The following is a 56,731-nucleotide window of genomic DNA, read 5'->3' as shown; positions in this document are numbered from 1 at the left end:
GGGCATCATCTTTGCCTTCCGCTGGACCGGCGCCGCCTTGGCCGCCGCGATCATGGGCTTTCCCCTGCTGGTGCGCGCCATCCGCCTGTCGCTGGACGCGGTAGATCCCAAGCTGGAAGAGGCCGCCGCCACCCTGGGCGCCTCGGCCCCGGCGCGGTTCGTCACCGTCACCCTGCCGCTGATCCTGCCCGGCGTGCTGGCGGGCGCCGTGCTGTCCTTCGCCAAGGCGATGGGAGAGTTCGGCGCCACCATCACCTTTGTGTCGAACATTCCCGGGGCGACCCAGACCCTGCCCTCGGCGATCTATGCCTTCCTCCAGGTGCCCGGGCAGGAAGGCGCGGCGCTGCGCCTGGTGGCCCTGTCGGTGGCCCTGGCCCTGGGGGCGCTGCTGCTATCGGAACTGCTGGCGCGCCGGGTGGCGCGACGGGTGGCGGGACGATGAGCCTGTCGGTCGCCCTGCGCCACGACTTCGGCGGTTTCTCCCTCGATCTGGCCTTCGAGGCGCCGCCGGGCCTGACGGTGCTGTTCGGCCGCAGCGGGTCGGGCAAGACCAGCGTGATCAAGGCGGTGGCGGGGCTGCTGCGGCCCGACGCGGGCCGCATCGCCACGCCCGACCGGGTGCTTTTCGACAGCGCTAAGGGCCGCGTGCTGCCCGTCCACCGCCGCCGCATCGGCTATATCTTCCAGGAACCGCGCCTTTTCCCGCACCTCACCGTGCGCCGCAACCTGACCTATGGCCGCCGCTTCGCGCCTGGGCGCGGCGATGTGGCCGAAGTCGACCGCGTGGTCGAGATGCTGGGCCTCGGGCCGCTCTTGGCGCGCCGTCCCGGCGCCCTTTCGGGGGGCGAGCAATCGCGGGTCGCCATTGGCCGTGCCCTGCTCTGCGCCCCCGAGATCCTGCTGGCGGATGAGCCGCTGGCAGCTCTCGACGAGGCCCGCAAGGAAGAGATCCTGCCCTATTTCGAGCGCCTGCGGGACGAGACCGATATCCCCATCCTCTACGTCAGCCATGCGGTGGCCGAGGTGGCGCGGCTGGCCAGTTGGGTGGTGGCGCTGGAACAGGGGCGCATCACCCGCGCGGGCCCGGCGGTCGAGGTTTTCGCCGACCCCGCCTTCGCCGCCACCGGGGGCCGCGACGCGGGCGCGCTGATCGAGGCGCGCATCCTGACACACCATGCCGACGGTCTGACAGAGGTGCAGGCGGGGGACGCGCGGTTTTACCTGCCGCAGACGCCGGGGCAGCCGGGGCAGGGGCTGCGCCTGCGCATCGCCGCCCAGGATGTGATGCTGGCGCGCGAGGCGCCCCGGGGCCTTTCGGCGCTGAACATCCTGCCCGGCATCGTCACCGAGATCGGCCAGGGCACAGGCCCCGGCGTGCTGATCCGCCTGACCACCCCGGCGGGCCCGATCCTGGCCGCCATCACCCGCCGATCGCTGGCCGCCATGGGGCTGACCACGGGCACCCCCTGCCATGCGATCATCAAATCCGTGGCCATCGCGCCGCGCCAGGGGCCGGGCGCGGGCTAGTCTCATCCGACAGCCAGAAATGCTCCCGCCGGAGGCCCCCGCCCGCCAAAGGCAAACGGCCCGCAGGATCTCTCCTACGGGCCGCCGAATACACCAGGAAAACCGCTTAGGCGTTCCAGGCCTTATCTTCGCCGTTCACCTCGACCCGGGTCGGCAGGCCGATCTTGTCTAGGATGGTGAAGAAGGGCTTGGGGTCCATTTCCTCGACGTTCTTCATCGTCTTGGCGTCCCACTCGCCCGAGGCCACCAGCATGGCCGCGGCCACGGGCGGCACACCGGCGGTGTAGGAAATGCCCTGGCTGCCCACTTCCTCGTAGGCTTCCTTGTGGTCGGCGACGTTGTAGACGAAAACCTCGACCTCCTGGCCGTCCTTCGTGCCCTTCACCAGATCCCCGATGCAGGTCTTGCCGGTGTAATCGGGCGCCAGCGACGACGGATCGGGCAGGCAGGCCTTCACCACCTTCAGCGGCACCACTTCCTGGCCCTCGGCGGTGGTCACGGGCTGTTCCGACAAGAGGCCGATGTTCTTCAGCACGGTGAAGACGTTGATGTAATGCTCGCCAAAGCCCATCCAGAAGCGCACGTCGGCCTGGGGGTAGTTGGTGGCCAGCGAATGCACCTCGTCATGGCCCGACTGATAGGCCCGCTGGGTGCCGACCACGGGCAGATCCCAATCGCGGCCAGAGGCGAACATGGTCGTCTCTTTCCACTGCTGGTCTTCCCAGTAGTAGACCACCCCGGTGAATTCGCGGAAGTTGATTTCGGGGTCGAAGTTGGTCGCGAAATAGCGCCCGTGGCTGCCCGCGTTGATGTCGACGATGTCGATGGATTTGACCTCATCCATGTATTCGTCGATGGCAAAGCGCGCGAAGGCGTTGACCACGCCCGGGTCGAAACCCGCGCCCAGGATGGCGGTCACGCCCTTCTCGGCGCAGAGGTCGCGCTTTTTCCACTCGTAGTTGGCATACCACGGCGGGGTTTCGCAGATCTTGTCGGGCTCTTCGTGGATCGCCGTGTCGATATAGGCGGCACCCGTCTCGATACAGGCGTCCAGCACCGACATGTTCACAAAGGCGGTGCCCACGTTGATCACGATCTGCACGTCCAGATCGCGGATCAGGGCGGCGGTGGCGGCCACGTCCAGCGCATCCAGCGCGTGGGATTTGAAAACGCCGTCGACCTTCATCGCGCCCTTCTCCTCGACCGAGGCAAGAATGGCGTCGCATTTCGATTTCGTCCGGCTGGCGATGTGAAGATCACCAAGAACATCGTTGTTCTGGGCGCATTTATGCGCCACGACCTGGGCGACGCCGCCGGCGCCGATGATGAGGACATTGCGTTTCATCAGTTCGGGAAACCCCCTTTTGTTCAGGTTGGTCTCCGTCCCGGCCAGGGTTCACCCCAGGGCCGAGACGAAATCGTCATAGTCGAAGTCGCGCTCGAGGCGCTCGGTGCCGTCCATCTCGCGGATGGCAATCGCGGGCATTTTCACGCCGTTGAACCAGTTTTTCTTGACCATCGTGTAACCGGCCGCGTCCTGGATCGACAGGCGGTCACCGGGTTTGATGGGGTTGGCAAAGCGGAATTCGCCGAAAATGTCCCCAGCCAGGCAGGATTTGCCGCAGATCATCCACTCCTGGCCGCCGCTTTCCTCCATCTTGGCGCTTTCGCGGTAGATCAGCAGGTCCAGCATATGCGCCTCGATGGAACTGTCCACGATGGCCAGGTTCTTGCCGTTGAAAAGCGTGTCCAGAACGGTCACTTCCAGCGTGGTGGACTTGGTGATCGCGGCCTCGCCGGGTTCAAGATAAACCTGCACCTCGTTCTCACCGGCAAAGCGTTTCAGCCGTTCGGCCAGTTTCTCCAGCGGATAGCCTTCGCCGGTGAAATGGATGCCGCCGCCCAGCGAGATCCAGTTCATGCGCCGGATCAGGTGCCCGAAACGCTGTTCGATCATGCCCAGCATGGCGTCGAAACGCTCGAAATAGGCGTTCTCGCAGTTGTTGTGGAACATGAAGCCGCTGATCAGATCGGCCACCGGCTCGATATCCTCGGGCGCATGTTCGCCCAGGCGCGAGAAGGGGCGGGCGGGATCGGCCAGGTCGAACCCGCTGGTGGACACACCGGGGTTCACCCGCAACCCGCGCACATGGCCCGCCGATTGCCCCTCGAATCGTTGCAGCTGCTGCGCGGTGTTGAAGATCACCTTGTCGGAATTGGCCAGCACCTCGTCGATCTCGTGATCGGCCCAGGCGACGGAATAGGCGTGGGTTTCGCCCGGGAACTTCTCGCGCCCCAGCTTTACCTCGTAAAGCGAGGACGAGGTGGTGCCGTCCATATACTCGGACATGAAATCGAAGACGCCCCAGGTGGCAAAGCATTTCAGCGCCAAAAGCGCCTTGGCGCCGGAGGTTTCGCGCAAGCGTGCGATCTTTTCCATGTTGGGCAGAAGGCGGGCCTTGTCGATCAGGTAATAGGGGGTCTGGATCATGGCGTCTCTCCGGTCAGGCGGCGGGGCGGCGGGGCCCCGAGTCGGTCTGGGGCCCGGGGATCGGGCGCGCCGCCCTTTCGCCGCTTTGGCCCCGTGGTGCAAGGAAAAATGCAGTCCGCGCCCAAGGGGGCCAGAGGGGCGGAGCAGGGTTAACCATAGCGTAACCGTTTTCCAGTTAGCTCGATCCCAGGATCGACAAGGCCCGGCGGGGCTGTTGGGGGCCGGATGGGGCGTGTTCTTTTCTTCGTGCATGTGCCGAAATGCGCGGGCATGTCCTTGACCCGGGCGCTGGAACGGCATCTTGCACCCGATGAGGTATACCAGAGCACCTCGTTGATCGCCAACCTGCGCGCCGGGCGCCCCGATTTCATGGAAATTGCCGCGCCGGACAGGTTGCGGGCGCTGATCGGCCATTGGCTGCATCAGGGGATGCTGCCCTATCTCAGGGGCGATCTGCGCTTTGCCACCTCGTTGCGCGAACCGGGCGCGCGGATGCGCAGCCAGTACCGCTTTGACATGGCCCTGCGCGCCCCCGGCTGGCAACCCGCCAGCGCCGAGGACTTTCTGGCGCGCAATCGCAATGTGCTGTGCTCCTTCCTGCTGGCGCCCTTCCCGTCGCTCCGGGCCGAAACCGGGTCGCTGCTGGAGGGGGCCAAGCTGGTGCTCTCGGGCATGGACACGGTCTTTGACGTCAGCGAGGGGGGCGCGGCCCAGGCGGCCCAGGCCGCGCTCTTGGCCGAGCTGGGGGTGACGGCGCCGGATCTGCGGCAAGAGAACGTCTCGGCCGGGCAGGGGGCCGAGATCGGTGTGGCCGAGGAGGTGCTGCGCCAGGCGGCGGGGGACGATCTGGCGCTTTACGACTGGTTTCACGACGCGCGGGCGCGGCAGGGGGGCGGCGCCGATCCGCTGGCCAATCCGGTCTTCGACCCCCAGGCCCGCGCCCGGCTAGAGGCGCTGCGCCGCCGCCCCTTTCAGCCCGACACCCTGGCGCGCTATCTGGCGGCCAAGCTGGCGCGGGAATTGCAGGTCGAGGCGGCGGATGCCGACGCCGTGCAGGCGCGCCTGTACCGCCGTGCGACCTATGCCAGCGCCCTGCACCGCGCCTTCGTCGATCTGCGCCGAGGCTAGCGCGGCGCGCGCCCCTCAGGCGGGCAGGGCGGCGCGGACCATGTCCACATGCATTTGCGGCGCGTCGAGATAGGCGAAGACATAGCTGTTGCCGACCCCGTCCAGCTGCCGCGACAGACGCGCGGCGGTCTGGGCGAAGAGATCGGGCAGATCCCCGGGGCGGCCCGCGCCCTCCAGATCGGGGCCGAAGACCTTCAGCATGTAGACCCACAGCTCGGCCGCGCCCCTCAGCAGCGCCGGGCCCAGATCCTCGGCGAGGTCCGGGCGCAGGCCGCGATAGCTCCACTCCAGGGTGTTGAAGAAAGAGGCGGCGACGGGGCGGAAGTCGGACCAGCCCTCGGCCACGGCGCGGCGCAGGATCAGGCGGTACATCTCCAGCGAATAAAGGGCGCGTGCGTCGCCCTGGGCGATGTCCTGCCCCGGGTGCTGGCGGTAGAGATAGCGCAGGTCGTCGCGGGCGGGCACATGGCCCGCGTGATAGCCGCTGACGATCTGGAAAATCTGGTCGTCGAAGGCGCGGATATGTTCGGGAAACCAGATGTCGTGCCCGTCCAGGAAATCGCGCCGGTAGATCCGCCGCCAGATCGAGGGCTGGCCGGTGACGATCTCGGGCCAGGGGATGTCGCAGACCTGCGCGGGCCCGAAGGGGCGGCGGGGCAGATGGGCCAGGCCCTCGGCCTCGGGGCGGGGCAACCAGATCCGGCCGCGGTCGCTGTCGCGGAAGGGTTGGAAGCTGCCCTGCACCACGCCCTGGCCGGAATAGCGCGCCAGCTCCAGCAGGCCCGCGTAGAAGCCCGGATCGACCATGTCGTCGGCATCGACAAAGGCCAGATGGGCGGCGCCCGAGTGCATCCGCCCCCAGTTCCGCGCCGAGGCGCAGCCGCCATTGGGTTTGCACAGCAGGGTCATCCCCGGGGGATCCGCGCCAAAGGCCGCGCGGATCCGTGCCACACTGTCGTCGGTGGACCCGTCATCGACCACCCAGATATGCTGATCCGGGGCCGGGTCGCGGCGCAGGCTGTCCAGGCAATCGACGATGGTCTGGGCGGAATTGTACATGGCCACCACGATGTCGAGGCCGGGCGGATGCGCCCCCTGGCCCGGATCGCGCAGCTGCCAGGCGCTGCCCGCCAGGGGCAGATAGATCTGCGTCCCCCCGCCCGTGGCCAGGGCTGAGGGCGGCGGATCGCCCCAGCATTCGCCCAGCACGAAACGTGGCAGGGCGTCGCCGAAGGCGGTCAGAACCGCCTCTTCGACCCCCGGGGCGGTCAGTCTCAACAGGGTTGCGTCCGTCGCGGCCAGGCGTTCGGGGGGCAGGGCGGGAAAGGTTTCCGCCCGGTAGCCCTCTCGCCAGGGCGGGCGGTCGGCGGCCAGGAAGGCCGGGCGCTTGCGGTCGCGGCGCAGGGGGCCGGTGCCACCCTCTGCGCCCGGCAGGATCGCGGCCCGGCGCGCGCCCACCCGGTCGCCCAGCCCCAGCCGGGCGATATTGCGGCAGAGCGCCCCATAGGCGGCCTCGTCGGGCTCGAAACAGCTGACCCGCCAGCCCGGCCAGGCCAGGGCAAAGAGCAGGGCAAAGGCGCCGAACCCCGCGCCCACGTCCAGGGCATGGCCGCGCGCGGGCAGGGCCCATTGGGCCAGGGCGGCCTCGTGGATCTGCGCCAGGCGCCAGCGGCTGTCGGCCTCAAGAAAGCCATCGCCGCCGGTTTCAAGCGCGGCGCTTTGGCCAAAGGCGTGGAAAACGGGCGGGGTCTGGGGCATCGCGAACCTCTCGGATCGGGGGGGCGGACAGGCGCGGGTCGGCCAGCAGGGCCTGCAACCAGGCCTGGGCCGGGGCGAAGGGGGCAAGGGGCAGCGGCAGGTGGCGAGCCAGATCGGGCGGCAGGGCGCGCAGGCTGGGATCCAACAGGGCCAGCACCGCGACCAGCCCGTCGCGGAAGGGCGCGCGGTGGTGGTGCGAGATCATCGCCTCGCACCAGCTGGCCAGCCGCGCCGCCGACAGCATCAGCGCCCCGCGACAGGCCGGATCCTCGGCCTCGGGCAGGGGGGCGAAGCGCGCCAGCAGCAGCCGCAGCACCGCCAGGATGTCAAAGCGCCGCGCGTCGCGCGCCCCGGTGATCTGCCCGCCCCCCGGGCGGCGGTGATAGGTGAAGGTGGGATGGGCCACACAGGCCAGGCTGTCGGCGGCGGCCACGGCCAGGGTGTGAAAGTAGATGTCTTCGAAGAAATGCCCATTGGGAAAGCCCAGCCCGGCGCGCCGGATCAGGTCGCGGCGCAGGCATTTGTTGGCCGATTGCGGCTCGGCCAGCAGGGCCAGGGCCTGGGCCTGCCGGTAGCCCGGCGCGCCCTCGTGCCCCGTGCCCCCGGGCGCGGGCGCCAGATGCCCGTGCAGCGCCGCGATCTGCCCCTGGTCGTAGAAGCGGGACAGATGCCCGTTCTCCTCGCTGAGCAGCCCCGGCGCCAGGATCAGGTCGGGGGCGCTGGCGTCGATCTGCCGGGCCAGGGTCTCCAGCGCCCAGGGCGGGCGCGTGTCATCGGCATCCAGGAAACAGACATAGTCGCCCCGCGCCGCCGCCAGGGCGCGATTGCGCGCCGAGGACAGCCCGTCATTGGCCTGGCGCAGGATCCGCAGCCGGGGGTCATCCTCTGCCTCGGCCAGGGCGCGGGTGGCGGCATCGGCGCCATCCTGCACCAGGATCAGTTCGAAATCGGTGAAGCCCTGGCGCCACATCGACGCCAGGCTGTGCCGCAGCAGCGGGCCTTCGGCATAGCAGGTGGTGATGCAGGAAAAGGTGACCACGTCTGCCGCTCCTGTGTGCCGCTTTGATCTGGCGCTTCTGTCCGGGTGGCGGGCAGCAGGCGACTGCCGCCGGGCCGAGTGTCGGGGCAAGAGCCTTAATTTTCCGTTGCGATTCGCCTGGCCGGGGCCTGGCACCGGCGAACACCGGCCCAATTTGCACAGGCCGCTGCGACCAACCGCCCCGCCCTTGTTTCATTAACCGGTTTTTAAGCCGCGGCGGATTTTCTCCAAATTGCACCGAGGGGGTGCGGGCCCGGCCATCCTGTCCGGGCTCAGGCGCCCCCCGTTCATGACCGCTTCGCCGTGCGGCCCCCGTGCCCCTCCCGCTGCCGGGGGCGGGCGGGCCTGGCGGACAGGGGGACAGATGATCAGATTCGCCGGCCGTGCCTGCCGCCTGCCGATGGCACCCGATGTGACCGCCTTCGAGGCGCTGCTGTACCAGGGCCGCTCTGCCGTGACCCAGATCCCCGAGGATCGCTGGCGCCACGCGCCCTTCTATCACCCGGTGCCGGGCACCCCGGGGCGCTGCTACAGCTTTGCCGCCGGGGTGGTCGAGGGGATCCACGATTTCGACCCCGCCCCCTTCGGCATCTCGCCGCGCGAGGCCGCCTATATGGACCCGCAGCAGCGCCTGTTCCTGCAAGTGGTCTGGGAGGCGCTGGAGGATGCCTGCCTGAAACCCTCGGATCTGGCGGGCAAGGACATCGGCGTTTTCGCCGGGGCCTCGCTGATGGATTACGGCGCGGGGCTGGGCTACGACCCGCAGACCGCCGATGGCTACGCCATGAGCGGGGCCAGCCTGGCGGTGATCGCCAACCGGGTCAGCCATGTCTTCGACTGGCACGGCCCCTCGATGACCATCGACACGGCCTGTTCCTCGTCCCTTTTCGCGCTGAAGGCGGCGCTCCGCGCGCTGGAGAGCGGCGAGGTCGAGATCGCGGTGGTGGGCGCCACCAACGCGCTGTTGCTGCCCAGCCAGTTCGTGGGTTTCGCGGCGGCGCGGATGCTGTCGCCCACGGGCGCCTGCCGGGCCTTCGGCGCGGGCGCCGACGGCTATGTGCGGGGCGAGGGGGCAGTGGCCTTCGTGCTGGTGCGCGATAGCGCCGAGGCGCGCCTGTCGCCGCGCCATCGCGGGCGGCTGCTGCATGTAGAGACGAACATCAGCGGCCAGACGGTGAATATCGCGCTGCCCTCGGCCCGGGCGCAGCAGGCGCTGCTGGAACGGGCCTATGCCCGCGCCGGGGTCGCCCCCGACCGGCTGGCCTTTGTCGAGGCCCATGGCACCGGCACCGCCGCGGGCGATCCGGTCGAGGCCCGCGCCCTGGGCCAGGCCCTGGGCCAGCGCCGCGCCGCCCCCCTGCCCATCGGGTCGGTGAAGACCAACATCGGCCATTTGGAACCGGCGGCGGGCAGCGCGGGCCTGCTGAAGGCGTTGATCGCGCTGGAACGCGGCGAGGTGCCCGCCAGCCTGAACGCCCCCCAACCGAACCCCGACATCCCCTTCGAGGGGCTGAACCTGGCCCTGCTGCAAGAGGGGCGGCGGCTGGACCGGGGCGCGGATCTGGCGGGGGTCAGCTCTTTCGGTTTCGGCGGGGCCAATGCCCATGCAATCGTCGCGGCCCCAGAGCCGGACGCCGAGCCGGTGGCCGAGACCCCGACCCCCGAAGCCTCGGCGCCGGTCCATCTGGCCTCGGCCTTCTGCCGCGAGGCGCTGCGCGAGACGCTGCGCGACCAGGGTGCGCGGCTGTTCGACGGGGCGGGGCGGCAGAACACCCGCCTGGTGGCCGAGGCCCTGCATCACCGCGACCTCTATCCGCATCGCGTGGCCCTGCTGAGCCGCGAGGCCGAAACCGCCCGCGCCGCGCTGGAGGCCTTCGAGGCCGGCCAGCGGCACCCGGCGCTTGAGGCCGCGACCTCGCGGCTGACCGACGTGCCGCCGGTCTTCGTCTTTTCCGGCAACGGCGCGCAATATGTGGGCATGAGCCGGGCCGCCTATGCGGGCAGCACGGCCTATCGCGCCGCCTATGACCGGATCGACGCTGCCTGGCAGGCCGAGGCGGGCTGGTCGCTGGTGGCGCGGATCGAGGCCGGGGATCTGGCCGAGGATCTGCCCCGGGCGCCGGTGTCGCAGCCGCTGCTTTTCGCCGATCAGGCGGCCACGGCCCTGGCGCTGATGGCGCGCGGCCTGCAACCGGCGGCGGTGCTGGGCCATAGCGCGGGCGAGGTGGCGGCGGCCTTTGTCGCGGGGGCGCTGGATCTGCCCTCGGCGGTGCGGCTGATCGCGGCCCGGTCCCAGACGCAGCAGGCGCTGGCCGGGCAGGGCGGCATGGCGGCGCTGCAACTGGGCGTCGAGGCCGCGCGCGAGGTGCTGGCGGCCCATGGCGATGCCCGGATCGAGATCGCCGCCGAGAACAGCCCGCGTTCGGTCACCCTGGTCGGCCCCCGTCCGGCGCTGGACGCCTTCACCCGCCATGCCCGCCGCGCCCTGCGCCTGGCCTGCGTGCCGCTGCGGGTCGACTACCCCTTCCATGCCTCGGCACAAGAGGCGTTGCGCGAGGCGCTGTTCGACCGGCTGGGCGTGCTGCATCCTGCTTCCGGGACGGTGCCGGTCTTCTCCAGCGTCACCGGCGGACGGGTGGCGGGGGGCGATCTCGACAGTTTCCACTGGTGGCGCAACATGCGCCAGCCGGTGCTGTTCCGCCCCGCGGTGATGGCCCTGGCCGAGGCCGGGCACCGTCTGTTCCTGGAAATCGGCCCCGACCCGGTGCTGACCACCTATCTGCGCGACACCCTGGCCGAGCAGGGGGATGAGGTCGCGGTGACCCATTCCCTGGCGCGCAAGGATCCGGTCACGCCCGATCCCTTGGACCGGGTGCTGGCACGGGCCCTGGTGCAGGGCGCGCGGCTGGATCGCGCGGCCCTGGTGCCCGCACCCCGGGGCCCGTCGCGCCAGCTGCGCGCCTATCCCTGGCAGTTCCAGCGCCTGACCGCGTCGGATACGCCCGCGCTGCTGCGCGACAGCGGGCGCAGCGATTACCACCCGCTTCTGGGTCGCCAGGCCGGGGCCGATCCCAGCCGCTGGAGCAATGAGATGGACCCAGAGCTTCAGGCGCCCTTCGCCGATCACCGGGTCGCCGGGCGCTGCCTGCTGCCCGGCACCGCCCTGGCCGAGATGGCCCTGGCTGCGGCGCAGCGCGGGCTGGGCCGGACCGAGGTGGTGCTGGACGATTTCGACATGACCTCGGCCCTGGCCCTGCCGCCGCGCAGCCTGGTCGAGGTGCGCACCGAGCTGTCGCCCGCCGAACGCCGGCTGCGCATCGCCTCGCGCCCGCGCTGGTCCGAAGAGGCCTGGCGGGCTCATGCCTCGGGCCGCTATGCCGCCGCCGAGGGCTCTGCGCCCGCCGCGCCTGCCCCTGCCACGCCCGAGCTTGCCGCGCCCGACCCCGCCCGCCTGCCCGGCGACGGCCCGGCGCATCGCCTCTATGCCCAGGCGCAGGAAATCGGCCTGACCTATGGCCCCGGCTTCCGCCTGCTGTCCCATTACCGCCTCTGCCCCGGTGACGAGATCGAGGTGATCCTGCGCGACCGCCGCCCCGAGGGCTACGATCCGGCGGACTATGCCCTTGATCCGGTGGGGGCCGATGCGGTGCTGCACGGGCTCATCGGGGCGCTGCACGAGGGGCGCTTTGCCGATGAGGCGCTGGCCTTCGTGCCGACCCGTATCACCCGGCTGGAGTTGATGCGCAGCGGCGGTCGGGTGGCCAGCGGGCGCATCCGCCTGCTGCGACGGGGCGAGCGCAGCCTGCGCGCCGATCTGGATCTTTTCGATGCCAGTGGCGCCCCCCTGGCCCGCGCCGAAGGGATCGAGCTGCGGGCCCTGCGGGCGACCCAGCCGGTGGATCTGGCGCGCCATGCCTTCGGGCTGGAGGCCGTGGCGATCGCCCCCCCGGGAGGACCGGCGCGCCCCGTGCCCGACCTCGCCGCAGCGCTGGCCGGGCTGGGCACCGGCCTGTCCGACCGTCCCGAGGCGCCGGAAGAGGCGGCGCTGCTGCTCGACGCCCTGGCCCAGCGGATCGCCTTCGATGTCCTGGCGGCCTGTCCCGCGCCCCAGGGGGCGGAGGCGGGCGCACAGGGACAACTGCGTCAGGGCCTGGCCGACCTGCTGGCCCCCCTTGGCGGCGTCCCGGCCTCCGATGACGCGCCTTGCGACCTGCCCGAGGCGGCTACGCTGATTGCGGGCATCTCCGAGGAATATCCCGCCCTGATCGCCGAATGCAGTGCGCTGGCGCATCTGGCCGGGGCGCTGCCCGTCTGGCTGCGCGACGGCCCGCCCGACAGCGAAGAGGCGGGGTTTGGCCGCGCAACGTGGACGGCGCTGGATCGCGGCTCGGCCTTTGTGCGCGCCCGAGCGGAGGGGCTGGCGGCAGAGCTGGTGCCGGTGCTGGCGGCCCTGACGGACCCCGCCGCCGCGCCCCGCGTGGTGGTCGAGCTTTGCGAGGGCGCGCCGCGCCTGCTGCCGCATCTGCGCGCCGCAGCGGGGATGGGCGCGCCCAGTCTCTGGGCCCTGTCCGAGGACACACCCGCTCTGCTGCCGCCTGCGCTGGCCGGGGGCATCGGGCAGCTGTCCCTCGCCCATCTGGCCGAGATCGGGCCGGTCGATCTGGTGCTGGGCTGCGGCTCTGCCCTGACGCCGGTCACCGCCTCGACCCGGCTGGCGGTGCTGCGCCCGATGTTGCGCCCCGGCGCCCCGGTGATCCTGGCCGAGGCCCGCCCGCGCTCGCATCTGCACCTGTTGCGCCTTTTGGGCGAGGCCCTGCGCGCCACCCGGCCCGATCTGCCCGCCGCCCCCCGCCTGCAAGAGGCCGAGGGCCTGGCCGAAGCCGCCCGGGCCGCGGGGCTTGAGGGGGTCGCAGCGCAAAGCTGTGACGGCGCGGCGGGCAGCTGCCTGGTACTGGCCCGCGCCGAGGCTGTGCCCGAGGCCGCGCGGGACAGGGCCGAGGTCGACACCGCCCCGCCCGCGCCAACAGATCTTGCTGACACCCCGGAAGAGACCTTGCGCCAGGCGCTGCTCGGGGCCCTCGCCGCGCCGCCGGACAGCGACGCCCCCGAGGCGCCGCTGGTGGTGCTCAGCGGTGACGACCCGGCCCCTGACGATCCCGCATCGACCGATGACGGACGCCCCCCGCTGGTCCTTTATGCCCCCTGCAGTCCCCGGGCGGAGGCCCGGCAGGACGAAACTGCGGCCCTAGGCGCGCGTCTTCTGGCGCTGTCCGCCCGGCTGGCCCGGGAAGAGGGGCAGGGCGCCCGGGCGATCTGGCTGATCTGCCCTGGGGGCGCCGCAGCCCCTGATGGCCCGCTGCCCGATCCCGATCAGGCCGCCCTCTGGGCGGTGCTGCGCACGGCCAAGAACGAATATCCTGCCTTCGGGATCCATGCCGTCGACCCGTCCGCCTGCCCGCCCGAGCGCGCGGCGCGCGAGATCGCGGCGCGGATCACCGCGGGCACCCGGGAAAGTGAGCTGATCCTGGGCTCCGAGGGCTGGCAGGCGTTGCGGGTACGTCCCGGCGGCGATGGCGCCCCCGCGCCTGCCCCCGCCCTGCGGCTTTGGGCCGATCCGGCGGGCGGGCTCGACCGGCTGGACTGGCGCCGCGCCGATCTGCCCGAGCCCGGCCCGGGCCAGGTGCGGGTCGAGGTGGCGGCGACCGGGCTGAACTACCGCGACGTGATGTGGTCGATGGGCCTGCTGCCCGAAGAGGCGCTGGAAAACGGCTTTGCCGGGCCGACCCTGGGGCTGGAATGCGCGGGCCGCGTCGCGGCGCTTGGCCCCGGGGTGACGGATCTGGCCCCGGGCGACCGGGTGGCCAGCTTTGGCCCCGCCTGCCTGGCCAGCCACATGGTGACCGAGGCCCGCTGGCTGACCCGCCTGCCTGAGGGGCTGAGTGCGGAAGAGGCCGCGACCCTGCCGGTGGCCTTCTTCACCGCCTACTACGCGCTGGAACATCTGGGCCGGATGCGCGCCGGTGAAACGGTGCTGATCCACGGCGGCGCGGGGGGCGTCGGCCTGGCGGCGATCCAGATCGCGCAATGGCGCGGCGCGCGCATCATCGCCACCGCCGGCACCCCCGCCAAACGCGCCTATCTGCGCGCCCGGGGGGTCGAGCATGTCTTTTCCTCGCGCGATCTGGGGTTTGAGGCCGGGGTGCGCGCCCTGGGCGGCGCCGATCTGGTGCTGAACGCCCTGGCGGGCGAGGCGATGGAACGCAGCCTGGCCCTGCTGCGCCCCTTCGGCCGCTTCCTTGAGCTGGGCAAGGTCGATTTCTACGCCAATACCGGGGTCGGCCTGCGCCCGCTGAAGGAGAATATCGCCTATCACGGCATCGACATCGACCGGTTGCTGCGCCACGACCCGGCCCTGGCGCAGCGCCTCTTTGCCGAGGTCATGGCCCTGCTGGAGGAGGGCGCGCTGACGCCCCTGCCGCTGCGGGTCTTTGGCCCCGATGAGGTCGAAGAGGCCTTCCGCGTCATGCAGCGGTCCGAGCATCTGGGAAAGGTGGTGATCCGCCCGCCCGCAACCCCGGCCCCGGCGCGGCCCGCCGACCCGCTTCTGTTCCGGCCGGATCCCGAGGGGGTGGTGGTGATCGCCGGGGGCGGCGGTGGCCTGGGCCTGGCGCTGGCGGCGCGGATGGTGCGACCCGGCGCGCGCAAGGTGGCTGTGCTGGGCCGCAGCGACACCCCCTCCACCGCCCTGCGGCTTGAGATCGCCCGCGCCGCCGAGCAGGGGGCCGAAATCCGCGCCCTGCGCTGCGACATCACCGATGCCGGGGCGCTGGAGCGGGCGCTGGAGGGGCTGCGCGCCTGGGGGCCGCTCGATCTGGTGGTCAATTCCGCCATGGTTCTGGAGGATATGCGCCTGGCCGATCTGACCGATCCGGTGCTGGCGCGCGGTTTGGCGGCCAAGGTGACGGGCAGCGCCAACCTCGACCGGCTGGCCCGCGACGATCCGCTGCGGGGTTTCGTGGTCTTTACCTCGATGGCGACGCTGATCGGCAACCACGGCCAGGGGGCCTATGTGGCGGGCAACGCCTGGGCCGAGGCGCTGGTGCGGCGCCGCCGCGCGGCGGGGCTGCCGGGGCTGGCCGTGGGCTGGGGCGCGATCCACGATTGCGGCTATTTGACCCGCGACGCGGAGACCGCCCAGGTGCTGCGCCGCTTCGGCGGCGGGGTCAGCTTCGGTGTGGCCCAGGCGCTGCACGCGCTGGATGCGCTGCTGGCGCCGGGGCAAAGCGTGACCGAGGATCCGGTGATCTGGGTCTCGCCCATGTCCTGGGCGGCGCCTGCGGCCAGCCTGCGCCTGTTGACCGGACCCACCCATGCGGTGCTGCGCGCCCTGGGCCAGCAGGCGGGCGAGGCGCGCGAGGGTGAAGCGCTGCGCGACACGCTGGAGGGGATGAGCGCGGAGGGTGCCGAGCGGCGGCTGACCGGCTTCCTGCTGCGCGAGGTGGCGCGGATCCTGCGGGTGCCCGAAAGCGGTCTTTCGGCGCAGCGGCCGGTGGCAGACCTGGGGGTGGATTCGCTGATGGGGATCGAGCTGGGCCTGGCGGCGCAGCAGGCCCTGGGAGACGACATCCCGCTGATGGCCATTTCCGACAGCCAAAGCCTGACCGAGATCGCGGCAAAGATCGTCGCCCATATTCAGGGAGGCGCCGGGGGCGACGCGGGCCTGTCGGACCTGGCGGCGCAGCATCTGGGCGGTGCGGGCCGGGCCGAGGCCGCCCCCGCCGACACGCGCCGCGACCCCGAGGGCGGCGGCGCGATGGAGGCGGCGGAATGAGCCAGACCCGACCTCGGCGGGGCCTGGCCCCCGATGTGAAAACCGCCGCCCTGGCCGCCGCGCGCCGGGCAGGCCTGCCGGGTGGCGCCTCGGTACAGCCCCCCGGAGCGGCCTTGGGGCAGGCCCAGAAGCAGGTCTCGAAACAGGCCCCCAGTGTAGCCACCAGTGTAGCGCCCAATGTGGTCCCCGATCTGGCCTCTCGTCTGGCCTCCGAGCGGTTGCCACCACAGACGCCCGATCCGTCCGTGGCGCAGCGGCAAACCTTCTCTGCGCCCTCGTCGCGTGCGGCGGATGCGGGGGCCGGGCAGACCGCCCGCTCGCCCCTTGGGCGGGCGTCGGCAGAGGAGGAGGCACCTGTCGACGGATCGGCGCGCGGCAGGATCTCGGGGGCAGAGGGGGGCTTGGCTCCGGCGGATCTTGCCGCGGTCGGGCCCGTTCCCGCAGCCTCGGGCGACCTCTCCGACAGGGGCACGCGCCTGGGGGGCGGTCCGTCCTCCGGCCCGATCTCCGGCCCAACCTCTGGCTGCCCCGCCGCAAGCGATTCCCGCCCCCGGGGCGTGCACCGGCTGGAGGACTGGCAGCAGATGCAGGCGATCGACCGGGCAACCCGGGCCCTGGGTCTGGCCTCGCCCTATTTCCGCCTGCACGAGGGCCGGGCCGAGGCCCGCAGCCGGATCGCCGGGCAGGAGTGCCTGAACTTCGCCTCTTACGACTACCTCGGCCTGAACGCCGACCCGCGCCCCCGGGCCGCCGCAGGGGCGGCGCTAGAGCGCTACGGCCTCTCCGCCTCGGGAAGTCGGATGGTCTCGGGCAGCCGCCCGGCGCATGTCGCGCTGGAGGCGGCCCTGGCCCGGCACTACGGCTGCGAGGCGGCGCTGAGTTTCGTCAGCGGCCATGCCACCAACGTCAGCCTGATCGCCACCCTGATGGGCGAGGGCGATCTGATCCTGTCGGACGCCTATGTGCACAACTCGATCACCACCGGTGCGGCCCTGTCGGGGGCGGCGCGGCGCAGCTTTGCCCATAACGACCTGGCCGCCCTGGCGCGCATCCTGGAAAACGCCCGACCGCTGCATCGCCATGTGCTGATCGTGGTCGAGGGGCTCTATTCCATGGATGGCGACCTGCCCGACCTGCCGGGCCTGCTGGCCCTGCGCGACCGCTACGATGCCTGGCTGATGGTGGATGAGGCCCACGCCCTGGGCCCGGTGGGCGCCACCGGGCGCGGCATTTTCGAACATTTCGGCGTGGATCCGGGCGCGGTCGACATCTGGATGGGCACGCTTAGCAAGACCCTGGCGGCGACCGGGGGCTATGTGGCGGGCAGCGGCGATCTGATCCGGCTGCTGGCGCATCGGGCGCCGGGCCATGTCTTTTCGGTCGCCCTGCCGCCGGTGCTGGCGGCGGGGGCCGCCGCGGCGCTGGCGCTGATGGCCGAGGAACCCTGGCGGGTCAAAAAATTGCAGGCCAATGGCGCCCATTTCCTGGCCCGCGCCCGGGCGCTTGGTCTCGATCCCGGGGGCGGGCAGGGCTACGGCGTGCTGCCGGTGATGGTGGGCGACAGCGTGCTGGCCGCCCGCCTGTCCGAGCGGCTGCTGGCGCGCGGTGTGAACGTCGCCCCGGTGACCTTCCCCGGGGTGCCCATGGGGGCCGCGCGGCTGCGCTTCTTCCTGTCCGCCGATCACGAGCCCGCCCAGATCGACGAGGCGCTCGGCCTCTGCGCCGAGGAACTGGCAGCCTTACGCGACGACGGCCTGGGGCGGCTTTTCTCGGGCGCGGCCCCACGGCCCACAGCCAGCGGAGACAGTCCATGATGGATGCAAGCGGCGGCCTGCCCGCCCCGAAACGGATTCTGGTGGTGGGGGCGGGCCTGTCGGGCGCGGTGCTGGCGCGCGAACTGGCTGAGGCGGGCCACTTTGTCACCGTGCAGGACGAACGCCGCCATATCGCCGGCAATTGCCATACCGAGGTCGACCCGGCCACCGGCGTCCTGCTGCACGCCTACGGGCCGCATATCTTCCACACCGACGACGAGGCGGTCTGGGCCTATGTCACCCGCTTTGCCGAGATGGTGCCCTTTCGCCACCGGGTGAAGGCGGTGGCGGGCGGCCAAGTCTATTCCCTGCCGATCAACCTGCACACCATCAACCAGCTGTTCGGCCGCACCATGGACCCCGCTGAGGCGCGCCAGTTCCTGGCCCGCCAGGCCCAGGCGGGCGACGACCCGCCGGTCAGCTTCGAGGATCAGGCCCTGCGCCTTGTCGGGCCGCGCCTCTATCAGACCTTCCTGCGCGGCTATACCCGCAAGCAATGGGGGGTGGATCCAACCGATCTGCCCGCCTCGATCCTGAAACGCCTGCCGCTGCGGTTCGACTACGACGACCGCTATTTCGACCACCGCTATCAGGCCATGCCGCGCCATGGCTATACCCAGATGGTGGCGCGGATCCTGGAGGCGCCGCGGATTACCCTGCGCCTGAACGCGCCGTTCGAGGGGCGACCGGGCGGGGATGTCGATCACCTGATCTATAGCGGCCCGCTGGATCGCTACTTTGGCCACGACCTGGGCCCCCTGGGCTATCGCGGCCTGCGGTTCGAACGGTTCGAGGCCCAGGGCGACGCCCAGGGGACGGCGGTGGTGAATTATTGCGACGAAGACGTCCCCTTTACCCGCATCACCGAGCATCGCCATTTCGCCCCCTGGCAGCCCGCGCCCGAGCGCAGCGTCTGTTTCCGCGAATACAGCCTGGCGGCGGGGCCAGGTGACATCCCCTATTACCCGCTGCGGCTTCTGGGCGACCGTCAGCTCTTGTCGCGCTACCGCGCCCGGGCCGAGGCAGAGCCGGGGGTGACCTTTGTCGGCCGCCTGGGCACCTATGCCTATCTCGACATGGACAAGGCCATTGCCCGCGCCCTGGAAACCGCCCGGGCGCTGAATGCCGCCTGGTCGCGCGAGGCGGAGGCCCTGGCCTTCGTGCATGCCCCATGAATGTCTCTGGCGCCTTCCCCAATGAGCCGGTCTACCGGCTGCAAGAGCTGCTTTTGCCGCCCCCGGGGCGCCCGGCAGACCTCTATCTGCGCGCCAGCCCCGGGCCGGGGCAGCCGGGGGCGGGCAGCTATGCCTGTGCGCCTGGGACACGGCTGGATTTCGGCACCTGGTTCAACAGCTTCTACCTGGGCTTTTGGGCGGCGCATACGCGCAGCGGCGCGCTGACCCTGCGGCTTAGCTTTCACGGCGCGTTGCGCATCTCGGTTGAGCTGCGCCGGGGCGGGGCGCCGCCGCGCCTGCTGGCCCGGCAAGAGGTCGAGGGGGCGGGCGCGCCCTTCGTGCTGCCGCTGCCCCCGGCGGGCGAGGAAGGGAGGCTGGCGCTGGTGCTGGAATGCCTCGGGCCGGTGCGCCTGGTCGAAGTGGCGTTTTGCACCGGCACGGCCCCCGCCCCGGTGCGCCTGTCGATCGGCATCTGTACCTTCAACCGCGAGGACAAGCTGCGGGACACGCTGGACAATCTGGCGCGGATCCGGGCCAGCCTGCCCGAGCTGGTGGATATCGTTCTGGTCAACCAGGGCGCGGCGCTCAGCGCGCCCGAGACCCGCGCGGCGCTGGATCGGGCGGGCGCGCGGCTGATCCCCCAGCCCAACCTGGGCGGCGCGGGCGGTTTCACGCGTGGCCTGGCCGAGGCCCTGGCCAGCCCCGCCGATCCCACCCATCACCTGCTGATGGACGACGATATCGCCCTGGACCCGCGCATCATCCGCCGCCTGACCGAGGCGCTGGCCTATGCCCGGCCCGACCGCGCCCTGGGCGGTGCCATGCTGGAGACCGAACGGCCCCGGGTGCTGCACGAGGCGGGGGCGCGGCTCAGGCGGGGCTGGGGGGTGGCCTCTTTCGGCACCGGCCGCCCCTTGGGCCGCGAGGAAACGCTGAGCCTTTTCGACCGGGTCGCGCCGGCGGATTACAACGGCTGGTGGTTCTGCGCCGTGCCCCTGGCGGCGGTGCGCCGGATCGGCCTGCCCTTGCCGCTGTTCATTCGCGGTGACGATATCGAATACGGCTGCCGCCTGGGGGCGGCGGGGGTGGCCAGCGTCACCCTGCCGGGCTGCGCGGTCTGGCATGACGCCTTCGCGGGCAAGGCGCGGCCCTGGCTGACCTATTACGACTACCGCAACCTCCTGGTGAACGCCGCGCTGTACCCCCAGGTGGCCACGCCGCCGCGCCCGGTCGAGGTGCTGGGCGCGCTCTTTGCCCGGCTGCTCTGCCACCAATACGGCATGGCCGAGGCGGTGCGCCAGGCGGTGTCGGACTATCTCGACGGCCCCAGGGCGGTGGACCGCCAGCCGCTGCCCGCGCGTCACGCCATCCTCTCGGCCCGCTTCGGGCAAGAGGACGGCGCGCCGCTGACCCTGGGCGCCGAGGGGCCGCCGCCCCCGGGCGAACGGCGCGGGGCGCCGCCTGGGCTGTGGCGGGTCATCGCCTTGTTTTTGCTGCGCTTCGCCCAGATCTCGGCGGGTCTTGGGCGGCGCCAACCCCCCCGGGCCAGTTTCAGCCTGCATGACATCAACCCCGCCGCCGTTGGCCCCGGTGCCTATGTGCGCCGCGCCGATCCGGCGGGGCGGCGCTGCCTGATCCTGGCGCCGCGCCGGGCGGCGCTGTGGCGGGGCACGGTGGCGGCTCTGGCGCTGTGGCTGCGCTATCTGCTGGGCCATCGCCGCGCCACCCGGCGCTGGCGCGCGGGCGCGCCGGGGCTGGCCAGCGCGCCCGCCTGGTCGCGCCGGTTTGGCCTCGAAACAGCACCGGACGGAGGCGCGGGCGATGCAGGCTAGGGGCGGCGCGCCTTGCGTCCTCTTCCTTCAGGGGCCGCCCTCGGGCTTTGCCCGCGCCCTGGGGGCCGAGCTGCGCCGCCGGGGCTGTCGGGTGCTGCGGGTCAATCTGTGTGCCGGGGACCGGATCTTTTGGCCTGGACCAGAGGTGCGCAGCTATCGCGGCAGCCTGGCGGCCTGGCAAGGCTGGCTTGACCGGCTGATGGCGGCGGAAGGGGTGACCGACCTGCTCTATTTCGGCGACCAGCAGCCCTATCACCGCGCCGCCCGCCCGCTGGCCGAGGCGCGGGGGATCCGTATACTGGCCTATGAATACGGCTACCTGCGCCCGGACTGGATCGTCGCCGAACCGGGGGGGCAAAGCGCCTTTTCCCGGCTCTGCACCGACCCCGAGAGGCTGCGCGCCGCCGCCCAAGGGCTGGCCGACCCGGATCTGACGCAGCGCTATCCGCTGGATGCGCGCCGCGAGGCGCGGGGCGATGTGATCTATCACCTGGCCAATTACCTGCTGGCGCCGCTGTACCCCCGGTTTCGCCGCGACCGGGTGTTCAATCCGGTGCTGGAATACCTCTCTTACCTGCCGCGCCATGTCCGCGCCCGGCGCGGAGCAGGCGAGGCGCGCGATTTGGCAGCGCGTCTGGCGGCGGGGGGCGGGCCGGTCTTCCTGGCCCTGTTGCAGATGCAGAACGACTATCAGATCCGCGCCAATTCCCCCTATCGCGACCAGCGCCGCTATCTGGCTGAACTGACCGCCTCTTTCGCCGCCCATGCCCCGCCGGACGCCCATCTGGTGGTGAAACTGCACCCCCACGACAACGGGCTGACCCCCTGGCGGCGTTGTCTGGCGGGGCTGCGGCGGCAGCATGGGCTGGCGGGGCGGCTGCATCTGCTGGACGGCGGCCGGATCGAGGATTGGGCGCGGCGCGCGCGCGGCGTGATCACCATCAACAGCACCGCCGGGCTGACAGCGCTGCGCTGTGGCTGCCCGGTGCTGGCGCGGGGCGTGGCGATCTATGATCTGCCGGGGCTGACCCATCAGGCGGGGCTGGATCGGTTCTGGTGCGCGCCCGAGGGGCCCGATCCGGCGCGTCTGCGCGACTTTCTGCGGGTGCTGGCGCATCACCTGCATGTGCGCGGCGGCTTTTATGGCGGGCCGGGGCAGGCGGCGGCGATTGGCGCCCTGGCCGACCGGATTGTGGCCGCCGCGCCGCTGCCACCGGTCTTCGACCCGGCCCCGCCGCGCCTGGCCAGGGCCCGCGCCCTGGGGGTGCCGATGGATGCCTGATTTGCCCTTTCGCCGCATCGCCATTGCCGGGGGCAGCCAGGGCATCGGCGCCGCTCTGGCCCTGACCCTGGCCGCCCCGGGGCGCCAGCTGCACCTTTGCGCCCGCGCAGCGGGGCCACTGGCCGAAAGCGCGGCGGCCTGCCGCGCCCGGGGCGCCGAGGTGCGGGTGCAGCCCTGCGACCTGACCCGGCCCGGCGCCGGGGCCCGCTGGCTGGCAGAGGTCGCGGCAGCCACGGGCGCGCCGCCGGACCTGGTGATCGTGGCGGCGGGTATCTTTGGCGGCCGCCCCGAGGGCGCGACCGAGACGCCCGAGGCGGTCAGCCGGGCGGTGATCGCGGCGACCCTGACCGGCCCCCTGACACTGACCGAGGCCGCGGCGGCGCAGATGCGAAGGGCAGGGGCCGGGCAGATCGTCCTGCTGGGCTCGCTGGCCGCGCGCGACCCGCTGCCCGATGCCCGCGCCTATAGCGCCAGCAAGGCCGGGCTGGCCTGTTACGCCCGCGCCCTGCGGGCCGATCTGGCGGGCAGCGGGGTTGGCGTCCTGCTGGTGGAACCGGGCCATGTGGCAACCCGCCAGACCGCGCAGCATCAGGGGCCGTTGCCCCTGCTCCTGTCGCCCGAGGCGGCGGCGGCGCGGATCCTGGCGGCCCTGGCGCGGGGGCGCGATCACCTGGCCTTTCCCCGCCGCGCGGTCTGGGCCCTGGCGGTGCTGAACGCCCTGCCGCCCGGCTGGCGCGCCGCGCTGCTGCGCGATCAGCGCTTCAGCGTGCAAAACCTGCCGGAGCCGGGCGCGCCGCAGGCCGGACAGGGGCGCCGATGACCCGGTTGATCCTGCATATCGGCACCCACAAGACCGGCACCACCGCCATCCAGCACTGGCTGGCAACGCAGCGCCCGGCGCTGGCCGAACTGGGCTGGCACTATGGCGCCACCGACCGCCCGCCCCATCCCGACCTGCCGAAACACAGCAGCCTCTACCGCGCCCTGGCGGAAGAGCGGTATGGCCCTGAAGAGGCCGCGATCCTGGCCGATCACGCTGCCTCGGGCCTGCCCGGGCTGATCCTGAGCGAAGAGGGGCTGTCGCTGCCCGCCTTCCGCCGCTTCGCCCCGCTGCGGGGGCTGGCGGCGCGTTATGACATCACGGTGGTGGCCCTCTTCCGGCGCCAGGATCAGTTCCTGGAATCCCACTGGCGGCAGCTGTGCAAAGAGGGGCAGACCGGCCTGCCGCTGGCGGAGTTCGTGGCCCGCGACTGGTCGCGGCGGCGGATGCAATACGACCGTATCCTGGATTTCTGGGCCGAGTTCGCCACCATTCGCGCCGCCCGCTACGACCCCGGCCACCCGGGCGGGGCCGTGGGGCAGTTCCTGGCCCTCGCCGATCTGCCGCTGGATCCCGGGCCGCCGCGCCAGGCCAACCCCTCGCTGTCGGCGGCTGCGGCGGCGGTCTGTGCCGGGCTGACGCGGCACCACCTGTCGGTGCTGGTGCCGCTGGTGGCGGGGTGCGCGCGGGGCCGGGGGCGCCGCCGCTCGGGCCTTGGCGCGGCCAGCCGCGCGGCCCTTCTGGCCGAGGCGGCGCCGGGCAATGCGCGGCTGGCGGCGCGCTATGGCATCTGCTTTGACGGCGCGGCGGGGCCCGCGCCCGATGCGGCCAAGACCCCGCCACAGGCCCACCCCCGGGACGATGCGTCGCAGCCCGTCCCCTGAGCGGTTGACCTGTGGGCCGCAAATGGCGCAAAGAATGGGCAGGACCGGCGGAAAATACCCTAAGGGCTTGATCGCTGTGGGAATATTGTTTGACGGGTCAAACGATCTGACCTAAGGTCCGATCCAACATCAGATCAGAGCGCACCCATGCCCAAGAGCCAACCCTACTGGCAGATGCCTGCCTTTCTCGAAGATACCGGCGGCCCCAACTACACGATGATGGATCATGAGGATTACCTCACCTATCGTATCGGGATGCTGTCGGGGGAATTCAACCGCAATATCTCGAAATACAACGCCCGGCATTTCGACCTGACCCTGGCCGAGGGGCGGGTGCTGACCCGGCTGGTGGACAGTGAACCGCTGTCCTATGGCGAGATCTGCGAAAAGCTGCTGCTGGACGGTGCCCAGATCAGCCGCGCCGCCGCCTCGCTGGTGGAACGCGGCTACATGCAGAAGGCGACCGACCCCAAGGATGCGCGCCGCGCCATTTTCGAGCTGACCGAGGCGGGCGAAGAGGCCGGGCGCGCGGTGCTGAAGGTGGGCCGGGCGCGGCAGAAATACCTGCTGGAGAAGCTGACGGCGGCGGAACGGCGCACCCTTTACCGGTCGTTGTCCAAGCTGATGGGCGTCATGGCCGAGCTGAACGCCGCCGGCACCCTGCTGGGCGAGGCGGCCACCGCCGCCGAAGACGACTAGGCCCGCCCGGGCGATCCGGCGCGGCGACAAAGCGGCGCGCCCGGTGCCCGACCAAAGTTCTGACCGTCCTGTCACACGCGCGTTACCGCAGCCGTGCACCTCTCCCCCACGGAAACTTCTTTCACGGGGGACGACATGACGTTTCGCATGACCGCTCTGACCTCGCTGCTGGCCCTGTCGGCCGGCATGGCGAGCGCCGAGATGAACTTCAACCGCATCGCCAGCTTTCCGACGCCGCTGAACATGGCCGAGGGCGAAGATCCCTCGCGCGTGACCTCGGCCGAGATCATCGCCGCCACCGCCGACGGCATGACCCTTGCCTATACCGACAGCCCGCTGCAAAGCCTGGGCCTGATCGACATCACCGACCCCGCCAACCCGCAGCCCCTAGGCAATATCGCCCTGGGTGGCGAACCGACCTCGGTGGGCATTGTCGGGCAGACGGCCTTTGTCGGCGTGAACACCTCTGCAAGCTACACCGATCCCTCGGGCAAGCTGCTGGTCATCGACCTGGGCCGCAAAGAGATCACCGGCGAATGCGACCTGGGCGGCCAGCCCGACAGCGTCGCCGTGGCCCGTGACGGCAGCTTTGTCGCCGTGGCGATCGAGAACGAGCGCGACGAGGATCTGGGTGATGGCCGCGTCGGCCAGATGCCCGCCGGGGATCTGGTGCTGGTGAATGCCAGCGCCGCCGGGGCCGATTGCGCCAGCCTGAAACATGTCGCCCTCACCGGCCTGGCCGAGATCGCGCCAGAGGATCCCGAGCCCGAGTTCGTCGACATCAACGGGCTGGGCGAGGTCATCGTGACCTTGCAGGAAAACAACCACCTGGTGGTGGTGTCGAAGGACGGCGAGATCGTGAACCACTTCTCGGCCGGGGCCGTCGACCTGGAGGGGATCGACGTCGACGAGGAAGGCGCGCTGACCTTCAACGCCGCCCAGCCGGGCCGCAAGCGCGAGCCCGACGCGGTGAAATGGATCGACGACGATCACTTTGCCATTGCCAACGAGGGCGACATGGACGGCGGGTCGCGCGGCTGGACCATCTTCAACAAGGACGGCAGCGTGACCTACGAGTCCGGCGTGTCCTTCGAATATGCGGTGATCGAGGCGGGCCACTATCCCGAGAAACGCTCGGGCAACAAGGGGGTCGAGCCCGAGTCGGTGACCACCGGCACCTTCGGCGGCACGCCCATGGCCTTCATCGGCGCCGAACGCTCGTCGATCGTGGGGGTCTACGACCTGAGCGACCTCAGCGCCCCGGTGCTGACCCAGCTTCTGCCCTCGGGCATCGGGCCGGAGGGTTATGTGACCATCCCCGAGCGGAACCTGCTGATCTCGGCCAATGAGGAAGACCTGGTCGAGGACGGCGGTGTGCGCGCCCATGTGATGATCTTCGAATACCAGGAGGCCCCGGCCAGCTATCCGATGCTGACCTCGGCCGGTCTGACCGAAGATGGCAAGCCGGTTGGCTGGGGCGCCAATTCCGGCATGGTGGCCGATGGCGATCATATCTGGGCCGTGAACGACAGCTTCTACGCGATGCAGCCCTCGATCTTCCGCATCGACCCGTCCGAGAGGCCCGCGCGCATCGTGGACGTGATCCGCGTGACCCGCGCCGGGCAGCCGGCGCAGAAGCTGGACATGGAAGGCATCACCCTGGACGGCGAGGGCGGTTTCTGGGTCGCCTCGGAAGGGCGCAGCGACCGTGTGGTGCCCCACGCCCTCTATCACGTCAGCGCCGAGGGCGAGATCGAGGAAGAGCTGGGCCTGCCGCCCGAGCTGATGGCGGTGGAACGCCGCTTCGGCTTCGAGGGGATCACCAAGATCGGCAACACCCTGTGGATGGCCGTGCAGCGCGAATGGGCGGATGACCCCGAAAACCACGTCAAGCTGGTGGCCTATAACATCGAGACCGGCGACTGGGGCGCCGTGGCCTATGAAAAGGCCGCCCCCGCGACCGGCTGGGTCGGCCTGTCCGAGATCGTGGCCCATGGCGACTGGGTCTATGTGATCGAGCGCGACAACCAGATCGGCGCGGCGGCGGTGACCAAGAAGATCTACCGCATCCCCGCCGTCGAGATGGTGCCGGCACCCCTGGGGGGCGAGCTGCCCGTGGTCAGCAAGGAAGAGGTCCGCGACCTGATCCCCGACCTGACCGCGACCGGCGGCTTTGTCCTCGACAAGGTCGAAGGGCTGGCGATCTTCGAGGACGGCACCGCCTATGTCTCGACCGACAATGACGGGGTCGATGACCATTCGGGCGAGACGATGTTCTTTACCATCGGCAAGCTTTGATCCCTTCACTAGGGTAAGATTGGGCGCGTCCGGGCAACCGGGCGCGCCCTTTGGGTTTCGGGGGAGGGGGGCTTTGCCCCCCGCGCGAAACGCGCTCCCCCCAGGATATTTTGGGCCAACAAATAGAGAGGGGCGGCGGTCAGCGGGCAGCGAGCAGCCACAGGAGGCCCGAGAGGGCGGCGGCGGCCGTGCGGATGTGGTTCAGCCGGGTCCAGTCGCGGGCGTAGCGGGGCCAGTAGGCCTGGGCCTCTGACCCAGTGGCGGACATGGCGTCGAGCCGGTGGTTCATCGGCACATTGCCGCGCCCGGTGACCACTGCCACGCCAAGCACGTAGGTCAGGGCGGCGGCGATCAGCAGCGGCGCGTGCGGCAGGGCGCCCGCCAGCCCGGCCCCTGCCAGCAGCAGAGAGACCGGCAGCAGCCCGATCAGCAGCACCATGAAGAGCGAGCGATAGACCGTGCGGTTCAGCCCCTGCATGGCGGCGGCCCCGGCGCGGATCGGGGCCTGCGCGATGCCGCGTATCACGAAATCGGAAAAGCTGAGGAAGACGCCGGAGACCAGCAGGGCGGCGACACCGGCGGCGAAGGGGACGAGGGGGGACAGCATGGGCGGGCTCCTTACTGGCTGAGGCCGACGGCGCGGTGCAGGTAGCGGTCGGACGTGCTGAGGCGGGCCAGGAAGCGCGCCAGGGCGGCGCGGGGCATGGTCAGGGCCAGCCCCTGCCGGTCGGCGGGCACGTCTTCGAGGAAGGGCGCCTCGGCCGGGCCATCGGTGAAGGCCGAGGGGCGCACCAGCGTCCAGTCGAGGCCCGAGGCGCCCACCATGTCCTCTTGCCGTTCGTGGTCGCGGAAGACGGCGCGCAAGAGGCCGCCGAACATGATGCGTTTCCAGTAGAAGTTCAGGTTGGCCCAGCTGTCATGGGCGCCCATGGTGGATTGGCAGATCAGGCGGCGCGGGCCGCCCTGGGGGGTGGCGGCCTGCATGGCGCGGATCACCGTCAGCGTGCCGGTCGCCCGCACGTCCGAGCGCAGGGCCTTGCCGCTGCCCAGGGTGATCAGCACCGCCTGCTGGCCTGCCAGGGCGGCGCGGACGGCTCCGGGGTCGGTGACATCCCCGGCGCGCAGGGTCAGCTGCGGATGGCTGAGGGCCAGCGCCTCGGGGCGGCGGGCGAAGGCGGTGACGGCATGGCCGCGCGCCAGCAGTTCGGCCACGGCCAGGCGGCCGATGCTGCCGGTGGCGCCGAAGACGATGACGTTCCGGGGGTGGGTCGGTTCGGGAAGGGTCGGGGACATGGGGGCCCTTTCGGGGATGCAGGTTGACACGGTGTAAAGTTGACAGCGTGTCAATAGGTGGTAGCTTGACGCCATGTCAAGTGAGAATCCCACCCGCCGAAAAATCCTCAACGCCGCCTGGACCCTGTTGGAGCAGGGGGGCAGCCAGATCCGCATGTCCGATATTGCCAAGGCGTCAGGCATCTCGCGCCAGGCGCTGTACCTGCATTTTCCCAGCCGGGCCGAGCTGTTGGTGGCCGTCACCCGGCATCTGGACGCGGAAAAGGAGATCGACGCGCGCCTGGCCGAAAGCCGCAGCGCGGCCACAGGCCAGGCGCGGCTGGCGGCGTTCATCGCCGCCTGGGGCAACTACATTCCCGAGATCCGGGGCGTGGCCCGGGCGCTGATGGCCATGGCCGAGAGCGATACCGAGGCCCGCGCCGCCTGGGACGATCGCATGGACGCCGTGCGCCAGGGCTGCGCCGCCGCCGTGGCCGCCTTGGCGCGCGACGGGCAGCTGGCCCCGGCGCTGAACGAGGCACGGGCCACCGATCTGCTGTGGGGGCTTCTGTCGGTGCCGCTCTGGATCCAGCTGCGCGAGACCTGCGGCTGGAGCCAGGAGGCCTATATCGCCGAGATGCAGCGCCTGGCGGCGCGGGCGCTGCTGGCCGAAGGGTAGGGCGCCTCAGCCCAGCCGGTCGAGGATGGCCGAGACGTCGCTGCCCGCCATGGCGCCGGTGATGCGCCCCGCCTCGCCCGCCAGCCGGGTGGCGGTGAAGGCATCGGCCACCGCCGCCGGGGCATGGCGGATCAGCAAAGAGGCCTGCAACAAGAGCGCCAGCCGTTCCACGAACCAGCGCGCCTCGGCCTCGGGCGGCAGGGCGGGCCAGCGCGCCTGATGGGCCGCCAGCGCCGCGTCATAGCGCGGATCGCTGCCCGTGGCGGCGGCCAGTTCGGCGCGCAGGGTTTCGGCGGCCAGCGGTTCCTTGGCCAGGGTGCGCAGGATGTCGAGGCAGATCACATTGCCCGAGCCTTCCCAGATCCCGTTCAGCGGCGCCTCGCGGTAGAGCAGCGGCAGGGGCGTGTCCTCGACATAGCCCATGCCGCCGAGCGCCTCCATCGCCTCGTAGGTGACGACCGGCGCGCGTTTGTTCGAATGGAACTTGGCCAGGGCCACGGCGATGCGGGCAAAGGCGCGGTCCTCGGGCGTGGCGCCGTCGAAGGCGTGGGCGGTGCGAAGCCCGAGGATCAGCGCCGCCTCGACGTCCAGCGCCAGATCGGCCAGCACGGCGCGCATCAGCGGCTGGTCGATCAGCCGCCGCTGGAAGGCCGCGCGGTGGCGCACCCAGTGCAGCACCTCGGACAGGGCGCCGCGCATCAGCCCCGCCGGGGCCATGGCGGTGTCGAGCCGCGTGTGATGCACCATCTCGATGATCGTGCGCACGCCCTGGCCCTCGTCGCCGATACGCAGGGCCAGGGTGTCTTGATATTCGATCTCGGACGAGGCGTTGGAGTGGTTGCCAAGCTTGGCCTTCAGCCGCTGGATCTGGACGCTGTTGCGCGTCCCCTCCAGCCAGCGGGGCACCAGGAAACAGGTCAGCCCCTCTGGCGCCTGGGCCAGCGTCAGGAAGCCGTCGGACATGGGCGCCGAGCAGAACCACTTGTGCCCGGTCAGCCGGTAGTGATCGCCCTCGCGCCGGGCCGTGGTGGTATTGGCACGCACATCCGATCCGCCCTGTTTCTCGGTCATCGCCATTCCCAGGGTCACGCCCTGCTTGGCGCCGACCGGGGCCATGGCGGGGTCGTAGCGGCGCGATACCAGCTTCGGCCCCCAAAGCGCCGCCACCTCGGGCGCGGCGCGCAGGGCGGGGGTGGCGGCATAGCTCATGGTCAGCGGGCAGCAGTGGCCCGGCTCCACCTGGCTGGCCAGATAGACCTGGGCGGCATGGGTCACATGGCCGCCCGGGGCGTCCTCCCAGGCGACGGCGGCGTAACCGGCGGCCAGGCTGGTTTCCATGAAACGGTGATAGGTTGGGTGAAAACGCACCTCGTCCAGGCGCCGCCCCGAGCGGTCGAAGAGCACCAGTTCGGGGGCGTGGTCATTGGCGTCGCGGGCGGCGGCCCGCATTTCGGCGGTGCCCAGGGTAGTGGCATAGGGGGCCAGGGTGTCGGCCTGACCGCCCTCGCGGGCGATGGCCTCGCGCAGGGCCAGGTCGCCCGCCCAAAGGTCGCGGTCGCCCTCGGGGGCGGGCTGGTTCAGCACCTCATGGGTGGCAAGCTGGTCGCGGGCGGGCAGGCCGGGGGGCAAATAGGGCATTGGGCGTCTCCTCTTCCGGGTCCAAGGCTACGCCTCTGGGGCGAGAGGAAAAAGCCTGCCGTTGCGGCGCCTTTGGCGCTGCGCGGGCCGGAAGGACTTTGGGCGAGGTCCAGGTTTGCCGGGGGGCGGGAGAGGGTTGGGGGCGGGAGATGGGAGGGGGGGGGGGGCCCCCCCGCGCCCCCCCGGGGGGAATTACCCCCCGGGGAAATTTTGGGAAGGGTCTGGGGGGGGGGGGGGGGGGCCGCGGGGGGGGGGGGGGGCGGGGGGGCCGGGGGGGGGGGGGGGGGGGGGGGGGGGGGGGGGGGCGGGGGGCTCTGCCCCCCTTGAGCCCTCGCGGGCTCAATTCCCCCCGGGATACTTTTGGCAATGAGAAGAGGGGGGAGGGAAGAGAGCGGCGGGGCGCCTGAAAGCTTGGGCCGTTCCCCGGCGGCAAAGTCCGCCAACAGGTGTGGCGCCCCGGGTGGGGTTGGGGCCCGGCCGGGGCGGGGGGCGGGCTTTGGCGTGCCCGCCCCTTCATGGCCAAACTATCCCGGGCGGCCCCTCGGGCCCTGTCCTAGGCCCCGACCAGGGGGGAGACCGGTGCGCCCTGGGCGGCGCGGTCCAGCCAGATCGGGTTCGACCAGGCCCGTTTGCCCGCCCGGTCGATCACCGTGACCCGGATCCAGTCCGAATTGGCGAAGCGCGACAGGGCGATGCGCGCCGTGGTCAGGCTTTCGCCATGCACCGCCGTCGCCGCCGTGCCGGCCCCCTGCACGATGACCGATGCCACGGCCGAGCTGTCGACGACCACCTTCTTGTCTTCGATACGCACATCGCGCAGCTCGGGCCCTTGGGTGGAATAGAAGGCCCCGTCCTTCAGCGCCGCCAGCAGGGCCTCGGGGGTGTTTTCGGGCGCCTTCACCATGACCCAGCCGCCGAAATGGTCGGGTTCCGAGAAATGCGCGTCATCGGTGGCCACCAGCGACAGGCGGCGCCCTTCGGTCAGCAGCAGATCGGCGATGGCAAAGCCGTCGGGCCGGTCGCAGCCCATGGCGCAGCCGTGGTTGTAGATCTCGACTGCGTGCGCCGCCTCGATCCCGCGCGCATCGGCCAGGGTCAGGCCCGACCACTGCGGGTGCGCCACGGCAACGAAGGCCCCCGCCTCGACGGCCCGCGCGGCGATCTCGGCGCCGCTTTCCTGCCCCTCGACGGGGGCGAAATGGGGCGAGTTTGACGGGGCGAAATCGCTGGGCAGCCCCACGGCCAGGATATGCCACAGCTCGCCATTGGCCATGGCGCCGGAATGCAGCTCTGCCCCCAGCAGGGTGGTAAAGCCTTCGTCGCGGAAGGGGACGGTATCGGCGATGGGATAGTCGAAGAGGCCGATGAAATGGTCCGTCAGGGCAATGAAATCATAGCCTTCGGCGCGATAGCGGCGGCAGACCTCCCGCGGCTCCAGCACCCCGTCGGACAGGGTCGAATGGGTGTGCAGATTGCCGCGCCAGAAGCGGCCGGGGCGGGTGAAGGCGGTCAGCGGCATGATCTCTCCCTTGATCTGATGCGCCCGGACTAGGCGCGCTCTGCGATGCTTTCATGACAGGCTTGCCAGCGCGGTTCCAGTCCCCCAGAACGGGGGTATGAGCGTTGCAGAGAGACTTTCCGCGGCCCTGGCGGCCGGTCGCTGGCCCGAGGCCGAGGCGCTGCTGGCCGGGCTGGCGCCGGGCGGGCATCCTTCGGTCCTCTACAACCTCGGGCGGGTGAAGATGGAGCTGGGCAAATGGGCCGAGGCCCGCGACTGGCTGACCCGCTGCCTGGGCGCCGCGCCGCGCCACGCCCACGCCTGGTTCGAACTGGGCCGGACCGAGCTGGAACTGGGCGCGCTGGAGGCCGCCCGCGACGCCTTCGCCCAGGCGGTGACGCTGGACCCCACCGACGGCGACGCCCGCCTGAACCTGGCCCGCATCTGCCTGCGCCTGGGCGACTACGCCCCGGTGCGAGAACTGCTGGCCCCCATGGCGGGCCAGTCGGTCGAGATCGACGCCCTGCGCTATCGTGCGGCGGCGGAGCTGGGCCTGCCCGAGGCCGCGGCGGAGGCCCGGGCGCTTTGGGCGCGGGAGGGGGGACGTGCCGAGGCGCTGAAGGCGCTGACCCGGGTGGCGAAGGGCGGGGTGTGGTTGGATCTGTGAGGAAGAATGATATGTAGAGCGATTTCAGTGAGCCGTAACGAATACCGATCTCGGTACCTTCTCAGTGCAAGAAGAGTGCATCTCCGTCTTTGTCAAAAATATCTTCAGCCTCGCTATAGTCGGAGACCTCGTAAATGTTGAGATTTCTGATTTGATAATCGGCTTTTCGTAAGAGAAAGGGGAGATCTTCTCGTTTCTTGCAGAAGATCAAAATGGGTTTGTTGAGAGCTACTGCATAGCCAATTTCAATTAGCACGCTTGAAGGCAGGCTGGCAAATATAACGAATACGCAAGCTTCACTCTCTTTGAGCTGACTTAAGTCCCGAATGAGCGCCACTTGTTCGCCATCGAACTGCTTGCTTGATAGCACTTCTTGTCCAGCCCAGTAAGTTGTTCGAATGGAGGGGCAACAGATTTGAGCCGCTTCCGCGAGGTGTGCTATTCGTTGTCTGTGCTCCTGGTAAGCTTGGTCGTTCGTAATAGTCGCCATCGCTGCGCCGAAAAACAGTTTTCCTTTAACGACTTGCAGGGTATCGGCTGGAAAGACATCGCCGAATGGGATTTTTGAGACGGCCTGGGTGACAGAGTCTTCAAGGACCTTTGCAACGCGTTCGTGAAAGCCTGGATAGAGCTCTTCGAAGCGACTTTGAAGGTTTTCTTTTCGAACGGCTGTCAGTCTCCCATTTCTCTTAATCAAGCTGAGAAGCTTAAGAATGTCCTCTTCGCTATTGCGAAGATACTGGAACTGCCGAAGTGGTGATCGATTGTCCATTTCTCGTGATGTGAACAGAAGGGGAACAACGTTGGTGGATTTTGTGTTGAAGGCGACGGCGCCTGCCTCAAAATGTGCCCACCTAGAAAACTCATTCTCGTCAGTAAGTATGAGAATGCAGATCTCGCTTTCTTTGATGCTGTGCCTTATGCTGTCCAGCCAGCCTTCACCAGGCATGATGTTTGCTGCGGAGACGAAAAAGTCTAGCTTTCTTGACTTGAAGAATTCTGAAATGAACTCTTGAAGTATTAAGGCGATAGACCGGCTGCTTTCCTTTGATCAGCTGATAAAAATTTTCATGCGCTTCTATTGCCTATAGTGAGTGATCTGCTTCGTCTAGTTTTTTCGCCAGTCGCTGAGTGGATTGAATAGGTGCAATGTTCGCGCGTCAATCAATTTTCTTTCCTGGCGCCAATGAAAACTTTTCCCCAGATCCTTTTGACCGTATAAGGAGCATCGAACCTTGTCTGGATGCGAGATGTCATTTTCAAGGTGGGTCGACGCCGTTTTCAGCGTTTGAGCTATATGGTATGCGCTGCGGGTCATCTATCGACCGTAGAGCTTAAAGGATGATAGTATGCATCCTCTGACGGAGCTCGCCTAGTTCTGTCTGTTAATATTGCGGGAGCAATCTGGCGCAGGGTGCTGGCTAGGGGCTGTGCAGTAGTGCTTTCCCCCCTACCGCCGATACCGCTTCCGATAGACGCCCGCCTCTTTCCCCAACTCCTCCTGCACCCCCCGGTTCGCCGCCACCTGGCCCGCGTCCATCACGCCGACCTCCAGCCCTGGCGCCTCGGCGGGCACCGGGATCACCTGGGCCACCGGGGTTCCTGCGGGCAGGACGCCGGTGAAATCGCGCTCGGTCCAGAGCGCCGGGAAATGCACATAGCCGTCGCGGAAGCTGTCGCAGTCGACCAGGCCCGAGAGGGTGCGGAAGGGCAGTTCCTCGCGGTTCATCGGGTGGGTGAACAGAAGCGACCAGCCCGGGGGCGCCTCCAGGGTCCAGAAGTTCATGAACTTCAGCACCGAGTTCACCGCCAGGGACCAGGGTGCGCCGGTGGCCTGTTCCGGGACGTGCATCCCGATCGGGGCGCGGGAAATCAGCGTGTCGGGCAGCGGGGGGAAATCCCAGTCCCAGCGGACCGCGCCGTTCTCGATATGCAGGTCGCAGGCCAGCGGGATCAGGATCCCCAGCGACAGGGCGTCGAGGAAGGGGGGGCAGTGTTTCACCGTGCGCACCATGGCGCCTTCCAGCACTGCCGAGGGCGCCTCGGAGGGCATGGCGCGGACCCAGTCGGGCAGGGCGCGTTTGGCCGCCACGGGTTTGGGCAGCAGGGCCTCCAGCGCGGGATGGCAGCGGGCTTTGATCGCGGGCAGGGACATGGGAAAGGGTTACTCCCCCTTGCCCTCACGTCGCAACAGGAAGGTATGGGCGAGCGTCGCCATGACGGTGACCGCGATGATGATCGTGCCGACCGCGTTGATCACCGGCGGGTGGCCGTTGGGGTTGCGGCCCATGGCGCCAATCTCGGTGGCCAGGGTGCAAGAGCCGCCCTTGGCGAACATCGTCGTGTTGTAGTTCTCCATCGAGGCCATGAAGGCGATGACGGCGGCCGAGATCAGGGCGGGGGCCAGATAGGGCAGGGTCAGGCGGCGGAAGACCCGGAAGGGGGTGGCGCCGAGGTCCAGCGCGGCCTCTTCCAGTTCCACCGGCTGGCGTTGCAGCCGGGCCATGAGGATCAGCATCGGGTAGCCCGCGATGAAGGTCGTCTGCGCCATGATGATGGTGAACAGGCCCGCGTTGACCCCCAGACGGCCCCAGAAGACCAGCGCCGACAGGCCCAGCACCACGCCAGGGGCCAGCATGGGCGACAGCAGCACCCACCACAGCACGCCATTGGCCTTGGACCGCCAGCGGGTCAGCAGCACCGCGCCCGCGAGGCCGAGCAGCAGCGACAGTGGCACGACCACGGCGGCGACGCGGAAGGAATTGCCCAGGCAGCCGACGAAACGGTCGCGGTCGATGGCGCGCAGCACCGGGTCGGCGCGCAGGGCATCTTCGGGCATCCAGAAGAAGGCGTACCATTTGCCGGTCAGCCCGTTCCATTCGGTCACCGAGGGCGGCGAGGCGTTGTTGAAGGACGACAGGATCATCAACAGCAGCGGGCCGAACATGAATACCAGGAAGGCCCAGGTATAGGCGGTCAGGAGACGGTTGGAGGTCATGGCCGGGCTCCGGTATCGGGTCCGGCATAGGCCGGGCATTCAGTTTCTGTGCTGCCGTGGACGTGTCGCGCCCGGCGGGCACCGCCGGGCAGCCCCCGACCTTCCACCAGGGAGGGGGCTATCGCCCCCCCCCGAGGTCGGGGGCTGCCCTCTGCAAGTCCGTCCAAGCGTTGATACACGACGCGTTCAACCATCACTGCACCCTCGCGAAATCTTTCAGCCGGGTCCGCATGGCCCACATGAAAAGCGCCACCAGCAGGAAGCACAGCACCGTGTAGCCAAAGCTGTAGGCGGCGCCGACGTTGGAATTCTCGCTTTCGAAGAACTTGTTGTAGATCGTCTGGCTGAACCATTCCGCCTGAAGCCCGCGCGAGATGATGCGCGGCACCGAGAAGGCGCCGGCCGACAGCATGAAGGTGGCGATGCAGCCCACGGCGATCCCGGGCTTGGAATGGGGGATGATCACCCGCCGGTGCACCCGCACCGCGCTGGCGCCCAGATCCTTGGCCGCCTCGATCTGGTTGCGGTCCAGCGTCGACATGACGTTGAAGATCGGGAAGACCATGAACAGCACGTAGGTATAGACGATCACCAGGAAGATCGTGCCGGGGAAACGCTTGAACTGGATCGGGTCGGCGATCACCCCCGCCCAGGTCAGGGCCGAGTTGATCAGGCCCTGGTTGTCGATGATCGTCGTCCAGGCATAGACCCGCATCAGCTCGACGATGGTGCAGGGGATGATCAGCCCCAGGAACAGCCAGACCGCCTGGCGCGGGGCCGAGGCCAGGGCCACCTTGTAGGCAATGGGATAGCACAGCACCAGCGCCAGCGCCGTGGCCATCAGGGCAAAGGCGATGGTGCGGGTCAGGGTGACCAGACCGATGCGTTCATAGACCGCGCCGTCCACCTCGTAGCGCAGTCCGACCGCGCTGAGCAGGCGGTTGGACAGCAGCGTTTCCTCCTCGGCCCGGGCGGCGTCGGACATCGGGATCAGGCGCGGCGCGGCGAGGGTCTCGAAATTGGCCAGGGTATAGGGGAAGGCCTCGGCCTCTTCGGCCAGCAGCCGGTCGTAAAGGGCGGTGGCGGTGGCGTGGATCTCTTCGGCGGCGGCGATCTGCGCGTCCAGCGGCAGATCAGGGTCCACGGCCAGGGTGGGCACGTCGTAAAGGGTGTCCAGCCAGGCCTCGGCCTCGCCCTCGCCACGCACCAGCTGGGCATGGGTCGCGGCGCGGTCGCATTGCAAGATATAGGGCCGCACCTGCTGGGCGGGCGCGGCGGCGCCGCCCGACATCGACGGCACGGCCATCCCCCCCGAGGAGGGCGCCGCAGGGGCCGGGGAGGGCGGGGTCATCGACGGCACCGCCAACCCGCCACTGGCCGAGGGGACAGAGATCGAGGGGATCGCCAGCCCGCCGCTGGCGGCGGGGGCGCTCTCGGCCTGGGTCTCGGCGGGGCGATAGGTCTCCAGCAGCGACATGCAGCTGCGCGCGTCGCGGGCCAGCTGGCGGGCGATGGAGCTGTCCAGCTGCCGGGCGGGCGGGGTCACCGCGCGTTCCAGCATGGTCAGCTGCGGCAGCAGGATCAGCATCAGCCCCCAGACGGCGGCGGCGGCGAAGAACAGCGCCGTCAGGCCGCGCCCGTATCCCCGGATCAGCGCCCTCATTGTGCCGCCAGCTCCCGGCCCGTGCGGGCCATCTCGCCCTCGGGCAGGACCAGGGCGCTGTCGCTGGCAAAGCCGATCCGCGTCTGGGCGGGCCGGTTGGCCGCGCCGCCCGTGTTGGGCTCTTGCAGCACCAGGTGCTGGCCGGTGGCGGTCAGGAATTCGTAGTTGATGAAGGCCCCTTCCAGGTCCCGGCGGCCAAGCGTCACGTCAAAGTCGTTCTCGGCGGCGCCGAAGGTCATCTGTTCGGGGCGCACGAAGAGGATCGCCGCGTCGCCCTTGGCCAGGCCACGCGGATTGCGCGCCGACAGGGGGCCGTTGGCGGTCTCGATCCGGGCCATGCCGCCCTCGGTGGCCGCGATCCGGCCGGGCAGGGCGTTCACCTCGCCCACGAAGCTGGCGACGAAGGCCGAGGCGGGGTCGGAATAGACCTCGTCGCCGCTGCCCACCTGTTCGATCACGCCCGCGTTCATCACCGCGATCCGGTCCGACATGGTCAGGGCCTCGCCCTGGTCATGGGTGATGTAGATGAAGGTCACGCCGGTCTTCTGCTGGATCTCGCGCAGTTCGGCGCGCATGTGCTGGCGCAGCTTCAGGTCCAGCGCCGACAGCGGCTCGTCCAGCAGCAGCACGGCGGGTTCCACCGCCAGCGCCCGCGCGATGGCCACCCGCTGACGCTGCCCGCCCGACAGCTCCGAAGGCAGCTTCTCGCCCTGATCGCCAAGCGCCACCAGCTCCAGCAGCTCTTGCGCCTTCTGGCGCCGGGCGCGTTTGCCCACGCCGCGCGCCTCCAGGCCGAAGGCCACGTTTTCCCAGACGGGCATCAGCGGAAACAGCGCGAGGTTCTGGAAGATCAGCGCCGTGGGCCGGGCATTGGGCCCGATGCCGCGCATGTCCTGGCCGCCAATCAGCACTTTCCCGTGCGAGGGATCGACAAAACCCGACACGGTCCGCAGGATCGTCGTCTTGCCGCAGCCCGAGGGGCCGAGGATGGAGAAGAACTCGCCCGCCCGGATCTTCAGATCCGTGGGCTGCACCGCGGTGAACCCGTTGGGATAGGTCACCTGCATCGCTTCCAGGTGCACGTCCTGGCCGCGTCTGTTGCCGTTGGTCATGGTCGTCCCCGTGCTCGGGCGTCTGACGCGCCCTGTTCATTTGCTGGCCGAAAATATCCCCGCCGGAGGCCTCCGACGGCGCCACCCGCGCGGCGGATGGAAAAGGGGTGCGCCGACAAACGGCACACCCCGGAACGCCAGGATCAGGCGTTGGTGATGATCTCGACCATCTCGTTCACGACCGGCGCGTAGAAGGGGGTGTCGGACTGCCACCACCACATGTTCGACAGCACCTCGGGGGTGTAGGTCGCGTTGAACTGCTCCTTGAACTCGTCCGAGGCAAAGTCGGCGGCGCCGGCCACGGCCGAGTTGTAGCCGGTGTTGTTGGCGAACATGCCGCCCACTTCGGGCTTCAGCATGAAGTTGATGAAGGCCACGGCCTGTTCGGTGTTCTCGGCTCCGCGCAGCATCCCGAAGCTGTCCAGCCAGGTGATGATGCCCTCTTTCGGCGCCCGGTAGACATAGTCGGGGTTTTCGCGGTTCAGCAGCAGGCCGGTGGTGTCCCAGGTCTGGCCGATGACGCAGCCCGCATCCTTGAAGGCGGCGGTGGCTTCGGTGGCGTTGTTCCAGAAGGCGCCGAAGTGGTCCTTGTTGGCGACCATGTATTCGACGATGGCGCCGAAGACGCGGCGGGCGTCGGCTTCGGATTTGTAGACGTCCAGCATCCGGTTCGATTCGATCTCACCGGCGGCATCCAGGTAGAGGCCGACGCCGATCAGCGCGGATTTCTGGCGGAAGGCGGATTTGCCCTCGGTGCCCTCGGCGAAGAGGTGGCCATAGGACAGATCGGCATCCGACACCGGCAGGGCGGCGCGGTTCAGGGTGATGCCTTCGGTGCCCCAGTCGAAGGGCAGGGCGACCTGCTCGCCGTTCTGCACACCGCCGAGGGCGGCGCTGTCACGCAGGAAGGAGGGGATGATGGCGCCGGTGTTCACCTCGGCCGGGACGGGCTGGAAGAAATGCTCGCCGTCGTCGTCGTAGTAGTTGGCCACGTTGGTGATCGAGGGGAAGACCACGTCAAAGCCCTTGCCGCCATTGGCGCGCACGGTCGATTCGGCTTCGTCGTTCGACCCGAAGGTGGTCAAATCCAGGGTGATCCCAGTCTCGGCTTCGAATTTCTCGGCGATATTGGGCTGGATGTAATCCTGCCAGGCAAAGACCTTGACGGTGCCGGACGAGGCCAGCGCGTCGGAGGCGCGCAGAACGGCGGGTGCGGCGACGGCGCCAGCGGTCAGCTGAAGCGCGGTACGGCGGGTGATGGTCATGTAATTCCCCTGTGTCTGGTTATGAAATGCGGCCGGTAAGGTCCCCGGCTGTCGGGTGAAAGGGCCGCAAAGCGACTGCGTCGCTCTAGACCCGATGTGACTCCGTTCTGTGACGGATTGTTAACAGGCGCATGAAAGGCGGAACTGACCAATTGGTCAACGTCGATTTCACCCCGGCGGCTGCACCGGCGGGAATGCGGCGCGCGGCTGACGTTGCGGCAGGGCACCCGGCGCGGCGGTCTCGGGCGCCGCAAAACCGGGCAGGGGCGGCGGCGCGGCGCGAAAGATGTATCTGATAGAAATGCTCAGATTGACAATCCCGATTGGATCAGTCAGGTATTGGCCGTCCAGCCATGCCGCCCCGGTCACCGGGCCCGGCAAAGCCGAAAGAGAGCGAACGAGGATTCGAAATGCCGATCGACTGGACCCGTCCCGCACCGCGCAGCCACCAACGCCCCGCAGAGGGCGACCTTTACCGCCCTGTCGAGCTTCTGGCGAAGCTCTTTGAGGGGCCCGAGGGCGGGCTGGCCGGGTTGGAACATGTCCTGGAGCGGCTGGAATGGAAGGAAACGACGCGATGATGTCCGAAAAGATCGACCGCAACACGGCCCTGCCGGCCATCCCCCAGCATTCCGCGCAGGAACTGACCCAGGGCGGGCAGACGGCGCAGATCGTGCTGAACGACCAGGTCTATACCCTGCGGATCACCCGGGCGGGCAAGCTGATCCTGACCAAGTGAATAGGCGGAGGGGCGCCCGTCCGGGCGCTCCGCACCGCTTGCGCGTGACCTTCCCCCGCGCCCCGTCCTATCTGGAGAGCCGTTGAACGTTTCAGTGAAAGGGCCTCCAGCATGTCCCGCATTCTTCTTATCGGCGCCACCGGTGGCATAGGTTCGCGCCTGGCCCCCATGTTGGTCGCCTCCGGCCATCAGGTGACAGGGCTGCACCGCAGCCTGGCCCAGGCCGAAAAACTGCGCGCCCAGGGGGTGGCCCCGGTGGCGGGCGACCTGATGGAAATGGACGCCGAGACCCTGGCCGGGATCGCCCGCGACCATGACGTGATCGTCTTCTCGGCCGGCGCGGCCGGCAGCGGCGCCGAACGCACCAGCGAGATCGACGGGCGCGGCCCGCTGAAGATGATCGCCGCCGCCAAGGCCTGCGGCATCTCCCGGGTCTACCTGGTCTCGGCCATGCCCGAGGCCGGGCGCGGCGGCCAGCCGAAGCTGGGCTTCGAACACTACATGCGGGTGAAGAAAGAGGCCGACGCGGCCCTGGTGGCCTCGGATCTCGATTGGGTCATCCTGCGCCCGGGCACCCTGGTCTCGGAAGACGGCGACGACGCGGTTTCCCTGGCGCCCGCCCTTGTCTATGGCAAGGTCAAGCGCGGCAATGTGGCCGCCGTGTTGGCCGGGCTGATCGAATGCCCCGAGATCCGCCGCGAGATCCTGGAACTGACCGACGGCACCACCCCGGTGGCCGAGGCCGTGGCCTCGCTCTTCCGCGACTGACGACAGAGGACCGGCCTGGCGGCCGGTTGCCTCCGGCGGGAGTATTTTTGGCCCAGTGAAAGAGCTGGGCGCGCCGCCACTTGGCCTAGGTTTGCGCCCTGCGCGTGGGCCCTTGGGCAGCGGGCGCGACAGGGCCGCAGCGGCCCTCGCCCGCTCTTTCACCGGGCCGGAAATACTCGCGGGGGGAGACGCGCCCGGCGCGGCGGGGGGCGGCAGCCCCCCTCTGGCCCCTCAGCGCGACAGCCGGGCGGCGGCGCGGGCGATCACCAGTTCCTCGTTGGTGGGGATGACCAGCACCCTGACCCGGCTGAACTCGGTCGAGACCAGGGTGTCGTTCATCGCATTGCGCCGCTCATCCAGCTCGACCCCCAGCCAGTGCATCCCGCGACAGGTGCGCGCGCGGATCTCGGCGGCGTGTTCGCCGATGCCGCCGGTGAAGACCAGCGCGTCCAGCCCCTCCAGCGCGGCGGCCAGCCCGCCCAGCTCGCGCCGGATGCGGAAGCAGAAATAGTCGATCGCCTCGGCCGCATGGGGGCTGTCGGAGGCCAGCAGCGTGCGCATGTCCGAGCCGATCCCCGACATGCCCTTCAGGCCCGACTCTTTGTAAAGAAGGTCCGAGATCTGCTGCGGGTTCATCCCCTCCTGGTCCATCAGATAAAGCAGTACCCCCGGGTCCAGCTGGCCCGACCGTGTCCCCATGGGCAGCCCGTCCAGCGCCGAGAAGCCCATGGAGGAGGCGACCGAGCGCCCCCCCACCATCCCGCACATCGAGGCGCCATTGCCCAGGTGTGCCACCACCACCCGGCCCGCGTGCAGCGTGGGCGCCATCTGTTTCAGCTGGCCCGAGATATAGTCGTAGCTCAGCCCGTGGAAGCCGTAGCGCCGCACGCCCTTCTCGTAGAACCGGCGGGGCAGGGCGAAGGTGTCGTTGACGAAGGGGTGGTGGCGGTGAAAGGCGGTGTCGAAACAGCCCACCTGATGGGCCTCGGGAAAGGCCGCCTGGGCCGCCTCGATGCCAGCCAGGTTATGGGGCTGGTGCAGCGGCGCGAAGGGCACCAGGGTTTCGAGGTAACTCAGCGCGTGGTCGTTCAGCACCACCGGCTCGGCGTAGTTGCGCCCGCCGTGGACGATGCGGTGACCGCAGCCCAGGATCTTCGCCTCGGGGAAGGCGTCGAAAAGCGGCGTCAGGGCCGCGTGCAGGGCGCCCCGGTGGGTGGCGCCTTCGGCTTCGGAGAGTTTCTCATCCGCGATCACCGCGCCGCCCGCGCGTTTCAGGTGCAGTTCCGCCGCGCCGCCGATCCGCTCGATCAGCCCGGTGGCCAGGGCCATGGGCTCGGCCTCGGCGGTGAAGAGGCCGAATTTCAGCGACGACGAGCCCGCGTTGAGGACCAGAAGGTGGTTCAGGCTCATGCGCCCGCCCCCGAGATCCGCGCGTCATGCAGCGCCGCCACCGCGCAGGAGGCCAGCCTCGCCATGTCGTCATCGGCGCGCGAGTTGAGGATGATCGGCACCCGGGCGCCCAGCACCAGGCCTGCGCCTTCGGCATGAGAGATATAGGTCAGCTGTTTCGCCACCATGTTGCCCGCGTCGAGATTGGGCACGACGAGGATTTCGGCCCGCCCCGCGACCGGCGAGACGATGCCCTTGGTGCGCGCCGCCCCGATGTCGACGGCATTGTCCATGGCCAGCGGCCCATCGACCAGCCCGCCGGTGATCTGGCCGCGATCGGCCATCTTCGACAGCAGCGCCGCATCCAGCGACGAGGGGATGTCGGGGTTCACCGTTTCCACCGCCGAAAGCACCCCCACCTTGGGCTGTTCGATGCCCAGCGACAGGGCCAGGTCGATGGCGTTCTGGCAGATGTCCATCTTGGTCTTCAGATCGGGCGCGATGTTGATCGCCGCGTCCGAGACCAGCAGCGGATGGGCCAGCCCCGGCACATCCATCACGAAGATATGGGTGAAGCGGCGCCCGGCGCGCAGCCCATTGACCTTGTCCAGCGCCGGTTTCAGCAGGTCGTCCGTATGCAGATGCCCCTTCATCAGCGCCTGGGCGCGGCCCTCGTTCACCAGGGCCACGGCGCGGATCGCGGCGGCGCGAGGATCGGGGATGTCGATCACCTCGACCCCGTCCAGGCTTTCGCCCAACTCTGCCGCCGTGGCGGCGATCTTGGCGGCAGAGCCCACCAGGATGGGCTCGATCAGCGTATGGCGCCTGGCCAGCAGGGCGCCGCCCAGGGAATTGGGTTCCTCGGGGCAGACCACGGCGGTTTTCAGCGCGGGCAGCGGCTCGGCCAGCTGCAACAGCCGCTCGAAATGGCGGTGGCGCTGGACGATCAGCCCGGGGATGTCCTGGGCGTTGCGGTGGATCTTGACGGTGGGGGCATAGACGCAGGCCTCACCCGACAGGATCAGCGTCTCGTCGCTGACCCGCAGGATCTCGGTCGCCAGGGTGACGCAGCCGGTGGCGGGCTCCTTGCCTGTCACGGTGACCCGCGACAGCAGTTCCTCGCCCGCATGGGCGCGGGCGTGGAAGTCGAAATGCTGCGAGCGGTAGAGCGTGCCGGCCCCGGGCAGGATATTGCCCAGCACCGCCGAGACCATCGAGCCCACGAACATCCCCGGCGCCACCGCCTCGTTCAGCCCGTCGCCGTCACCGTCGCGATCGGCCAGGTGCATGGGGTTATGATTGCCCGAGACATTGGCGAAGACGATCAGGTCGTCGGGGGTGCACAGCCGTTTCAGCTCGGCGGTGTCACCGATGGCGAGTTCGTCGAAGGTCTTGTTCTCGATCAGCATGGGGGCTCCTGTCTTTTGGCGGACGCTGGCAGATCCTCATGGAGAAACCGTGACATGGATCAGATGGCGGGGAAAAGAGCGGAGCGGCGCGGACCTTGCGGCAGGGCGTGATTGCGCCGGCGGCGGTGAAGGAGAGGGCAGGGGCGGCCTGTGCCGGGCGTGGCAAAGGGGGCTCTGCCCCCCTTGAGCCTGCGGCTCAATTCCCCCCGGGATATTTTGGGCAATGAGAAGAGGGTGGGGGGCTGGCGAGGTGGGGAGCCTTGGACCTCCAAGCCCCGGCGGCGCCCCGGCTGAAAAGGAGGTCAACGGGGCGGTGGCGCCTGGGGTGCGTGCGGGTGGCGGGCGGCGCAGAGCGACCGCAGGGCGCGCGCCGCGTGGGGGCTGGGCAAGGGGCGCGTTTCGGGACAGAAAGGGGGATGATCGGGAAACTGGAAATGTTCATGGCCCTGGCCCGGGAACAGCATTTCGGCCGCGCCGCCGAAAGCCTCGGGATCACCCAGCCCAGCCTGTCCACGGGGATCCGCCAGCTGGAGGACCAGTTGGGGGTGAAACTGGTGCTGCGCGGCTCGCGCTTTGGCGGGCTGACGCCCGAGGGGCAGCGTGCCCTGGTCTGGGCGCGGCAGATCGTCGGCGACGCCCGGCGCCTGCGCGAGGAGATGCGCTTTGCCCGCGAGGGGTTGGCGGGGCACCTGCGCATTGCCGTCATTCCCACGGCGCTGACCTGGGCCTCGCGCCTGGCCACCAGTTTCCGCGCCAGCCATCCGGGGGTCGAGTTCACCATTCTCAGCCGCAACTCGGCCGAGATCCTGTCGATGCTGGAGAATTTCGAGGTCGAGGCGGGGATCTCCTATCTCGACAATGAACCGCTGGGTCATGTCTCGACCGCCTTCCTCTACCGCGAACGCTATGCCGCGATCTGTCGGCCCGATCATCCGCTGGCCGGGCGCAGGGTACTGGACTGGGCCGATTTCGCCGGGCAGGACATGTGCCTGCTGACCCCGGACATGCAGAACCGCCGGATCATCAACCGCGCCTTCCTGGAGGCCGGTGTGGCACCGGGCGCGGGGTTGGAGAGCAATTCCACCGTGGTGCTGGTCAGCCATGTGGAGGGGGCCGGTCTGGTGACCGTGCTGCCCGACGATCTGGCGGGCTTCCTGGTCTCGGGGCGGGATCTGGTGGCGGTGCCGGTGGCGCCTGATGCCGCCGGGCCCGCCGTCGGGCTGGTGGCCCCCTATCAGGAGCCGCACACCCCGGTGTTGCAGGCCCTGCTGGACACCGCCGAGCGGCTGGCCGCGCCCTGAGGCGTCCTCCTGTCGGGGGGCCGGAAGGGGCGCTCTGATGCTGCGGCGCGGCGGATACGGATCCGTAGTTTGATAGTCATCCTCTATCGAATGACGGAAATTCGATATTGATCCGAAATCACACTTTCGCCATGACTCCCCGACAAGCCAGCGAGGGGAGAAGAGCATGAACCCGCAGCCACGCGCGCCTGAGGCGCTGCCAGAGGTCGGAGAAGAGGAGATCCGGCCCCTGATTGATCGGAACATGCATCTGGAAGGGCCGCTGCTGCCGATGTTGCACGACATCCAGGCGGCCTTTGGCCATGTGCCCGAGGCGGCGGTGCCTATGCTGGCCTCTGCGCTGAACCTCGGGAAGGCCGAGGTGCACGGGGTGATTTCCTTCTACCACGATTTCCGCAAGGCCCCCGCCGGGCGCCATGTGCTGAAGATCTGCCGCGCCGAGGCCTGTCAGGCCATGGGCGGCGAGGCGATGGCCGAGCGTCTGCTGGAAAAGCTGGGGCTGGACTGGCACGGCACCTCTGCCGACGGGCGGCTGACGGTCGAGCCGATCTACTGTCTGGGCCTGTGTGCCTGCGGGCCGGCGGCGATGCTGGATGACACCCTGATGGGCCGCGCCAGCGAGACGCGCCTGATGGCGGCACTGGAAGGGGCGGAATGATGAAGATCTACCTGTCGATGGACAGCGCCGCCAAGGCGCTTGGATCGGAAGCGGTGGCAGAGGCGCTGGAGGCTGCGCTGGAGGCCCGGGGCGAGAGCGTCGAGGTGATCCGCGTCGGATCGCGCGGCATGGTCTGGCTGGAACCCCTGCTGGAGATCGACCGCGGCCAGGGCCGCGAGGCCTGGGGCCCGGTGGCCCCCGAGGACGTGGCGGGCATCCTGGCGGGCGAGGTCGAGAGCCTCGGGCTCACCGAAGAGATCCCCTTCCTGGCCCGTCAGACCCGGCTGACCTTCGCCCGCTGCGGCGTGATCGACCCGCTGTCGCTGCCCGACTACGAGGCCCTGGGCGGCCTTGCGGGCCTGCGCCGGGCCGCCACCATGACCGGCGAGGCGATGATCGACGAGATGAAGGCGTCGGGCCTGCGCGGGCGCGGCGGCGCGGGTTTCCCCACCGGGATCAAGTGGGACACCGTCCGCCTGGCTCATGCGGATCAGAAATACATCGTCTGCAACGCCGACGAGGGCGACAGCGGCACCTTTGCCGACCGGATGATCATGGAGGGCGACCCCTTCTGCCTGATCGAGGGCATGGCGATTGCGGGGCTCTGCACCGGGGCGACGAAGGGCTATGTCTACACCCGGTCCGAATATCCCGACGCCGTGGCGGTGATGCGCGAGGCGATTGTCCGCGCCCGCGCCGCCGGTGTGCTGGGCGATGACGTGCTGGGCTCTGGCCGGGCCTTCGACATGGAGGTCCGCGTGGGCGCGGGCGCCTATGTCTGCGGCGAGGAAACCAGCCTGCTGAACTCGCTGGAAGGCAAACGCGGCGTGGTGCGCGCCAAGCCGCCGCTGCCCGCGCTTGAGGGCTTCCTGGGCCGTCCGACCGTGGTCAACAACGTGATCAGCCTGGCCACCGTGCCGGTGATCTTCGAGAAGGGGGCGCAACACTACGCCGATTTCGGCCTGGGCCGGTCGCGCGGCACTATCCCGGTGCAGATCGCGGGCAACGTCAAATACGGCGGGCTGTTCGAGACCGCCTTCGGGATGTCCCTGGGCGAGCTGGTGGAAGAGATCGGCGGCGGCACGGCCTCTGGCCGTCCGGTGAAGGCGGTGCAGATCGGCGGCCCCCTGGGCGCCTATTTCAGCCGCGCGAAGTTCGACACGCCCTTCGGCTACGAGGAATTCGACGGCCAGGGCGGGCTGATCGGCCATGCCGGCGTCGTGGTCTTTGACGACAGTGCCGACATGCGCAAGATGGCGCGTTTCGCCATGGAATTCTGCGCCGTGGAAAGCTGTGGCAAATGCACCCCCTGCCGCATCGGTGCGGTGCGCGGGGTCGAGACGATCGACCGGATCGGCCAGGGGGACGTAGCGGCGGTCGAGCTGCTGACGGATCTTTGCGAAACCATGAAGGACGGCTCGCTTTGCGCCCTTGGCGGCTTCACCCCCTATCCGGTGATGTCGGCCTTGCAGGCCTTCCCCGAAGAGTTCGGGCTGGCCAAGGAGGCGGCGGAATGAGCGGGCGTTACGAAAGCGGTACGGGCGAGGGTCCAACCCCTCGCGCTCCCCAGAGTATTTTTGGCCCAGTGATGAGAGCGGGTCGGTGCCAGTGGACCAATGGGAGGAGCAAGGCATGAAGGATTTCATTATTCCCTGGGACGACAAGGACATGGGCACCCCCGCGAAAGAGGGCAAGCCCGTCCATCTGACCATCGACGGCGCCGCCGTGACCGTGCCTGCGGGCACCTCGGTCATGCGGGCGGCGGCGGAAGCGGGCCTGGATATTCCCAAGCTTTGTGCCAGCGACAACCTGGAGGCCTTCGGATCCTGCCGCCTGTGCGTGGTGGAAATCGAAGGGCGGCGCGGCACGCCTGCCAGCTGCACCACGCCGGTGCATGAGGGCATGGTGGTGCACACCCAGTCGGAAAAGGTGCGCAAGATCCGCAAGGGGGTGATGGAGCTTTACATCTCTGATCACCCGCTGGACTGCCTGACCTGTTCGGCCAATGGCGATTGCGAATTGCAGGACATGGCGGGCGCCGTGGGCCTGCGCGATGTGCGCTACGAGAGCGGGGCCAACCACTATGCCCCCTCGCTGGCGGGGATGCTGTCCAAGGGCGACCGCCGCGCCCAGGTGCCCGAGGGCGAGGCCAACCCGCAGTATCTGCCCTGCGACGAGAGCAACCCCTATTTCACCTATGACCCCAGCAAATGCATCGTCTGCAACCGCTGTGTGCGCGCCTGCGAAGAGGTGCAGGGCACCTTCGCCCTGACCATCGAGGGGCGCGGTTTCGACAGCCGGGTCTCGGCCGGGGCGGGGCTGGACGATTTCCTGTCGTCGGATTGCGTCAGCTGCGGCGCCTGCGTGCAGGCCTGCCCGACCGCGACCCTGCAAGAGAAATCGGTGATCGAGATGGGCGTGCCGCAACGCTCGGTCGTGACCACCTGCGCCTATTGCGGGGTGGGCTGTTCCTTCAAGGCAGAGCTTCAGGGCGACCAGCTGGTGCGCATGGTGCCGTGGAAGCACGGCCAGGCGAACCGCGGCCATTCCTGCGTCAAGGGGCGCTTTGCCACCGGCTATGCCGATCACCCCGACCGTATCCTGTCGCCGATGATCCGCGACAGCATCGACGAACCCTGGCGCGAGGTCAGCTGGGACGAGGCCCTGGGCTTTGCCGCCAGCAAAATGCGCGGCCTTCAGGCCAAGTATGGGCAGAAGTCGATCGGCGTGATCACCTCGTCGCGCTGCACCAACGAGGAAACCTTCCTGGTGCAGAAGCTGGCGCGCGCCGTCTTCGGCAACAACAACACCGACACCTGCGCCCGGGTCTGCCATTCGCCCACCGGTTACGGGCTGGGCCAGACCTTTGGCACCTCGGCGGGCACCCAGGATTTCGACAGCGTCGAGAAGACCGACGTGGTGCTGGTGATCGGCGCCAACCCGACCGATGCCCACCCGGTCTTCGGCTCGCGCCTGAAGAAACGGCTGCGCGCGGGCGCCAAGCTGATTGTCGTCGATCCGCGCAAGATCGACCTGGTGAAATCGGCCCATATCGCCGCCGACCATCACCTGCCCCTGCGCCCCGGCACCAATGTCGCCGTGGTCTCGGCCCTGGCCCATGTCATCGTGACCGAGGGCCGGGCGGATGAGGCCTATATCCGCGCGCGCTGTGACTGGGACGAATATCTGGCCTATGCCGATTTCATCCGCGATCCGCGTCACAGCCCCGAGGCCACCGAAGCCGTGACCGGCGTGCCTGCGGCCGAGCTGCGCGCCGCCGCGCGCACCTTTGCCACGGGCGGCAATGGCGCCATCTACTATGGCCTGGGGGTGACCGAGCATTCCCAGGGGTCCACCACCGTCATGGGCATCGCCAACCTGGCCATGCTGACCGGCAACGTGGGCCGTCCCGGCGTGGGCGTGAACCCGCTGCGCGGGCAGAACAACGTGCAGGGCTCCTGCGACATGGGGTCGTTCCCCCACGAGCTGCCCGGCTATCGCCATGTGAAGGGCGACGAGGTGCGCGGCATCTTCCAGAAGGCCTGGGGGGTCGAGATCGACCCCGAACCGGGCCTGCGCATCCCCAACATGCTGGATGCCGCCGTGGATGGCACTTTCAAGGGGCTCTACTGCCAGGGCGAGGACATCCTGCAATCGGATCCCGACACCAAGCATGTCTCGGCCGGTCTGGCGGCGATGGAATGCGTCATCGTGCATGACCTCTTCCTGAACGAGACGGCGAACTACGCCCATGTCTTCCTGCCCGGCTCCACCTTCTTGGAAAAGGACGGCACCTTCACCAATGCCGAACGCCGCATTAACCGCGTGCGCGAAGTGATGGCGCCGAAGGCGGGCTATGCCGACTGGGAGGTGACCCAGCTTCTGGCCAATGCCATGGGCGGCAACTGGAACTATACCCACCCCTCCGAGATCATGGCCGAGATCGCCCTGACCACCCCCAGCTTCGCCGGCGTCACCTATGACCTGCTCGAGGAAAAGGGTTCGGTCCAGTGGCCCTGCAACGAAGAGCACCCGGACGGCACGCCCTTGATGCATGTCGACGGTTTCGTGCGCGGCAAGGGGCGCTTCATCGTCACCGAATATGTGGCGACCGAGGAGAAGACCGGGCCGCGCTTCCCGCTTCTGCTGACCACCGGGCGGATCCTGTCGCAGTACAACGTCGGCGCCCAGACCCGGCGCACGGCGAACTCGGTCTGGCATGACGAGGACGTGCTGGAAATCCATCCCAATGACGCGGAACTGCGCGGCCTGAAGGATGGCCAATGGGTGCGCCTGGCCTCGCGCTCTGGCGAAACCTCGCTGCGCGCGAAGATCTCCGAGCGGATGTCGCCCGGCGTGGTCTATACCACCTTCCACCACCCCGACACCCAGGCCAATGTGATCACCACCGACTTCTCGGACTGGGCCACCAACTGCCCGGAATACAAGGTGACGGCGGTGCAGGTGGCGGCCTCGAACGGGCCGTCGGACTGGCAGGAGGAGTATAACGCCCAGGCCGAACGCGCCCGCCGGATCCTGCCTGCGGCCGAGTGATGGCAGAGCCGGTTCAGACCCTGCCGGGCCGCGCCATCGGCCAGGGCGGCGCGCGCGAGATCACCCGCGCGCTGCCCGAGGAATGGCCCGTGGCGCTGGTCTATGACGGCACCACCCAGGCGGTGATGATGTGCACACCGCAGGATCTGGCGGATTTCGCCCTGGGGTTCTCCCTCTCCGAAGGGCTGATCCGGGGCGCCGAAGAGATCCGCGATTTCGAACTGGTCGAACATGAGACCGGCTCGGAATGCCGGTTCTGGCTGGTGGCGGAACGGGGCGAGGCCCTGACCCGCCGCCGCCGCGCCATGATGGGGCCGGTGGGTTGCGGCCTCTGCGGCATCGACTCGCTGGATCAGGCGATGCGCCCGGTGCCCCAGGTGGGCCCGGGGCCGCGCTTTGACGCCGCCGAGATCGCAGGCGCCACCGCCGCCCTGCGCGCCCGGCAGCCGCTGCACGACCAGACCCGCGCGGTCCATGCGGCGGGCTTCCTGCTGCCGGGCCAGGGGCTGGTGCTGGCGCGCGAGGACGTGGGGCGGCACAATGCGCTGGACAAGCTGATCGGCGCGCTGACCCGCGCCGGGCTGCGCCCTGCGGACGGGGCCTTCGTGATGACCAGCCGCCTGTCGGTGGAACTGGTGCAGAAGGCCGCCCAGACCGGCTGCACCACCCTCATTGCGGTCTCCGCCCCCACGGCCCAGGCGGTGCGCCTGGCCCAGGGCGCAGGCCTGACCCTGGCCGCCTTTGCCCGTGGCGAGGGCTTTGACATCTACGCCCATGCGGAGCGGATCCGCGAAGGAGAAAGCCATGCCGTCTGACAGCGGACCCAATGCGAAACTCGTGATGATGGCGAACCAGATCGCCACCTTCTTCAAGACCCAGCCGGGCGAAGACGGGCCCGAACGCATCGCCGCCCATCTGAACGACTTCTGGGAGCCGCGGATGCGGGCGCAGTTCTTCGCCCATCTGGATGCGGGCGGCGCAGGCCTCGACCCGCTGGTCCTGGCTGCCGCCACCCATATCCGCCGCCCCGCCGAGGCCTGAGCCCCGCCCCGGCGCCACAGCCCTCAATCGGAGCGAAACCGCGCGCCGGGCATGGCCCGACCGGACCCATCCGGCGCGCCCCGACCGGCCGCCACCGGCCCCGACCCCGGGCCGCGACGTGCCGGACGTTTGCCAAAGGCCTGTTCCCCGGCCACGCGCCCGCGCGTACCCAAGGGCCACCGGGCACCCCGCCCCCTTTCTCATTGCCGAAAATATCCCGGGGGGAATTGAGCCCGCCAGGGCTCAAGGGGGGCAGAGCCCCCCAACTCTCCCCGTTCAGACCAGCCGCAGGATCCGCATCGCCTCGAAGATCGCCGCGTGGATGTTGCGGGCGGCCACCGCGTCGCCGATCCGCACCAGGTCGAACCCGGCCTCCGGGCGGCGCTGCGGGAAGGGATCGCCCTTGGCCTCGGCCAGGGCCTCAATCGACACTTCGCCGCCGTTGCGCGACAGGGGCTTCAGCTCGAAATACAGATCCTCCATCGGCAGGGTGCCGGCATTGACCAGCACCGCGTCGTAATGGGCTTCGGTGCTCCAGACGGAATACTCGGTGCCAATGGTGGCGCGCAGGCCGTTGCCGTCGCGGGCCAGCGCATCCAGACGCCGGGCGACGGTGAACTGCACCCCCTTGTCCTGCAACGCCCGCATGTAGGGGACAAAGTTCATCCCCAGGATCTCGGCCGACAGGCCCCGCTCGCGGTTCATGAATTCGACCTGACAGCCGAGGGCCACCAGCTTCTCGGCGGCCTGAAGCGCTGCGTGATCGGCGGCCTCGTCGTAGATCAGCACCGAGCCCGAGGGCTTGGCCTCGCCCGACAGCACCTCCCAGGCCGAGAGGGCCAGATCGGCGCCCTCGATCACCTCGGTATGCGGCAGGCCGCCGGTGGCCACGACCACCAGGTCGGGCGAAAGCGCCGTCACATCCTCGGCCTCGGCGAAACAGTTGAAGCGGAAGGTGACGCCAAGCGCCTCGCATTGCGCCATGCGCCAGTCGATGATGCCGATCATCTCGGCCCGGCGCCCCTGGGCCAGCAGGCGGATCTGGCCGCCGGGCTGATCGGCGGCCTCCAGCACCGTCACATCATGCCCGGCCTCGGCGGCGATGCGCGCGGCCTCCAGCCCGGCGGGACCGGCGCCCACCACCACCACCCTGCGCGGCGTGGCGGCGGGGGGCGTGGCGTGGGGATGGGTCAGCTCGCGCCCGGTGTGGGGGTTATGCACACACAGCGCGCCCCCCGAGACATAGACCCGGTCGATGCAATAGGTGGCGCCGACGCAGGGGCGGATCTCATCCTCGCGGCCCTCGGCGATCTTGGCCACGATATGCGGGTCGGCGATATGGGCGCGGGTCATGCCCACCAGATCCAGCTTGCCCTCGGCCACGGCGTGCCGGGCGGTGGCCACATCGGCGATGCGCGCGGCGTGGAAGGTGGGCAGGCCCACTTCGGCGCGGATCTTGCCGGCGAAATCCAGATGCGGCGCGGCGGGCGTGCCGCCCAGGGGGATGACGTCGGTCAGGTTCGGCTCATTATCCACCCGGCCACGGATCACGTTGAGGAAATCCACCATCCCCGAGGCCTTCAGCCGGTGACCGATCTCGATCCCCGTCTTCTCGTCGATGGATCCCGGATGCAGGTCATCGGCGGTATAGCGCACGCCCACCAGGAACTCCGGCCCGGTGCGGGCGCGGATCGCCTCCAGCACATCGAGCGAGAATTTCATCCGCGCGTCGAGATTGCCGCCATAGGGCGCCTCTAGCTGGTTCAGCTCACCCGACCAGAAGGCGTCGATCAGGTGGCCGTAGCATTCCAGTTCGATCCCATCCAGGCCCGCCTGCTGCATCCGCTCGGCGGCCAGGGCGTAGTCCTCGATGATGCGGGCGATGTCGAAATCTTCCATCACCTTGGGATAGACCCGGTGCGCGGGCTCCTTGCGGTTGCCCGGCGCCACCACCGGCAGCCAGTCTTCCACGTCGTAGCGGGTGCGCCAGCCCAGGTGGGTCAGCTGGATCATGACGGCGGTGCCATGGGCATGGCAGGCCTCGGTCAGCCTGGCCATCCAGGGCACCACCTCGTCCTTCCAGGCGGCCACGTTGCCGAAGGCCGCCGGGCTGTCGCGCGACACCACCGCAGAGCCTGCGGTCATCACCATGCCGACGCCGCCCTTGGCCCGCTCTTCGTGATAGGCGCGGTAACGGTCCTTGGGCAGGCCGTCCTCGGTATAGGCGGGCTCATGGGCGGTGGTCATGATCCGGTTCTTCAGCGTCAGGTGACGCAGCCGGTAGGGCTGAAGCAGGGGATCGCGAGAGGGGGTCTGACGGGCGGCAGTGGTCATTGGGTTGGTCCTGAAGTCTGGCAGTCGGAAGGGGGCGGCCCCGGCCGGGCGGCGATCCGGCAGGGCCGGGCGGCCCGGAGCCGAGCCAAGCACGGCGACCCCCGTCCTGCCAAGCCGCCCGTTCAGGCGCGTCGCCTCCACAGACACGAATTTCCGCCGTCCCGCCCCCGGGCGCCCGCCTTTTGCGCCTGCCGCCCGGGGCCGGGTTGGCGGAAATAGCCAAACAAAATACTCGGGATTGACTTGGTTGAGCGTTTTCGTCAGAAAAGCCGCAAAGGAGATCCCATGTCCCCCGCCTGCCGCCCCTGCCTGACGACCCGCCCCGCGCCGCGCCATCTGCCGTGCGCCGCGGCCCGCCGGGCCTGCGCGGCGCTGACCGGAGGCCCGGCTTTCGGAGGCGGGGCATGAGCGAGATGCGCGGCGCCGAGGCGGTGGCCAAGATTGCCACCCTGCCGGTTCATGAGGCCCTGGTGATCGGGGCCCTGCGCGCCCGTTGCGACGGGGCCGTGGCGCAAGAGACTTTCGTGGACGAGCTGGCGGGCCTGATGGGCCCGGCCAGTGCCGAACGGATCGAGGCGGCGCTGGATGGCTTCTTTGGCCTGGTGCTGCGCCACGGGCGCCGCGCGATCCTGCGCCATGGGGCCCGCTGTGCCTGCGTCGGCGCCGACGAGGCGGTGCTGGCCCATCTGGTGACCATCGCCACCAGCGGCGACGCCGAGGATGCCATGCTGATGGCCTGCCTGCTGGTGCGCGCCGACATGGCGCCCGCCGTGGTGTCCCAGGCGCGGATCCTGGGGCTGGAACTGCTGCGCGCCGCGCCTGATCGCCCGCCGCAGCGCACCGCGCCCGATGGCGCCACGCTGCACTGACCAAGACGCCGAGACACCCCAAAAGACCATGACCAAATTACCGACAGAAGGGACTTTCATGAACCGCATCCTCAAGGCCGCGCTGGCCACCACCGCCCTGGTCGCCACCCCCAGCCTGGCGGCTGCCGTGGAAAAGGCCGACGTGCTGACGACCTATGCCGACATCGCCGCTGCCGCCTATGGCGACAGCCTGACCACCGCCCAGGCGCTGCAAGCGGCTGTCGATACGCTGATCGCCAATCCCTCGCCCGAGGCGCTGGAAGCGGCCAAGGCCGCCTGGCTGGAGGCCCGCGTGCCCTACCAGCAGACCGAGGCCTTCCGGTTCGGCAATGCGATCGTCGATGACTGGGAAGGCAAGGTGAATGCCTGGCCGTTGGATGAAGGTCTGATCGACTATGTCGACGGCTCTTACGGTGGCGCCACCGACGAGAACGCCTATGCCGTTCTGAACGTCATCGCCAACCCGAGCTTCACCCTGTCGGGCGAAGAGGTGGACGCCACCGAGATCACCCCCGAACTGTTGGAAAGCACCCTGCACGAGGCCGATGCGGTCGAGGCCAACGTGGCCACCGGCTATCACGCCATCGAATTCCTGCTCTGGGGCCAGGACCTGAACGGCACCGACAAGGGTGCGGGCAACCGTCCCTGGACCGACTATGCCACCGGGGACGACTGCACGGGCGGTAACTGCGACCGTCGCGGCGCCTATCTGAAGGCGGCCACCGATCTGTTGGTTTCCGACCTGGACTGGATGGCCGGCCAGTGGGCCGAGGGCGGCGAGGCGCGTGAGGTGCTGATGGCCGACCAGGACGCGGGCATCGTGGCCATGCTGACCGGCATGGGCAGCCTGTCCTACGGCGAACAGGCGGGCGAGCGGATGAAGCTGGGCGTGCTGCTGAACGACCCCGAGGAAGAGCATGACTGCTTCTCGGACAACACCCACAACTCGCACTACTACGACGGGCTGGGCATTCGGAACGTCTACTTCGGCAGCTACACCGGCGTTGACGGCACCGTGACCTCGGGCGCCTCGCTGTCCGATCTGGTGGCCGAAGCCGACGCCGATGTGGACGCCACCCTGAAGGCCGACCTGGGCGACACGATGTTCAAGCTGGCGACGCTGAAATCGGCTGCCGAGGCGGGCTTCAGCTACGACATGATGCTGGAGCGCGGCAACGAGAAGGGCGAGGCCCTGATCATGGCCGCCGTCGATGCCCTGGTCGAGCAGACCAAGGGGATCGAACGCGCCGTCGCCGCGCTGGATCTGGACCAGATCGGCTTCGAAGGCTCGGACAGCCTGGACAACCCGGACGCCGTTTTCGAGTGATCCGACCCAAGTGATCCCGGCCGGGGCGGTGCGCCGCCCCGGTCATCTGCCCAAGCCTCTGCCAAGGACGCCCGCCATGATGGTCTGCCACTGCCACTCGCTGACCGATCGCGACATCCGCGCCGCCGTCGACTGGATGCGCGCCGCCGACCCCGAGACGATCATCACACCCGGTAAGGTCTACCGGGCATTGGGGAAAAAGGCCGAATGCGGCGGCTGTCTGCCGCTTTTCATGGACACCATGCGCGATTGCGATAGTTTCGAAGTACCAGACATTCTGCGCGGTTTGCGCCGCGCACCGACAAAGGAGACTTCGGATGAAAGGCGACGCAAAGGTCATCGAGTACCTTAACGCAGCGCTGCGCAGCGAGCTGACGGCGATCAACCAGTACTGGCTGCACTACCGGCTGCAAAAGGACTGGGGCTATGGCAAGATCGCGGCCAAGTCCCGTGAGGAAAGCATCGAAGAGATGCACCACGCCGACAAGCTGGTCGACCGGATCATCTTCCTGGAAGGCCACCCGAACATGCAGAAGCTCGACTCGCTTCGCATCGGCGAAAACCTGAAAGAGACGCTCGAAGCCGACCTGGCCGCCGAGCACGAGGCCCGCGCCCTTTACAAGGAAGCCCGCGAATATTGCGAGAGCTGCGGCGACTACGTCACCAAGAACCTCTTCGAGGAGCTGATGGCGGACGAGGAAGGCCATATCGACTACCTCGAAACCCAGCTGGAGCTTTACGCCTCGATCGGCGCCGAGAAATACGGGTTGCTCAACGCCTCTTCGGCGGACGAGGCCGAGTAAGCGCCCCAGGCGATGCCCTAGGCGATGTATTGACAGGGGGAGGCCCATTTGGGCCTCCCCTTTGCGTTTGGTGATGTGGGGGGGGGGCGTCGCCCGGTGGGCGATACGGAGACGGGGGGGGGGGGGGGGGGGGGGGGGGGGGGGGGGGGGGGGGGGGGGGGGGGGGGGC

The 56,731-nt window shown here is 69.4% G+C and carries 44 protein-coding genes (1 of these 44 cut by a window edge); 27 read left to right on the top strand and 17 right to left on the bottom strand.

What is annotated here, in order from left to right; genetic code table 11:
• Nucleotides 1–442, top strand: the 3' portion of a protein-coding gene (gene modB / locus ACRARE_RS19280) for a molybdate ABC transporter permease subunit (protein ID WP_432658102.1). It extends 254 nt beyond the left edge of the window; 442 of the gene's 696 nt are visible here — the last part of the coding sequence; its start codon lies off the left edge, out of view; its stop codon occupies nt 440–442.
• Nucleotides 439–1,527 carry a molybdenum ABC transporter ATP-binding protein gene (gene modC / locus ACRARE_RS19275; protein WP_432658101.1) on the top strand — a complete coding sequence of 363 codons (1,089 nt, stop codon included), beginning with the start codon at nt 439–441 and terminating at the stop codon, nt 1,525–1,527. The genes modB and modC overlap by 4 nt, the downstream gene beginning before the upstream one ends.
• A 106-nt stretch (nt 1,528–1,633) precedes the next feature.
• Here the strand turns inward: modC and ACRARE_RS19270 are convergent, their stop codons facing one another.
• The gene (locus ACRARE_RS19270; protein WP_432658100.1) at nt 1,634–2,872 is read right to left on the bottom strand and encodes a saccharopine dehydrogenase family protein; all 1,239 of its coding nucleotides are present in this window, start codon (nt 2,870–2,872) and stop codon (nt 1,634–1,636) included.
• Between the two features lie 51 nt (nt 2,873–2,923).
• A complete protein-coding gene (locus ACRARE_RS19265; RefSeq protein ID WP_432658374.1) occupies nt 2,924–4,015 on the bottom strand; it encodes a carboxynorspermidine decarboxylase in 1,092 nt (363 codons plus the stop codon).
• A gap of 228 nt (nt 4,016–4,243) precedes the next feature.
• Between ACRARE_RS19265 and ACRARE_RS19260 the strand changes: the two genes are divergently transcribed.
• Entirely contained in the window at nt 4,244–5,146 is a 903-nt protein-coding gene (locus ACRARE_RS19260; protein WP_432658099.1) for a hypothetical protein, read from the top strand.
• 15 nt (nt 5,147–5,161) lie between these two features.
• Here the strand turns inward: ACRARE_RS19260 and ACRARE_RS19255 are convergent, their stop codons facing one another.
• Together ACRARE_RS19255 and ACRARE_RS19250 are read right to left on the bottom strand one after the other, a co-directional pair.
• Complete coding sequence (locus ACRARE_RS19255; RefSeq protein ID WP_432658098.1) at nt 5,162–6,904, bottom strand: glycosyltransferase family 2 protein; 1,743 nt, start codon at nt 6,902–6,904, stop codon at nt 5,162–5,164.
• On the bottom strand, nt 6,852–7,943 hold the full coding sequence (locus tag ACRARE_RS19250; protein WP_432658097.1) for a glycosyltransferase family 2 protein: 1,092 nt from the start codon (nt 7,941–7,943) through the stop codon (nt 6,852–6,854). Before ACRARE_RS19250 ends, ACRARE_RS19255 begins: the two co-directional genes overlap by 53 nt.
• Before the next feature lie 364 nt (nt 7,944–8,307).
• Here ACRARE_RS19250 and ACRARE_RS19245 point away from each other — a divergent pair, with 364 nt between their 5' ends.
• From ACRARE_RS19245 to ACRARE_RS19205, 9 genes are all read left to right on the top strand, one after another.
• Nucleotides 8,308–15,774, top strand: coding sequence for an SDR family NAD(P)-dependent oxidoreductase (locus tag ACRARE_RS19245; RefSeq protein ID WP_432658096.1), 7,467 nt, complete (start codon nt 8,308–8,310; stop codon nt 15,772–15,774).
• The gene (locus ACRARE_RS19240) at nt 15,771–17,588 is read left to right on the top strand and encodes an aminotransferase class I/II-fold pyridoxal phosphate-dependent enzyme (protein ID WP_432658095.1); all 1,818 of its coding nucleotides are present in this window, start codon (nt 15,771–15,773) and stop codon (nt 17,586–17,588) included. Before ACRARE_RS19245 ends, ACRARE_RS19240 begins: the two co-directional genes overlap by 4 nt.
• On the top strand, nt 17,588–18,763 hold the full coding sequence (locus ACRARE_RS19235) for a UDP-galactopyranose/dTDP-fucopyranose mutase family protein (RefSeq protein ID WP_432658373.1): 1,176 nt from the start codon (nt 17,588–17,590) through the stop codon (nt 18,761–18,763). Before ACRARE_RS19240 ends, ACRARE_RS19235 begins: the two co-directional genes overlap by 1 nt.
• Complete coding sequence (locus ACRARE_RS19230) at nt 18,760–20,595, top strand: glycosyltransferase (protein ID WP_432658094.1); 1,836 nt, start codon at nt 18,760–18,762, stop codon at nt 20,593–20,595. Before ACRARE_RS19235 ends, ACRARE_RS19230 begins: the two co-directional genes overlap by 4 nt.
• Entirely contained in the window at nt 20,585–21,877 is a 1,293-nt protein-coding gene (locus tag ACRARE_RS19225) for a capsule polysaccharide biogenesis protein (protein ID WP_432658093.1), read from the top strand. Before ACRARE_RS19230 ends, ACRARE_RS19225 begins: the two co-directional genes overlap by 11 nt.
• On the top strand, nt 21,870–22,697 hold the full coding sequence (locus tag ACRARE_RS19220) for an SDR family NAD(P)-dependent oxidoreductase (RefSeq protein ID WP_432658092.1): 828 nt from the start codon (nt 21,870–21,872) through the stop codon (nt 22,695–22,697). Before ACRARE_RS19225 ends, ACRARE_RS19220 begins: the two co-directional genes overlap by 8 nt.
• Complete coding sequence (locus tag ACRARE_RS19215) at nt 22,694–23,581, top strand: hypothetical protein (protein WP_432658091.1); 888 nt, start codon at nt 22,694–22,696, stop codon at nt 23,579–23,581. The genes ACRARE_RS19220 and ACRARE_RS19215 overlap by 4 nt, the downstream gene beginning before the upstream one ends.
• Before the next feature lie 147 nt (nt 23,582–23,728).
• Nucleotides 23,729–24,280, top strand: coding sequence for a MarR family winged helix-turn-helix transcriptional regulator (locus tag ACRARE_RS19210; RefSeq protein ID WP_432658090.1), 552 nt, complete (start codon nt 23,729–23,731; stop codon nt 24,278–24,280).
• Nucleotides 24,281–24,415: 135 nt separating this feature from the next.
• On the top strand, nt 24,416–26,578 hold the full coding sequence (locus ACRARE_RS19205; protein WP_432658089.1) for an esterase-like activity of phytase family protein: 2,163 nt from the start codon (nt 24,416–24,418) through the stop codon (nt 26,576–26,578).
• Between the two features lie 139 nt (nt 26,579–26,717).
• On the opposite strand, the gene ACRARE_RS19200 is transcribed toward ACRARE_RS19205, so the two are convergent.
• A complete protein-coding gene (locus ACRARE_RS19200) occupies nt 26,718–27,185 on the bottom strand; it encodes an anthrone oxygenase family protein (protein ID WP_432658088.1) in 468 nt (155 codons plus the stop codon).
• A gap of 11 nt (nt 27,186–27,196) precedes the next feature.
• Nucleotides 27,197–27,871 (bottom strand): NAD(P)-dependent oxidoreductase, encoded by a 675-nt coding sequence (locus tag ACRARE_RS19195; protein ID WP_432658087.1) that lies wholly within the window; start codon nt 27,869–27,871, stop codon nt 27,197–27,199.
• Nucleotides 27,872–27,944: 73 nt separating this feature from the next.
• Between ACRARE_RS19195 and ACRARE_RS19190 the strand changes: the two genes are divergently transcribed.
• The gene (locus tag ACRARE_RS19190) at nt 27,945–28,529 is read left to right on the top strand and encodes a TetR/AcrR family transcriptional regulator (protein ID WP_432658086.1); all 585 of its coding nucleotides are present in this window, start codon (nt 27,945–27,947) and stop codon (nt 28,527–28,529) included.
• Between the two features lie 6 nt (nt 28,530–28,535).
• Here ACRARE_RS19190 and ACRARE_RS19185 read toward each other — a convergent pair whose 3' ends face one another.
• Both ACRARE_RS19185 and ACRARE_RS19180 read right to left on the bottom strand, forming a co-directional pair.
• Nucleotides 28,536–30,167: an acyl-CoA dehydrogenase family protein gene (locus ACRARE_RS19185; RefSeq protein ID WP_432658085.1), complete on the bottom strand. Its 1,632-nt coding sequence runs from the start codon at nt 30,165–30,167 to the stop codon at nt 28,536–28,538.
• Between the two features lie 553 nt (nt 30,168–30,720).
• Nucleotides 30,721–31,686 carry a PHP domain-containing protein gene (locus ACRARE_RS19180; RefSeq protein WP_432658084.1) on the bottom strand — a complete coding sequence of 322 codons (966 nt, stop codon included), beginning with the start codon at nt 31,684–31,686 and terminating at the stop codon, nt 30,721–30,723.
• A gap of 97 nt (nt 31,687–31,783) precedes the next feature.
• On the opposite strand from ACRARE_RS19180, the gene ACRARE_RS19175 reads away from it, so the two are divergent.
• Nucleotides 31,784–32,332, top strand: coding sequence for a tetratricopeptide repeat protein (locus ACRARE_RS19175; RefSeq protein ID WP_432658083.1), 549 nt, complete (start codon nt 31,784–31,786; stop codon nt 32,330–32,332).
• A gap of 61 nt (nt 32,333–32,393) precedes the next feature.
• Here the strand turns inward: ACRARE_RS19175 and ACRARE_RS19170 are convergent, their stop codons facing one another.
• The 6 genes from ACRARE_RS19170 to ACRARE_RS19145 all read right to left on the bottom strand — a co-directional run bounded on the left by ACRARE_RS19170 (nt 32,394) and on the right by ACRARE_RS19145 (nt 39,370).
• Nucleotides 32,394–33,338 carry a TIR domain-containing protein gene (locus ACRARE_RS19170; protein ID WP_432658372.1) on the bottom strand — a complete coding sequence of 315 codons (945 nt, stop codon included), beginning with the start codon at nt 33,336–33,338 and terminating at the stop codon, nt 32,394–32,396.
• Between the two features lie 444 nt (nt 33,339–33,782).
• Nucleotides 33,783–34,487 carry a hypothetical protein gene (locus ACRARE_RS19165; RefSeq protein WP_432658082.1) on the bottom strand — a complete coding sequence of 235 codons (705 nt, stop codon included), beginning with the start codon at nt 34,485–34,487 and terminating at the stop codon, nt 33,783–33,785.
• Between the two features lie 9 nt (nt 34,488–34,496).
• A complete protein-coding gene (locus tag ACRARE_RS19160; protein ID WP_432658081.1) occupies nt 34,497–35,330 on the bottom strand; it encodes an ABC transporter permease in 834 nt (277 codons plus the stop codon).
• A gap of 193 nt (nt 35,331–35,523) precedes the next feature.
• A complete protein-coding gene (locus ACRARE_RS19155) occupies nt 35,524–36,993 on the bottom strand; it encodes an ABC transporter permease (RefSeq protein WP_432658080.1) in 1,470 nt (489 codons plus the stop codon).
• On the bottom strand, nt 36,990–38,105 hold the full coding sequence (locus ACRARE_RS19150; protein ID WP_432658079.1) for an ABC transporter ATP-binding protein: 1,116 nt from the start codon (nt 38,103–38,105) through the stop codon (nt 36,990–36,992). Before ACRARE_RS19150 ends, ACRARE_RS19155 begins: the two co-directional genes overlap by 4 nt.
• A gap of 143 nt (nt 38,106–38,248) precedes the next feature.
• Nucleotides 38,249–39,370: an extracellular solute-binding protein gene (locus ACRARE_RS19145; RefSeq protein ID WP_432658078.1), complete on the bottom strand. Its 1,122-nt coding sequence runs from the start codon at nt 39,368–39,370 to the stop codon at nt 38,249–38,251.
• Nucleotides 39,371–39,780: 410 nt separating this feature from the next.
• Between ACRARE_RS19145 and ACRARE_RS19140 the strand changes: the two genes are divergently transcribed.
• The 3 genes from ACRARE_RS19140 to ACRARE_RS19130 all read left to right on the top strand — a co-directional run bounded on the left by ACRARE_RS19140 (nt 39,781) and on the right by ACRARE_RS19130 (nt 40,877).
• Nucleotides 39,781–39,951: a hypothetical protein gene (locus ACRARE_RS19140; RefSeq protein WP_432658077.1), complete on the top strand. Its 171-nt coding sequence runs from the start codon at nt 39,781–39,783 to the stop codon at nt 39,949–39,951.
• Nucleotides 39,948–40,109: a hemin uptake protein HemP gene (gene hemP / locus ACRARE_RS19135; protein ID WP_432658076.1), complete on the top strand. Its 162-nt coding sequence runs from the start codon at nt 39,948–39,950 to the stop codon at nt 40,107–40,109. The genes ACRARE_RS19140 and hemP overlap by 4 nt, the downstream gene beginning before the upstream one ends.
• A 111-nt stretch (nt 40,110–40,220) precedes the next feature.
• The gene (locus ACRARE_RS19130; protein WP_432658075.1) at nt 40,221–40,877 is read left to right on the top strand and encodes an NAD(P)H-binding protein; all 657 of its coding nucleotides are present in this window, start codon (nt 40,221–40,223) and stop codon (nt 40,875–40,877) included.
• Nucleotides 40,878–41,108: 231 nt separating this feature from the next.
• Here the strand turns inward: ACRARE_RS19130 and ACRARE_RS19125 are convergent, their stop codons facing one another.
• Together ACRARE_RS19125 and ACRARE_RS19120 are read right to left on the bottom strand one after the other, a co-directional pair.
• Nucleotides 41,109–42,287: an acetate/propionate family kinase gene (locus ACRARE_RS19125; protein ID WP_432658074.1), complete on the bottom strand. Its 1,179-nt coding sequence runs from the start codon at nt 42,285–42,287 to the stop codon at nt 41,109–41,111.
• Entirely contained in the window at nt 42,284–43,675 is a 1,392-nt protein-coding gene (locus ACRARE_RS19120; protein WP_432658073.1) for a bifunctional enoyl-CoA hydratase/phosphate acetyltransferase, read from the bottom strand. The genes ACRARE_RS19125 and ACRARE_RS19120 overlap by 4 nt, the downstream gene beginning before the upstream one ends.
• A 416-nt stretch (nt 43,676–44,091) precedes the next feature.
• On the opposite strand from ACRARE_RS19120, the gene ACRARE_RS19115 reads away from it, so the two are divergent.
• The 6 genes from ACRARE_RS19115 to ACRARE_RS19090 all read left to right on the top strand — a co-directional run bounded on the left by ACRARE_RS19115 (nt 44,092) and on the right by ACRARE_RS19090 (nt 51,229).
• The gene (locus ACRARE_RS19115; protein WP_432658072.1) at nt 44,092–44,976 is read left to right on the top strand and encodes a LysR family transcriptional regulator; all 885 of its coding nucleotides are present in this window, start codon (nt 44,092–44,094) and stop codon (nt 44,974–44,976) included.
• Nucleotides 44,977–45,142: 166 nt separating this feature from the next.
• A complete protein-coding gene (locus ACRARE_RS19110) occupies nt 45,143–45,634 on the top strand; it encodes a formate dehydrogenase subunit gamma (protein WP_432658071.1) in 492 nt (163 codons plus the stop codon).
• Nucleotides 45,634–47,151 (top strand): NADH-ubiquinone oxidoreductase-F iron-sulfur binding region domain-containing protein, encoded by a 1,518-nt coding sequence (locus ACRARE_RS19105; RefSeq protein ID WP_432658070.1) that lies wholly within the window; start codon nt 45,634–45,636, stop codon nt 47,149–47,151. Before ACRARE_RS19110 ends, ACRARE_RS19105 begins: the two co-directional genes overlap by 1 nt.
• Nucleotides 47,152–47,266: 115 nt before the next feature.
• Nucleotides 47,267–50,188 carry a formate dehydrogenase subunit alpha gene (fdhF, locus tag ACRARE_RS19100; protein WP_432658069.1) on the top strand — a complete coding sequence of 974 codons (2,922 nt, stop codon included), beginning with the start codon at nt 47,267–47,269 and terminating at the stop codon, nt 50,186–50,188.
• Nucleotides 50,188–51,003, top strand: a complete 816-nt coding sequence (fdhD, locus tag ACRARE_RS19095) for a formate dehydrogenase accessory sulfurtransferase FdhD (RefSeq protein WP_432658068.1) — start codon at nt 50,188–50,190, stop codon at nt 51,001–51,003. The genes fdhF and fdhD overlap by 1 nt, the downstream gene beginning before the upstream one ends.
• The gene (locus ACRARE_RS19090) at nt 50,993–51,229 is read left to right on the top strand and encodes a formate dehydrogenase subunit delta (RefSeq protein ID WP_432658067.1); all 237 of its coding nucleotides are present in this window, start codon (nt 50,993–50,995) and stop codon (nt 51,227–51,229) included. The genes fdhD and ACRARE_RS19090 overlap by 11 nt, the downstream gene beginning before the upstream one ends.
• A 276-nt stretch (nt 51,230–51,505) precedes the next feature.
• On the opposite strand, the gene ACRARE_RS19085 is transcribed toward ACRARE_RS19090, so the two are convergent.
• Nucleotides 51,506–53,563: an oxidoreductase gene (locus ACRARE_RS19085; RefSeq protein ID WP_432658066.1), complete on the bottom strand. Its 2,058-nt coding sequence runs from the start codon at nt 53,561–53,563 to the stop codon at nt 51,506–51,508.
• Nucleotides 53,564–53,967: 404 nt separating this feature from the next.
• On the opposite strand from ACRARE_RS19085, the gene ACRARE_RS19080 reads away from it, so the two are divergent.
• The 4 genes from ACRARE_RS19080 (at nt 53,968) to bfr (ending at nt 56,562) form a co-directional block, all read left to right on the top strand.
• Nucleotides 53,968–54,432, top strand: coding sequence for a hypothetical protein (locus tag ACRARE_RS19080; RefSeq protein ID WP_432658065.1), 465 nt, complete (start codon nt 53,968–53,970; stop codon nt 54,430–54,432).
• 58 nt (nt 54,433–54,490) lie between these two features.
• Nucleotides 54,491–55,759 (top strand): imelysin family protein, encoded by a 1,269-nt coding sequence (locus ACRARE_RS19075; protein ID WP_432658064.1) that lies wholly within the window; start codon nt 54,491–54,493, stop codon nt 55,757–55,759.
• 76 nt (nt 55,760–55,835) lie between these two features.
• A complete protein-coding gene (locus ACRARE_RS19070) occupies nt 55,836–56,111 on the top strand; it encodes a (2Fe-2S)-binding protein (protein ID WP_432658063.1) in 276 nt (91 codons plus the stop codon).
• The gene (gene bfr, locus ACRARE_RS19065; protein ID WP_432658062.1) at nt 56,077–56,562 is read left to right on the top strand and encodes a bacterioferritin; all 486 of its coding nucleotides are present in this window, start codon (nt 56,077–56,079) and stop codon (nt 56,560–56,562) included. Before ACRARE_RS19070 ends, bfr begins: the two co-directional genes overlap by 35 nt.
• Nucleotides 56,563–56,731 lie beyond the last annotated feature (169 nt).

Source organism: Pseudooceanicola aquaeponti (genome assembly GCF_050897975.1).
Classification (GTDB): Bacteria; Pseudomonadota; Alphaproteobacteria; order Rhodobacterales; family Rhodobacteraceae; genus Pseudooceanicola.
This window is presented reverse-complemented; position numbering and strand designations above follow the sequence as displayed.

What these genes read in the sequence shown, in the direction of transcription:
- ACRARE_RS19120 (WP_432658073.1), bottom strand. Translation starts at nt 43,675, where the DNA reads ATGCTGATCGAGAACAAGACCTTCGACGAACTCGCCATCGGTGACACC.
- ACRARE_RS19165 (WP_432658082.1), bottom strand. Translation starts at nt 34,487, where the DNA reads ATGTCCCTGCCCGCGATCAAAGCCCGCTGCCATCCCGCGCTGGAGGCC.
- ACRARE_RS19195 (WP_432658087.1), bottom strand. Translation starts at nt 27,871, where the DNA reads ATGTCCCCGACCCTTCCCGAACCGACCCACCCCCGGAACGTCATCGTC.
- ACRARE_RS19235 (WP_432658373.1), top strand. Translation starts at nt 17,588, where the DNA reads ATGGATGCAAGCGGCGGCCTGCCCGCCCCGAAACGGATTCTGGTGGTG.
- ACRARE_RS19190 (WP_432658086.1), top strand. Translation starts at nt 27,945, where the DNA reads ATGTCAAGTGAGAATCCCACCCGCCGAAAAATCCTCAACGCCGCCTGG.
- ACRARE_RS19140 (WP_432658077.1), top strand. Translation starts at nt 39,781, where the DNA reads ATGCCGATCGACTGGACCCGTCCCGCACCGCGCAGCCACCAACGCCCC.
- ACRARE_RS19215 (WP_432658091.1), top strand. Translation starts at nt 22,694, where the DNA reads ATGACCCGGTTGATCCTGCATATCGGCACCCACAAGACCGGCACCACC.
- ACRARE_RS19180 (WP_432658084.1), bottom strand. Translation starts at nt 31,686, where the DNA reads ATGCCGCTGACCGCCTTCACCCGCCCCGGCCGCTTCTGGCGCGGCAAT.
- ACRARE_RS19270 (WP_432658100.1), bottom strand. Translation starts at nt 2,872, where the DNA reads ATGAAACGCAATGTCCTCATCATCGGCGCCGGCGGCGTCGCCCAGGTC.
- ACRARE_RS19150 (WP_432658079.1), bottom strand. Translation starts at nt 38,105, where the DNA reads ATGACCAACGGCAACAGACGCGGCCAGGACGTGCACCTGGAAGCGATG.
- ACRARE_RS19175 (WP_432658083.1), top strand. Translation starts at nt 31,784, where the DNA reads ATGAGCGTTGCAGAGAGACTTTCCGCGGCCCTGGCGGCCGGTCGCTGG.
- ACRARE_RS19115 (WP_432658072.1), top strand. Translation starts at nt 44,092, where the DNA reads ATGATCGGGAAACTGGAAATGTTCATGGCCCTGGCCCGGGAACAGCAT.
- ACRARE_RS19210 (WP_432658090.1), top strand. Translation starts at nt 23,729, where the DNA reads ATGCCCAAGAGCCAACCCTACTGGCAGATGCCTGCCTTTCTCGAAGAT.
- ACRARE_RS19185 (WP_432658085.1), bottom strand. Translation starts at nt 30,167, where the DNA reads ATGCCCTATTTGCCCCCCGGCCTGCCCGCCCGCGACCAGCTTGCCACC.
- ACRARE_RS19255 (WP_432658098.1), bottom strand. Translation starts at nt 6,904, where the DNA reads ATGCCCCAGACCCCGCCCGTTTTCCACGCCTTTGGCCAAAGCGCCGCG.
- ACRARE_RS19220 (WP_432658092.1), top strand. Translation starts at nt 21,870, where the DNA reads ATGCCTGATTTGCCCTTTCGCCGCATCGCCATTGCCGGGGGCAGCCAG.
- ACRARE_RS19070 (WP_432658063.1), top strand. Translation starts at nt 55,836, where the DNA reads ATGATGGTCTGCCACTGCCACTCGCTGACCGATCGCGACATCCGCGCC.
- ACRARE_RS19230 (WP_432658094.1), top strand. Translation starts at nt 18,760, where the DNA reads ATGAATGTCTCTGGCGCCTTCCCCAATGAGCCGGTCTACCGGCTGCAA.
- ACRARE_RS19110 (WP_432658071.1), top strand. Translation starts at nt 45,143, where the DNA reads ATGAACCCGCAGCCACGCGCGCCTGAGGCGCTGCCAGAGGTCGGAGAA.
- ACRARE_RS19260 (WP_432658099.1), top strand. Translation starts at nt 4,244, where the DNA reads ATGGGGCGTGTTCTTTTCTTCGTGCATGTGCCGAAATGCGCGGGCATG.
- ACRARE_RS19085 (WP_432658066.1), bottom strand. Translation starts at nt 53,563, where the DNA reads ATGACCACTGCCGCCCGTCAGACCCCCTCTCGCGATCCCCTGCTTCAG.
- ACRARE_RS19160 (WP_432658081.1), bottom strand. Translation starts at nt 35,330, where the DNA reads ATGACCTCCAACCGTCTCCTGACCGCCTATACCTGGGCCTTCCTGGTA.
- ACRARE_RS19245 (WP_432658096.1), top strand. Translation starts at nt 8,308, where the DNA reads ATGATCAGATTCGCCGGCCGTGCCTGCCGCCTGCCGATGGCACCCGAT.
- fdhD (WP_432658068.1), top strand. Translation starts at nt 50,188, where the DNA reads ATGGCAGAGCCGGTTCAGACCCTGCCGGGCCGCGCCATCGGCCAGGGC.
- fdhF (WP_432658069.1), top strand. Translation starts at nt 47,267, where the DNA reads ATGAAGGATTTCATTATTCCCTGGGACGACAAGGACATGGGCACCCCC.
- ACRARE_RS19200 (WP_432658088.1), bottom strand. Translation starts at nt 27,185, where the DNA reads ATGCTGTCCCCCCTCGTCCCCTTCGCCGCCGGTGTCGCCGCCCTGCTG.
- ACRARE_RS19240 (WP_432658095.1), top strand. Translation starts at nt 15,771, where the DNA reads ATGAGCCAGACCCGACCTCGGCGGGGCCTGGCCCCCGATGTGAAAACC.
- ACRARE_RS19145 (WP_432658078.1), bottom strand. Translation starts at nt 39,370, where the DNA reads ATGACCATCACCCGCCGTACCGCGCTTCAGCTGACCGCTGGCGCCGTC.
- ACRARE_RS19155 (WP_432658080.1), bottom strand. Translation starts at nt 36,993, where the DNA reads ATGAGGGCGCTGATCCGGGGATACGGGCGCGGCCTGACGGCGCTGTTC.
- bfr (WP_432658062.1), top strand. Translation starts at nt 56,077, where the DNA reads ATGAAAGGCGACGCAAAGGTCATCGAGTACCTTAACGCAGCGCTGCGC.
- modC (WP_432658101.1), top strand. Translation starts at nt 439, where the DNA reads ATGAGCCTGTCGGTCGCCCTGCGCCACGACTTCGGCGGTTTCTCCCTC.
- ACRARE_RS19225 (WP_432658093.1), top strand. Translation starts at nt 20,585, where the DNA reads ATGCAGGCTAGGGGCGGCGCGCCTTGCGTCCTCTTCCTTCAGGGGCCG.
- ACRARE_RS19105 (WP_432658070.1), top strand. Translation starts at nt 45,634, where the DNA reads ATGAAGATCTACCTGTCGATGGACAGCGCCGCCAAGGCGCTTGGATCG.
- ACRARE_RS19075 (WP_432658064.1), top strand. Translation starts at nt 54,491, where the DNA reads ATGAACCGCATCCTCAAGGCCGCGCTGGCCACCACCGCCCTGGTCGCC.
- ACRARE_RS19125 (WP_432658074.1), bottom strand. Translation starts at nt 42,287, where the DNA reads ATGAGCCTGAACCACCTTCTGGTCCTCAACGCGGGCTCGTCGTCGCTG.
- ACRARE_RS19080 (WP_432658065.1), top strand. Translation starts at nt 53,968, where the DNA reads ATGAGCGAGATGCGCGGCGCCGAGGCGGTGGCCAAGATTGCCACCCTG.
- hemP (WP_432658076.1), top strand. Translation starts at nt 39,948, where the DNA reads ATGATGTCCGAAAAGATCGACCGCAACACGGCCCTGCCGGCCATCCCC.
- ACRARE_RS19130 (WP_432658075.1), top strand. Translation starts at nt 40,221, where the DNA reads ATGTCCCGCATTCTTCTTATCGGCGCCACCGGTGGCATAGGTTCGCGC.
- ACRARE_RS19205 (WP_432658089.1), top strand. Translation starts at nt 24,416, where the DNA reads ATGACGTTTCGCATGACCGCTCTGACCTCGCTGCTGGCCCTGTCGGCC.
- ACRARE_RS19090 (WP_432658067.1), top strand. Translation starts at nt 50,993, where the DNA reads ATGCCGTCTGACAGCGGACCCAATGCGAAACTCGTGATGATGGCGAAC.